The sequence below is a fragment of the Aquirufa sp. HETE-40SA genome (assembly GCF_054558635.1).
This window is the reverse complement of sequence record NZ_JBPXKN010000002.1, coordinates 1-55555: the sequence shown is the minus strand read 5'-3', so window position 1 is coordinate 55555 and position 55555 is coordinate 1. Positions and strand designations below refer to the sequence as shown.

Genomic DNA, 55555 nt, shown 5'->3' with positions numbered 1-55555 from the left:
CTTCCGTTCGTTCTGATGCCTCACTTTTAGGTCGTCACACCTTTAATCCTCGGCCTATTCGGACGAAAGCGATGAATGGAGATTCAGCTCAATTTGATACACTCCGTTTCAGAATGTCTGACTCATTTGGACGTGAATTGTTGAGTAAGTATGCAGATGCAAAAGTGGCTGCAGGTGATAAGGGTTTTAGAGATTATTTTCCTGGAATGTTGTTTAAATCGACGGCGTCATCTGCGGGATCAATCCTTAATTTTACACCGAGTTTTTCCCGAATGACCTTGTATTTTCATAATCCAGGTGATACGACAAAGTACCACATAGATTATTATTTCTCTTTATCAAATGCCTATTATCCTGAATTTTTGGCGCGGTTTAATCAAATAAAGTCCACGAAATCAGGGCCTTTAGCTGCTCTGAAAAACCCAGGGGATATCGTTTCATCTACCGCAACTAGTGGGTTAACCTATATCCAAGCTGGAACAGGGTTGTCTACTAAGATTGAGTTCCCTTATTTAATGAACTTGAAAGGTAACCGTAATGTGGCTGTAAATAAGGCTGAATTAGTGTTGACGGCTGCTGATAATATCGATTTGCAAAATACAGTTGGACAATTATCCGTTGTGGAGACAAATGCAACGAATCGTACACTTCGAAATAGTTATGGATTGAAATACCTGTTGTCTGAAGGAGGTACAGGTGTTAATACAGCTACCATTAATCAAATTTCGAGAACTTACACATTCAATGTTACAACTGCTGTCCAGTCTCTTTTAGTAGGTAAACAAGCAAACTCAGGTTGGTTAATTACACCTGCTTTAACTACAAGTGCCTCAGGAAATTCAGGAATTAATAATGAGAGTGCTCGTTTTGTTCCTTTGCAAGCATTGAAGGCTCGTTTGAAAATCTATTATTCCTATATTGCCAAATAAATACCGGCAATCATGACAAATCTACGCGTAAGTTTAGTTCAGACGGATTTAGTTTGGGAAGATCCATCAGCTAATTGTGCTCAATTAGAGGAAAAGTTAGCTGTTTTGACAGGTTTGTCTGATGTTATCATATTACCTGAAATGTTTGCTACTGGCTTCTCTATGACGTCCGCTGGGGCTGAAATAGGTAAAGGATCGGCCCTTCAATGGATGCAGGTCCAAGCTAATCGTTTAGGATCTTTACTTATCGGCTCCCTCAAGGTAAAATATCAAACTTCGTACTATAATAGACTCTATGCTGTTTATCCTGATGGAACCTACAGCTCTTATGATAAGCGCCATTTGTTTCGAATGGGAGGCGAGCATGAATTTTACCAATCAGGTGATCAACAAGTGATTGTTACTTACAAGGGGTGGAAATTAGCCTTATTTGTGTGTTACGATCTACGTTTTCCTGTTTGGTCACGTAATGTAGGCTTGTCCTACGATGCTGCGATCTATGTAGCGAATTGGCCTTCTCCGCGTGCGAATGCTTGGAGAACCTTGTTGCAAGCTAGAGCAATTGAAAATTTAGCTTATGTGGTAGGTGTGAATCGGGTGGGTGTGGATGCAAATGACTTAGCTTATGCTGGAGATTCATTGTTAGTGGATTTCAAAGGTGATTTACAACTCGACTTACAAGCTAATCAACAAATCTTGACAAGTGAATTATCACACGAAGCATTAACTGAATTTCGGGCTAAGTTCCCTGCTCATCTGGATGCAGATTCCTTTAGTTTGTCTTCTCTTTAAAGAATTTCTCTAAATCGTCAATATCCTTGAGAGGGCTATCAGTCACAAGTTTGCCTTCATGAATCAATAATACGCGATCGCAAATGGCTTCCACTTCGGATAGAATGTGGCTGGAGAATAAGATAATGCGGTCTTTTTGAAGGCTTTTGATTAAGGTCCTGATTTCATCCCTTTGGTTCGGATCTAAACCACTCGTAGGCTCATCTAAAATCAAAATTTTAGGATCATGCAAAATCGCCAAAGCGATGCCAACGCGCTGCTGATATCCTTTAGAAAGTTCTTGGATTTTTTTATGAGACTCTTTTTCAAGTCCAACCCACTCGATGACTTCTTGAATACGCGATTCGAGATTAGTTATTTGATGGATGTCTCCGATGAAGGCCAAAAATTCCCGAACATACATTTCTGGATAGAGCGGGTTGTTTTCAGCTAAATAGCCGACCTGCTTTTTGAGGACGATTTCCTGTTCTTGTGGGTCTTTTCCATCGATGCTAACTGAGCCTGATGAAGGTTGAATGAGTCCCAAAAGCATTTTCAAGGTAGTCGATTTTCCCGCCCCATTGGGACCCAGAAAACCTACAATTTGACCTTCCTCCAAAAGAAAGGATAGGTTCTGTACGGCAGATTGTTTTCCGTAGGTTTTAGAAAGATTTATTGCCTCGATGAACATATTGACAAAGGTAGTCAAAATGGGAATTATTTCGTGTAACTTTGTGTTTCTGATTCAAATGCCTAAAAAATGTTAGATATAATTCGCTTAGATCGTATTGAAGATGCCTTGGAAGATATTCGCCAAGGTAAAATTATTATTGTTGCTGACGATGAGGATCGGGAGAATGAGGGCGATATGATTTGTGCCTCAGAAGCGATCACACCAGAATTAGTCAATTTTATGATCAAGGAGGCGCGCGGATTGATGTGTGTTTCTTTAACAGATGAGCGTTGCCAGGCCTTGGGTTTGGAGATGATGGTGAATCAGAACACTACTTCACATGAGACGCCGTTTACGGTTTCTGTTGATTTATTGGGCAATGGTTGTACCACGGGTATTTCAGCACAAGATCGCTCAAAAACGATTCAAGCCTTAGTGGATCCGGCTACTCAGCCATCTGATTTAGGAAGGCCGGGTCATATTTTTCCTTTAAAATCACGTACTGAAGGTGTTTTGCGCCGCACAGGTCACACCGAGGCTTCGATGGATTTTGCTCGTTTAGCGGGTTTTAAGCCTTCAGGTGTATTAATTGAGGTATTAAATGAGGATGGCAGCATGGCTCGTTTGCCAGATTTGCGATTGATCGCGGATAAGTTTGATTTGAAATTAGTGACGATCAAGGATTTGATTGAGTACCGTTTGGCAAAAGAATCCCTTATCAAAAGAGAAATCGGAGTGAATATGCCTACCGAATGGGGTTCCTTCGAATTAGTCGCCTTTAAGCAGATCAATACGGGAGATACCCACTTAGCTTTAATTAAAGGGAGTTGGGAAAAAGACGAACCGGTTATGGTCCGTGTTCATAGCTCTTGTGTGACAGGGGATATTTTTGGATCCTGTCGCTGTGATTGCGGAGAGCAATTGCACGCTGCCATGGAGATGGTGGAGAAAGAGGGGAAAGGCGTGATTTTATATATGTTCCAAGAGGGCCGTGGCATCGGTCTAATCAATAAATTGAAAGCCTATAAGCTTCAAGAGCAAGGGCGCGATACCGTGGAAGCGAATTTAGAATTAGGCTTTGCGATGGATGAGCGTGATTACGGCGTAGGAGCCCAAATCTTACGTGATTTAGGCGTCCACAAGATTCGTTTGATCTCCAATAACCCGAAGAAAAGAGCTGGCCTTATGGGCTATGGTTTAGAAATTGTGGATTCAATTGCCATTGAAATTCCTGCTAATCCGCACAATAAGAAATACTTAGAAACGAAAAGAGATAAAATGGGGCACGCGATTCGCTAGAATCACGTGCCTATTTTTATTGGTTTCCTAAGATGATCGGGGCGCTTTTGCCTCCCATGATGATCACTTTCGCGTTAGGAGATTTTGCTAATTCTTTTTGGGCAATTATCGACTCATACTGCAATTGCTTGTCGCTTAGACCGGTCGATAAAATCTTCTGGTAATCTGCGATACCCTGCGCCTCTACGCGCTTTCTCTCCGCTTCTTGCTTCTCTTTCTGTAAAACAAACTGCATCTTTTGTGCATCTTGTTCCGCATTGATTTTCGACTCAATGGTTTGCTTTACTGAAGTGGGTAGGTTGATGTTACGGATCAATAATTGCTCTAAAACCAAGCCTCTTTTCTTGAAGTTTTTCTCGATGTCAGAGTAGATGCGTTGCTGGAATTCATTGCGTTTCAAGGAATAAAGGCCTACTGCATCGTAGTAAACGGCATTATCGCGAATCATGGTACGCGTAATCGGACGAACCACCTTGTCTTTGTAGTCTTCTCCAATTTCGCGAAGTACTCGGGGAGCCTCCGTTGGCAAAATTCGATAAAGTACGGTTAAATCGACTACCACCTCTAGTCCGTCTTTGGTTAAAACACGAATCGCATCATCTCCGGCTTTGTCGCCTTCGTCGTGGACGCTGGACATCGTGTAATTTTGTGTTTTTGCATCAAATACGACTACTTTTGCTAAGGGGTTTACGAAGTTTAGTCCACTAGTTAAGGTAGAGGGTTGTACTTTTCCAAAGACACTCTGTACACCTACCTCACCTGCATCCACCTGCACCACTGCAGAACTGGTTAAGCCAAGGATAGCGAAAACGGCTCCTACGACTTTCAATGTTTTGGCGTATTTGTAGAATACTAAATTCGGGCTAATCGTGTTTGCGCCAACAAACAGCAAAATACCTAGGAAGATGAAAAACATAGTTTTTTTGATTTAAATGTCATCAAATTTATCATAAAGTATTCAATAATCCCTAATTTTGAATATGATTGAAATCAAGGGTTTATCTAAATCTTTTAACGGTCGTGTGGTGCTCGATGACATTAGTGCGAATTTCCAACAAGGAAAGACGAATATGGTGATCGGGGGTAGTGGAACGGGGAAATCTGTCCTGCTAAAATGCATGATCGGGATTTTAGTACCTGAGAAGGGAAAAGTGCTGTATGATGGACGTGATTTTTTGACGGCTCATCAAGATGTTGTGAAAGAAATTCGCCGTGAAATGGGCGTTTTATTCCAAGGAGGAGCCCTTTTTGATTCCAAATCTGTTCTGGAGAATGTTCGTTTCCCCTTAGATACCCTTACTTCCCAAACCCTAGAAGAAAAAAACGACCAAGCGATGCTTTGTTTGCAGCGGGTGGGTTTAGAGAATTCAGCCCTTTTAATGCCTTCTGAGATTTCAGGCGGGATGAAAAAACGGGTAGGGATCGCCCGAGCCATTGTGATGAATCCGAAGTATTTGTTTTGTGATGAACCTAATTCAGGTTTAGACCCATTGACCGCGGTGAAGATTGATTATTTGATTCAAGAAATTACCCAAGAATATAACATGACTACGGTGGTCATATCGCATGATATGAATTCGGTGATGCGGATGGGGGAATCGATTATTTTCTTGAAGGAGGGAAAGAAGATTTGGGAGGGAAATTCAGAGACCTTTCACCATTCAGGCGTTCCTGCTTTAGAGGAGTTTTTGTCTACTAAATTATTTTAATATGTTTTCTCTACGTGGGTATAATACGTTTGGGATTGAGGCGGAAGCTCGTCAATTCGTAGAGATTAGCTCCATTGATCAATATGTTTCTCTTCGAAAATCAGGTTTGCACGCTGATTTGCCTCACTTGTTCTTAGGCGGAGGGAGCAATGTGTTATTGACTAAGCCGCAAGAAGCATTGGTGGTTAAAATTTCCATTCCTGGCATATCGGTCATAAAAGAGGATGAGGATTTTGTGTGGTTAAATGCGGGTGCTGGTGTGGTTTGGGATGAATTGGTCCAGTATTCTGTCGACAAAGGATGGTCTGGATTAGAGAATTTATCCTTGATTCCGGGTACGGTGGGTGCGGCTCCGATGCAAAATATTGGTGCTTATGGTGTGGAAATCAAAGATACATTTGAGTCATTAGAAGCGTTGAATCTGCAGACTTTAGAAGTGGAGGTGTTTGATGCCAAAGCCTGTGCTTTTGGCTACCGTGAAAGCTTCTTTAAGCGCGCTGGGAAAGGGAAATACCTCATCAGCTCTGTGACGTTTAAATTGTCCAAGAAGCCTTCGGTTAAAACTTCGTATGGAGCGATTCAGGATGTTTTAGCTGCAAAAGGAATTGCTCAGCCTTCTATTCGGGAGGTGGCAGATGCAGTTATAGAGATTCGAAAAAGTAAATTGCCGGATCCGAAAGACATCGGTAATTCAGGTAGTTTCTTCAAGAATCCGACGGTTTCTGCTACCGAGGCGTCACGACTAATTGCTGAATATCCAGGCATTCCAAATTATCCGGTTGAAGGAAGTACAGATATTAAGTTTCCTGCGGGCTGGTTTATCGAAAAGGCCGGTTGGAAAGGATTTCGAAGAGGGGATGCGGGAGTGCATGCGAAGCAGGCCTTGGTTTTAGTGAATTATGGAGAGGCGACAGGTGGGGAGATTTTGGCCTTGTCTGAAGAAATTAAGAAATCGATTACAGACACTTTCGGCGTTTACTTAGAAACCGAAGTAAATATTTTATAAAATGACATTACCCACTTTAGCGAATTTAGGCAAAGGCCCCTTCTTTTTGATGGCAGGATCTTGTGCGATTGAGAGCAACGATTTAGCCTTTGAGATCGCTGAAAAGATTGATGGCCTCACGAAGGCGATGGGTATTCCCTACATTTTCAAAGGTTCATACCGCAAGGCGAATCGGACAAAAATCGATTCCTTTACCGGTATTGGTGATATCAAAGCCTTAGAAATTCTTCAAGCGGTGGGAAAACATTATTCCTTGCCCACGGTAACCGATATTCACGAAAGTGCGGAAGCAGCCATGGCAGCAGCCTACGTAGATGTATTGCAAATCCCTGCCTTCCTTTGCCGCCAAACAGATTTACTAGCTGCAGCAGCCCAAACAGGTAAAGCCGTCAACATCAAAAAAGGGCAATTTATGTCTGGCGCTTCGATGCGCTTTGCTGTGGAAAAAGTGTTACATGAAAATCCAGAAGCGGTTGTTTATTTGACTGATCGGGGTAATTCCTTCGGTTATGGCGACTTAGTGGTGGATTACCGGAATCTTCCAGAGATGTCAGCCATGAATGTTCCAGTCATTATGGATTGTACACACTCCCTACAGCGTCCTAATCAGACTACAGGTGTAACCGGTGGACAGCCCGCTTTGATTGAAACGATCGCTAAAGCTGCGATCGCCGTAGGAGCAGATGGAATCTTCATCGAAACCCACCCGAATCCTGCGGTGGCTAAATCAGATGGCGCGAATATGCTTCCATTAGATCAATTAGAGGGCCTTTTGGAGAAACTGTTGCGCGTGCGCGAAGCGATTGTTTAATGCATCTTATAGCTGATTTGGAGGGTGATATCCGTTTTAGTATTGCCTTCAATTAAATCTAAACCAGATCCAACTTCCATTCGATCTTGGTATTGAATACGTCCCCATTTAGCAGCAACACCTATTTCCCTCGTCCATTGATAAGACATCACTAGCGTGGTTTTGATGGCTTTCCCTGCGTAAGCGGGGAGAAGGAAAGAATAGGGCACACCTGGTTCATAGGCATAATTACGGGTATCATAGGTAGGCGTATTCATATAGGCAAAACGCCCCTGTACATTCCATTTGCCCTGATCCCATTTCACATCTTGTAATAGTAAATACCCCATCTCATCACCTAATGTAGAGGCCATCAGGCGAGAGTGAAAATCCCACGATTTAATGGCGATGTAATGCCCATCAAGGCTGATTTGTACGAGGTCATTATTTTCTTTTCGCGTCCATTTGCCTTGAAGGAATCCTCTGGCGTTATGTCTTTTCTCCCATTGTAAACGACTCAACACCTCCCAACCTGAGGTATTGGAATCAAGAACTTGGTATTTAGGCCCAGGGAAGCGAAAATAATCCACATAGGAGCTCAGCTTCATTCGTTTATTAATTTGATAACCTAGGCCCAGGAATAGGCCCATTTCGTTTATGTTTTCAGCGTTTTCGGAAAGACCATTTGATTTAGGACTAAAATAACCCGCCCCATAGTGCCGGAATAAATAGGATAAGTCAATTTTTTTAGAAAGTGAAGTGGCGGCAGATTGAATGAGGGAATATTGTCTATTTCCTGAAGTGGCGAATTCTCCTACCATTCTGATGTTTCTAAAGGGATATTGAAAGCTAATCGAATAGTTCTGTAATTCGTTTCCTGACCACTCGGGTTGTTTGTAGCCCGTTCCGATGGGTTTAGGCAAGGACCAGGATGTGAATACACTATTGAATTGAATGACGAGTGGAATGTTTAGCGGAGAATAGGTAATGTTTGCGCCCTCGGCCTTTTCTTGCACCGCATCTTTATGACTGATTTCTGAGCTGGTTCGATGGAAACCATCTTCTACTCTGGAACGAAGGTATTTATTTCCTAGCGAGTCAACTCCGGTGGTCGCATCTAAGTTTCGGTAGGAGACAAATGCTTGTATTCTAATGAATTCGGTTAGTTTTAGAGTTGTGTTGATTCCACGATAATAGCCATATTCCACACTGGAACTGTAGGCCAAACCACCTAGATTGAATTTCTGGGTAGCTTTTATGCTCTCAAAACTCTTGCCTAAGGAGAAGCCTCCGGATTGAACAAGTCCCTGACCCCATTGGTTGATGAAGTCGCCTAGGATAATTTTTTCTACGGTTCCTGTTGACTTAAACTCTAAGAAGCCACTACTAAAGTCGGTCAGTTCTTTTTCGCCTGCGTCCTTTTGTACTAAAAATCCAATTCTAAGATTCGCATTTAGTTGACCTCTGTATCGGAGCATTTGATTCGTTCGATCACCTATATAACGGGTCTTGCTTCGGAGGTCTGGATCTGTAAAACCTTTTTTGGTCTCTGCGGTCCAATCTGTTTTAAATAGGATCTGATGAGTCGATAAGCGAGGTTTCCACCAGCTAGGATTTAAAGGGTTGCAAACGACATAGTCTTGAATCTTGCGTAGGAAGTCGAGCTCCCAACCCGGAATGGATTGTAACTCTAAAATAGATTGAAAGGAGCCTAGATTTTTTCGAAAGCTTAGAAATGCTTCGATTTGTTTCGCACTAAATAGGAGGGAGGACTGTAGTTCCGCCTCGGAAACGAGGTTAATGTTTAGCGGATTCGCAAGGTAATAGTCGTAGCTAGATTGCTTTTCCTCCTCTTCTTGGGTGGATATTTGGGCAAAACAGACAAAAGAGGCAAGCAAAAATAGGATCGTTTTCAAGGGAGTGGTTTTCCCCGAAATTAACTTCTAATGGCCTAAAAAGGCCGATTAAAACTGATAATGAAAATCAGTTAGTTGAACTTTCGCTCGATGATTTGATGTAGTTCATCCCAAATGGCTTCGTTCTCCGCTTGACGATAGGCCTGGTAGCGGGATAACAAGGCTTGCATCCAAGTCTCTGCTTCCGCTTCTTCATCTATGTATTGGATGAGTGATTCTAATTGAGCAACATCGCCTTGGAAAATTTCTTGAATGAATTTGATGCGTTGGTGAAGGCTAATGGTGTCAGCTATGCGCTGGGTCATTTGTGATTCTACTTTGGACTTCAATGAATCAGCTGAACCGCTTAATAAATCTTTTAGGCGCTTGTATTCTTCCTCAGTGGAGTCTTCAAGGGTTTCTGGAGCTTTGAAATAGACTTCCGTATTCAACAAGTCGAAAGGTTCCGCTGGCGTTTCTGCGGCAGGGTAATTTATAGACGCATCTGCTTCTTCGAAAGCCGAAGCCTCGAAAGCTGGAGCTTCAAAAGGCGCCGCTTGGAAAGCCGGAACCTCCGAAGCAGAAACCGGTGCATCCATTACAGGTGCATCCGGTGCCTCATACGCATTCAATAAATCGGCAAAACTAGGCTGCGGCACATCTGCAGAAGGAGCTTCAAGGCTTTGAATCCAAGATACCCAAATGAACTCAGGAAAGGATACTTGATACAATAAAGTTTGAGCTATTCCTGCCCACTTTTCTTCAAATCGAGGGCTTGCCCAAAAGAAATTAGGGAAAACTTCAACCGTCCGAGAAGAATTTAACTGAGCTAAAAGCTCTGCTTGAATGGTTTCAATGACAGGGACGGGAATTTCCCATGCTAGTACCTCTTGAAATGTGATCGATTCAGAGGAATCATTCCAGTATTGCAAGAAAATATTCGGTGTAGCCATGTTATGATTTAATTTCTAGTTGTTCACATGCCATTCTAGCGGCGGTTTGTTCTGCTTTCTTCTTCGAATAACCTTTGCCTTCTGAGATCTTTTCACCATCTAAGATGACCAAAGCCGTAAATTCTCGGTTGTGGTGCTCGCCTTCTTGATCTAACTCAAAAGAGACCTTTTTGCCTTCTTTTTGGGCCCACTCAATCAACATCGACTTAAAGTTCGGGTTGTTTTGAACAACGGATTCTAGGTCAAAGTATTGTGTGAGAATCTTTTTGATGATGAAGTTTTGGGTGAAAGTAAAGCCTTTGTCTAGATAAACAGCCCCAATAAAGGCTTCTAATGCATCTCCGTACATAGAAGTACGGGACATGGAGTTTTTGCGTTGCGCTTCGAATTCGATCACTTCCTCTAGACCTAACTTGCGGCCAATCACGTTCAAGGATTCTCTGCTGACCATCCGAGAACGTATCTCAGTGAGGAACCCTTCGTCTTTGAATGGGAATTTTTGGAACAAATACGTTGCCGTAATCATCCCTAGCACAGAATCGCCTAAAAATTCGAGGCGTTCGTTTGACTCTTTGTAGTTTTCTGCCACACTCTCCTTCGAAGCGGAAGCGTGTAAAAAGGCTAGTCGATATAACGTTAAATTACTCGGACTAGCCCCAATAAGATGTGTAACCGATCTCTTTAAGAATTTCTCTCGTTCGTCTAGTCGAATTGGATCTAACCAGTTTAGGAGAGATTTTACGGCCATATTTGTCTTAGATTTTTCTGAAAATAACCGTTGCGTTGTGACCACCGAAACCAAATCCGTTGCTCAGTGCTACATCAATTTTGCGTGCTTTACCTACATTTTCTGTCAAGTCGATGCGTTGATCGATTTCTGGATCGCGGTTAAATACGTTAATCGTAGGAGGGACAAATTGGTGTTGAATCGCTAACACAGACGCTACCGCCTCTACCGCACCTGCACCACCTAATAAGTGGCCGGTCATCGACTTCGTTGAAGAGATCGCAATTTTGTATGCGTGCTCACCAAAACAATCCACAATCGCCTTAATCTCTTGTGGATCACCGATCGGAGTGGATGTTCCGTGTGTATTCACGTAATCTACTTCCTCCGGTTTGATGTTGGCATCTTCCAATGCGTCAAGCATCGACAATAAAGCGCCATAACCCTCTGGGTGTGGTGCTGTAATGTGGTGTGCATCAGAAGAGAAACCTCCACCGATTAATTCAGCATATATTTTCGCGCCACGCGCTTTAGCGTGCTCGTATTCTTCTAAAATCAAGGCACCTGCTCCTTCTCCTACTACGAAACCATCGCGATCTACGTCATAGGGACGAGACGCCGTAGCTGGATCGTCATTGCGGGTAGACATGGCGTGCATCGCGGTGAAACCACCTACCGATGCAATAGTCACTGGAGCCTCAGAACCACCCGTTACACATACGTTAATACGGCCTGTGCGGATGTAGTTGAAAGCATCAATGATCGCATTGTTCGCAGAAGAACAAGCTGAAACAGTAACGTAGTTAGGACCACGGAATCCGTTGCGGATCGAAATTTGGCCTGATGATGAATCTGCAATCATCTTAGGGATAAAGAACGGATTGATTTTCGGGGTTCCATCTCCTTGTCCGAAATAGATCATCTCGTCTTCAAAAGTCTTCAAACCACCGATACCTGATCCCCAGATAACGCCTACTTTGTTTTTATTCAAGGTTTCCATGTCAAAATTCGCATCAGCAATGGCTTCATCAGCCGCCACTACAGCGTATTGTGTGAACGGATCCATTTTACGCGCTTCTTTAGCATTGATAAAATCTTCTACCTTGAAGTTCTTTAATTCACAAGCAAAACGAGTTCTGAATTTTTCCGCATCGAATTTCGTGATCGGACCACAACCGCTTACGCCGTTCTTTAATCCATCCCAATATTCACTAACGGTGTTCCCGATGGGGGTTAGGGCGCCTAGTCCCGTGACAACTACTCGTTTTAACTCCATATTCTTGTTATTTATGAATCTGCTTAAAATAAAAAATGTCAATCAGTCAGAGAAATCCCATGGAAAAATCCACCTGATTACTGTTAACTAATTGACATAATTTTTATGGTTGCTTCGATTACTTTGCGTTCTCTTCCAAATAAGTAATAGCTTGGCCTACTGTTTGGATGTTCTCCGCTTGATCATCTGGAATAGAAACAGAGAATTCTTTTTCGAATTCCATGATTAACTCAACTGTATCTAGAGAGTCAGCTCCCAAATCGTTTGTGAAAGATGCCTCAGGAGTAACTTCTGATGCTTCTACACCTAATTTTTCAACGATGATGCTCTTTACTTTTTCTGCAATATCTGACATTTTAATATTATTTTGGGGTTCAAAAACGATGCAAAGATTAGAATTAAAGTTGAATTTATCAAACAAATTCCATTCTAATTGGTTTGTTCTGGGCTGTTTATCTTAAAAACAAAGCGATGCTGCTCCTAAAAGGCCTGCATCGTTGCCTAATAAGGCTTTTTTTATGGTTAATTTTTCCAAATAGGCCGGTGTTAACCAGTAGTTTAATTGCTTCTCCATGCTAGGCAAAATGAAGTCGTATGAGGCTGATAATCCGCCACCTATGAAGATATTTTTGATATCTAAAATACGAATTAAGGAAACAAGCATATCCCCTAATAAGGTGCCCACTTCGTTCCAAACGGCTAAGGCTAATTCATCCCCTTCTTCAGCTCCTACTACTAAAGCAGTCGTTGAAATAGTTCCATCAGCCGGAAGGGTCGTTTTGCCGGTGTAAGAGGCGCGCATAGCTGTTGCTAATTGCAATAATTCTTTCTTTCCTACATTGCGTTCTAATACTTTTCCATCTCGAGATGGTACATGACCTGGTTCCATGGCATTACCGTCACCTCCCAAGAAGATCTTGCGGTCGATAACAGCAGCTCCACCTACACCGGTTCCCAACGTAATGAAAACAAAGTCCTCAGGCATAATTGCTTTTTCTGGGGAGAAATAATATTCACCTAGAGCCGCTGCATTCGCATCGTTTTCCATAAAGAAAACGTGCTCAGGAAAGCGCTTCTCTAACATATCAATCATAGGTGAACCATCGATCTCAGGAATAGCGGTGATCTCAATTAAGGTGCGGCGATCTTTTGTTAGAATACCCGGAAGACCGATACCGATTTTCTTTACATTCTTATGTTGGTACAATTGCAAAGCAATCGCATCCGCTAAACGCTCCAAAAAGTGGTGTGATTCTCTCCAGGTGGCAGTGTCATAACTTTGAAAATTGTTGATTTGACCTGTGTCTGCGTGAACGATTCCCATTTTAACACCGGTTCCACCTACATCAATTCCTAAGTATTCTTCTGCTGCCATAATTTTTATTTATTGAATTACGAAATTGTCGATTTTTGACGTGAATTTCAAATCAAAAGCGTCTCAAGGGTAAATTTGCTCGATTTTTTCCAGGATTTGTGTAACTGCGGGACAGATTACCGCATTTTTTGAGGTCAATCCCAAAATCCCCATGATGTTCTTTCTGTCGGTGTGCGGGTATTCGCGGCAGGCTTTAGGGCGGTGATCGTAAATGCCACACTTGTTATCTGAAAGGTCTAAGAAGGGACAAGGGGCTGCTGGATACACCCAATCTCCGTCAGAATCTTGCACTAAATAGGCATCCAAGAAGGCTGATGTCTTCATTTTGAACAAATGAGAAACGCGCTGGATATCCGTGTCATTCCACATGGGGCTAGTCGTGCGGCAGCAATTGCCACAGGTCAAACAATCCGTTTTCTTGAAAACTTCGGTGTGAGCTTGAAAAAATTGCTGATCCAGATTCTTCGGCTTTCGTGCCACTAGACGTTGGATCAGTTTTCGGAAAGAGGGATCTTTAGTTTTCGCCATGGAAGCAAGAGCGGCAACGCGCCTCGTAGGACTCAGTTTCGCCTAATAAGACGGTTTGTTGTTGTTCCACCTTACGGTAAGAATAATGCGCAGCGGCACCGCAATTCACGCAAACCGCATGTACTTTTGTTACGAACTCAGCGATGGCCATTAGACGGGGCATAGGCCCAAAAGGAATGCCTTTAAAGTCCATATCCAGTCCAGCCACGATGATTCGCTTGCCTTGATTGGCTAAGGTATCACAAACTTCTACGATGTTCTCATCGAAGAATTGCACCTCATCTAAGCCGATCACATCACAATCGCCCGCGAGTAAGAGGATTTCACCTGAATTATTGACAGGAGTGGAGCGAATCGAATTTTGGTTATGAGATACGATATCTTCATCGTGGTAGCGCGTGTCTGCCATCGGTTTGAAGATCTCCACCCGCATTTGGGCAATTTTTGCGCGTTTTAAACGACGTATTAATTCCTCTGTTTTACCCGAAAACATCGAACCGCACACAACCTCAATCCAGCCTGCTGGTTGATTTCGTTCGGTAGATTTCGTATGGTTGGGTTCTAAAAACATAGGGCGTAAAAAGCCCCTGAAATTGCATTCAGGGGCTATAAGTCAAGTATTATTTCGAAGAAAAGGTAGCTGAGAAGTACTCGCGGTTCATACGCGCGATGTTCTCAAGAGAAATACCTTTAGGGCATTCTGCCTCGCAAGCACCTGTATTAGAACAAGCACCGAAACCTTCCTCATCCATTTGAGCCACCATCGCTTCTGCACGTTTTGCAGCTTCCACCTTACCTTGAGGTAATAGCGCCAGTTGTGAAATTTTAGCAGAGGTAAATAACATGGCTGAAGCATTCTTACAAGCCGCTACACACGCACCGCATCCGATACACGCAGCTGCTGCAAAAGCATCATCGGCGTCTTCTTTAGGAATAGGCAAGCTGTTTGCATCTTGCGCATTTCCTGTGTTGATCGATACGAAACCTCCAGCCGCAATAATACGGTCAAAAGCAGAACGATTCACCACTAAGTCTTTAATCACTGGGAATGCACTTGCTCTCCAAGGCTCTACCGTGATGGTTTCACCATCTTGGAAAGAGCGCATGTGCAATTGACAAGTCGTAACGCCACGGTTTGGCCCGTGAGGACGACCATTAATGTACATCGAGCACATACCGCAAATACCTTCGCGGCAATCGTGGTCAAACGCTACTGGATCATCTCCTTCTTCGATCAAACGGTTATTTAACACGTCAATCATTTCCAAAAATGACATATCTGTGGAGATGCCGCTCACCTGGTAGGTTTCAAACTTACCAGCTACGCTTGCATTCTTTTGTCTCCAAATTTTGAGTGTCAGGTTTAAATTTCCTTCCATTGTATCGAATTATTTATAAGATCTTTGAGCAATTTTGATGTTTTCGTATTTCAATTCTTCTTTGTGAAGTTTGAAGCTCGATTGTTTTTCGTATTCCCATGCCGCTACATACGCGTACTTTTCGTCATCACGAAGGGCTTCCCCGTCTTCTGTTTGGAATTCAGTACGAAAGTGACCACCACAACTTTCGTCGCGATCCAAGGCATCAATACACATTAACTCGCCTAATTCAAGGAAGTCAGCCACACGGCCAGCTTTCTCTAATTCAGGATTAAGGTTATCAATCTCACCTGGAATCTTCACATCGGACCAGAATTCTTTCTGTAGAGCTTGAATCTCCTTGATAGAAGCTTTCAAACCTTCTGCGCTACGAGCCATTCCGCACTCATCCCACATGATTTTACCTAAACGCTTGTGGAAGTAATCGACAGGCTTATTTCCTTTGATGTTCATCAAAGTTTCTAAACGATCACGTACCGCTTTCTCTGCCGCTACGAAATCTTCTGAATCCGTTGACATCGATGGTGTGCGAATCTCAGCTGCTAAGTAAGCACCGATTGTGTAAGGAATCACGAAATAACCATCTGCTAAACCTTGCATCAAGGCCGAAGCTCCTAAACGGTTTGCACCATGATCAGAGAAGTTAGCCTCTCCTAAAGCGTATAAACCAGGAACAGTAGTCATTAAGTTATAATCTACCCAAAGTCCACCCATCGTATAGTGAACCGCTGGATAAATACGCATAGGCACCTCGTATGGATCTTCCCCCGTAATTTGCTTGTACATGTCAAACAAGTTACCGTATTTCTCTTTTACGACTGCTTTACCCATCGCTTGAATCTCTTCGTCTGATGGATTGTGCATGTTATTTTTATTGGCTTCTCCTTTTCCGTAACGGATGATAGCTGCTGCATAATCTAAGTAAACAGCCATTTTAGAAGTACCTACGCCAAATCCTGCATCGCAACGCTCCTTAGCCGCACGTGATGCAATGTCACGAGGCACTAAGTTACCGAACGCAGGATAACGACGCTCTAAGTAGTAATCTCTTTCGTCCTCTGGAATCTCATTCGCTTTACGGGTATCGTTTTCCTTTTTAGGAACCCAAATACGACCGTCATTCCGAAGGGACTCAGACATCAACGTTAATTTCGATTGGTGATCACCAGAAACCGGGATACAGGTCGGGTGAATCTGTGTGTAGCAGGGGTTAGCGAAAAAGGCACCTTTCTTGTGCGCTTTCCAAGCCGCTGTTACGTTCGATCCCATCGCGTTTGTAGACAAGTAGAATACGTTTCCATAACCACCAGTACACAATAAAACGGCATGTCCAAAGTGACGCTCTAAAGCTCCTGTCACTGAATCACGAGCGATAATACCACGAGCCTTTCCGTCGATCGTTACGACATCTAGCATTTCATGGCGAGTATACATTTTTACGTTACCCATTCCCACTTGGCGTTGCAAAGAAGAATAAGCACCTAATAATAATTGCTGACCTGTTTGACCTGCCGCGTAGAAGGTACGTTGTACTTGCGTTCCACCGAATGAACGGTTAGAAAGCAATCCGCCGTATTCACGAGCGAAAGGAACTCCTTGCGCCACGCATTGGTCGATAATACTTCCCGATACTTCAGCTAGACGGTGAACGTTCGCCTCACGCGCACGGTAGTCACCACCCTTGATCGTATCGTAGAATAAACGGTAAACCGAGTCACCGTCGTTTTGGTAGTTCTTTGCAGCGTTAATACCTCCTTGTGCAGCAATTGAGTGTGCACGACGTGGAGAATCTTGGAAACAAAATACTTTCACTTTATATCCTAATTCAGCTAACGATGCAGCGGCAGAAGCACCTGCAAGGCCTGAACCTACGACGATGATTTCTAAGCTACGTTTGTTCGCAGGGTTTACTAAAGAAACGCTGGAACGGTATTTGGTCCATTTGTCGGCTAATGCGCCTTCTGGAATTTTGGCATCTAATTTTGTCATATCAATCGAATCGCTGAAATATTATTGAATCAAATGGAAATAAAAGGCAATCGGCATTGCAGCAAAAGCCGCAGGGATAACGATAGAAAAGATAGCTCCAATCGTTTTAATGGTAGGTGAGTATTTAGGGTGATTCCAACCAATGGATTGGAATGCACTTTGGAAACCATGTAATAAATGGTAACCTAGTGAAACACAACCTAACACATAGACCACAACGACTACTGGGTTCATGAATACCGCTTGCATCTCTGCGTACAAGGTATGGTCTTCTAATCCGTCAGTTAAACGAGAGAAGTACCAAAAATGCTTCAGGTGAAGAATTAAGAACAATAACAATAAAGTTCCTAGAAGGCCCATCGAACGCGAGTACCACTTGCTATTCGCCGCACCATCTACAACTGCATAAGCAACAGGACGTTTTGACTTGTTTTCAAACCAAAGACGCAGCCCATCTACAATGTGTAATAATAGACCCGCGAACAATACAATCTCCATCGTACGGATAACTGGGTTGTGAGCCATGAATTCAGCTCCTTCATTAAAAGCTACGCCACCGTCATTTAAAAAGATTAGGGCATTCAAGCTGCAGTGAACTAACAGGAAGCTGATTAAAAACAGGCCCGTAATGGCCATCAGGAGCTTTTTCCCAAGTGATGAATTAAGTGATTTTGCTAACCAAGCCATAAATAAATGTATTTGTTAAGAGGAAATAAAAATAATCGAACAGGTTCAATTTTTTTAGCTTTCAAAACTACAATCGAAACGCCGCTCTATCAAATTTAAAACGTAAAAAATCTGTTTTTTTTGAAAAAAACGATTTGCCTGCTTAACTTACAGCTAATCAAAAATGTTTTATGTTCCTTAAAAAGACAAGTCTCTATTTTCTGTTCCTGTGTTTGTTGAGCTTCGCTTCTCAAGCAACCCACTTAAAAGGGGGAGAGATATCCGTTAAACGGATTTCGGAGAAAACATTAACCTTTGAATTTACATTAACTACCTACACTGAAAATAACCGAGCGAACCAAGAGCAAAACGAAGTTAAATTTTGCTTCGGCGATGGTTCCACCACTTTAGTGGCTAAGCGCGCTACTGGATTTCCAGTCAATTTAGGTAATGGTACATTAAAAAATGTCTACATAATTCAATATACCTATCCTGCGGCATCCCTTTTCTATAAAGTATCTGTGGCAGTTCCTAATCGGAACGAAGGTGTACTAAACATAACTCGTTCAGTTGAAGTGCCCTTTTATGTGGAGACCATTTTCTCCATCAATGCCGGTTTAGGATTAAATTCTACTCCGATCTTGTTGAATCCAGCGGTGGATTTGACTGCGATTGTAGGACAACCCTTTATTCATAATGCCAATGCGGTAGATGCGGAGGGAGACTCTTTGGCCTACAGATTATCAGTCTCCAGAACCGGAGCAGAACTTACTTGTGATCCAGCAAGTCGCGGTTTATTGGCTCCTAATTTCAAGCAACCCAATGAGGTGTCCACCACGGTACCTTCTACCTTTTTAATCGATTCAAAAACAGGTGATCTAAAATGGAATTCGCCTCAGCAAGTAGGCTTATATAATTGTGCTTTCATCATTGAAGAATGGCGGAATGGGGTAAAGATTTCGGAGACGGTGCGTGATATGCAGATCGAAGTGAAAGATTTAGATAATAAGGGACCTAAAATTACGATTCCTGCTGATGTATGTGTGCAGGCGGGGACTAAGATCACTCAGACGATTACCGCCATCGATCAGGCTTCTAAAACGGGTAGGGTTGATCCTTTAACGATTACCAGTACCGGTAATGTGTATTCAATTGATACGGTATATGCTGTGAAGCCACCTTATGCCACTTTTGTAAGTACCCCGAGGCAGACGGTTACTCAAGCAGTGGGGACTTTTAATTGGCAAACAGATTGTATTCACATCCGAAAGGAGCCATATGATGTATTATTCAAGGTGGAAGATGTGCCGCCCATTTCCTTAGGTTTGGGAGGCTATTTAGTGGATAGTAAGTTGTGGAAAATTCAGGTGCAAGCTCCAGCGATAAAGAATTTGAAGACAACGATTCCCGTTCCTGCTACCGGGATTAAATTAACTTGGGATCCCTACAGCTGTGCCTTACCCTCCGCAAAAATTCGCGTTTTCAGGAAGATAGGTGATTGTTTCCAAGTAACTCAAAAAACATGTGAGACGGGAATGACCGCAACAGGTTTTGTGGAGATTGGTACGTTGACTTCCACAGAGACCTCCTTTGTAGATCTTTCTGTGGCGAAGAACATCAATTATAATTACATTCTTTTGGTTTCATTTATTGATTCCAAAGGTAATCTAGCTTACAGCCCGCTTTCTAATTCCTCTTGTAATTTAATTTTAACAGCCTCTTCGATTATGACCAATGTGTCTGTTAAAAAAACAAATAAAACGACAGGAGAGATTTTGGTGAAATGGACAAAGCCTCTCAAATTTAATCCATCGCTATATCCTGCCCCTTATTTTTATCAGCTTCAACGAGCAGAGGGCACCGCAATTTTAGACTATAAATCGATCGGATCTTTAATTCCAGCGAGTATTTCTACGGCTGTTAATGATACCACATTCACAGATACGGGATTAAATACAGAAGAAAAATCTTACCGCTACCGAACGTTATTTTATTATACGATTGATGGGAAACAGGTGTTGATGGACCCTCCATCAGGCGCTACTAATGTGGCTTTAGTGGCTAATTCAGGCATTAATTCAGTCAAATTAAGCTGGTCAGCTTCTGTTCCTTGGTCGAATGAAAATAAGGTGCATCGGGTTTATAGAGAATACCCGCGTGGGTCAGGGAAGTTTAATCAAATAGCAGCTGTGCCAGTAGGCGAATCAGGATCCTTTAAATTCACGGATTCGGGACAAGACAGTTTCGCTGGTGATGGGACCTTTAATTACACGATGAAAGTTGATTCCTCCTATTGCTATTATGTGGAGACCTTGGGAAGTTATGGAACAGGTTTGCCGGTGATGCAATTAATCAATGCCTCCCAAATCACCTGTGCTAAATCGTTGTCGGATATTTCACCTTGTCCTCCTAATCTCGTATTGAACGCGGTTGATTGTGCTGCTTTGGATGCCAAAGCAGATTGTGAATTCTCCAATTTTACGAACCAACTGACTTGGACACCTACCGTCTCGGGAATTTGTGATCCAGATATCGTCAGCTATAAGCTGTATTATGCGAAAGATCCTTCTTCTCCTTATACGGTCTTGTATACTGGGGCGAATACCAATTTTGCACATGTAATGGAGAAGAGTTTCCGTGGCTGTTATTATGTCACAGCCATTAGCGGCTTAGGTAAGGAGAGCGGGCCAAGTGCTAAATTATGTGTGGACAATTGTGCTTCATTTGATTTACCTAACATATTCAGTCCTAACGGAGATGGTTTGAATGATACTTTCAAACCGATGCGATGCCCTCGCTTTGTTACTCAAGTAGTCGCAACAATCGTTGATCGGAATGGACAATGGGTGTATCAATATGCTGGACCATTGGAAGGTTTTGGCTGGAATGGTACTGGATCTAATGGTAATCAAATGGCTGCCTCTACCTATTTTTACTCGGTAGACGTTATTTTTGATGTCTTAGATACAGAGAAACAAACCAAAAGCTTGAAAGGGTGGGTCGAACTAGTTCGCTAAGATGGACGGAATCGTATTAATTGATGGCAATTGCCGCTTTTGTCGCTTCTGCTCGAAGCTTCTAAAAAGAATGGTATCCTCAGACCTCCACATTATTTCTGAGACTTCCTTTACGGAGTTTCCCCTCCCAGCTATCGATAGTATCAAGTGGGTGGTGGGTCGCGACGTTTATGTGAAGTCAGATGCCATCTCTCGCATATTAGCTTATTCTTATTGGTATTTTCAACCTCTTCGTATCGTGTTTTTATTGCCTTCTTTTATACTGGACAAAGGCTACGATTGGGTGGCGAAGAATCGATTATTTTGGGGTAAATCGGTGGACGATTGTGCCATTTAGGGCTTTTGGCCTATCTTTGTGAAAATTTTAATCAAAAATCATTCAAATGAAAGCATATATTTTTCCAGGTCAAGGTTCCCAATTTCCAGGTATGGCAAAGGATCTTTACACGAATTTTCCTTTAGCAAAGCAGATTATCGATGAGGCAGATGCCATTTTAGGTTTCTCCCTATCATCTGTGATGTTCGAAGGAACGGACGAGGAATTAAAGCAAACGAAAGTGACGCAGCCTGCGATTTATTTGCATTCTATTTTGATTCCCAAATTAGGGAAAGATTTTGCTCCCTCTATGGTGGCAGGTCACTCTTTAGGCGAGTTCTCGGCCCTCGTTTCTGCAGGTGGCTTAAGCTGGCAAGATGGATTAAGATTAGTGTACCAAAGAGCCCTTGCGATGCAAAAAGCCTGCGAGATCGAACCAAGCACCATGGCTGCTGTTTTAGGCTTGCCAGATGCAACAATAGAAGAGATTTGCCAAGCTTACGGTCCATCCGTAGTAGCTGCGAACTTTAACTGCCCAGGCCAAGTCGTGATCTCTGGATCTGTGGAAGGTATCGAAGCAGTAGGCATACAATTAAAAGAGGCAGGAGCGAAGCGTGTATTGCCATTACCTGTCGGAGGCGCATTCCACTCACCGTTTATGGAACCCGCTCGCGTAGAGTTAGCCGCAGCCATCGAGGCAACTGAAATCGTTCGCCCTATTTGTCCGATCTTTCAAAACGTCAACGCTAAACCATCTCAAGACCCAGCCGAGATCAAAGCGAATTTAATTTCGCAATTAACGGGTGCCGTTCGTTGGACGCAGTCCGTAGAAGCCATGGTCGCTGCGGGTGCAACCGAATTCATCGAATGCGGTCCGGGTAAAGTATTGCAAGGCCTTGTGCGCAAGATCCACGCGGAGGCCGTTGTGTCTTCCTTTGAATTTGAATAATAGCCATTAGAATAATCGAATTTGATGCGCTGATTGTGAGCGCTTAAGCAAAAATCGAAGGAAATAATTCAATTATTTTTCCTGTAACGTTTGATAAATTGGGTGCAAGCCCTTACTTTTGCTACAGATTTTGGAATTGACCTATGGTGTAATGGTAACACACCAGTTTTTGGTTCTGGTTTTCTAGGTTCGAGTCCTGGTAGGTCAACAGAATTTAAAAGAGCTCATCGCAAGATGAGCTCTTTTTTTTATACCATTTTCTTCATCTTCTCCAGCCCCGTCTTCGCCACCTTCAGTGGATCCTGAGCCCAAAGTTCCTTGTTGAATAATTCGAGGGATAGAATAACTGGTTTTTCCGTCGGTTTTAAACGCTTGATGATTTCTTTAATCGGTGCTTCTCCATCGCCCGCGTAGATGCGGTCACCGTCAGTGATAGAGGTGGGTTTGATAGTAGTTACGTAGTCGTTTACGTGAAAGACCTCGATGGCATTTTCGCCTACGAGGTGGAGGCAGTCGATGGAGGATTCGCCTTTGTAGAGGTGAAAGACGTCTAGTAAAAGTTTTGCATTGGGTTGCCCGGCTTCGGCGGCTACGAATAGGACGTCAGCGACGCGGTTTAGGTTTTTCGAGTGTCCCCACATTTCGAGTTGGGGTGTGACGCCGGTGCTGACACCGATGTCAAGAATGGCACGGTAGCGCTCTGCGGCGCGGCGAAGGTCGAGTCCTGGTTCTTTAGTGGCGCCCATGGGTGGAGCTGCTGAGCGGAAACAGCCCAGCTGTGCGAGCATATCCATCTCGCGTTTCATCTGTTCTAAACCTTTTTTCCGAGTCACCTCATCATCCACAATCCATTGGGCAAAGCCGATCGCATTTTGGATTTTTATCCCCAGGTCATCGATGCGCTTTTTTGCCTCTAAAAGTGTGCCGCCTGATTTCAGGTAGGCTTCTAGCGTAGGAATCCAAATTTCACAGTGCTGATAGCCAGCCGCGGAGGCGACTTCGAGTTCTTTGATGAGCCCTAAATTTTGGCCCATAATCGTACTCATATTCAACGAAAATTCGAATTTTTGCGCCTTAGCTGTAGGAGTTGCGGAGGCAGAAAATGGTAGTAAAGCCGCTCCAGCCGCTGTTCCAGAGGCAAAAAGTAAATCGCGGCGACTAATTTTTGTCATATGATTTTGCAGATAGAATCGATTTCAAGCTAGTAAGGTCGCTGGATTTTTTTAATTGTTTGTAGGCATCTGCCCAGGTCCATAGGATCAGTGGAATTTCTTGGTCACCTAATTCGATGGTGGAGTTCACATTGGGTCCCTTTTTGGTCTTTATCACAATGACCCCATTAGCCCCTCTAACACCGTAGATGGCCGTTTGAGAAGGATCTTTTAATACGTTTACGCTCTCTATGTCATTCGGGTTAATGGCATTGATATTACCTGTTAGGGGGACATCATCAACGATATAAAGAGGGCCATTCGCATTGATGGAGCCTATACCTCTGATTCTGACCATCGTGCCACCGCCTGGAGAATTATCACTGCTGACGGTAACTCCGGCCGCTTGGCCTTGTATCTTTTGATTCACCGAAGCCGCGTTAACTTGATTAAGTCGATCTGCGGTGATGGTCGTATTATCTGCGTTCTTCGGGGTCTTTGAAAAGTTAATGGGATGAATTTGAAGGCTAATTCCAGCATTTCCTTTCTGATCTTTGCCTGTTACGAGCTCGATGCGATCAATAGAACGAAGAGGAACAATGGATGTTTCTCGAAACTCCTCTTGCGAAGTGGTAGCTGGCTCGTATAAATGAACGAAGAGCGTATCGTTTCGAAGGGTAAATTGTTGCTTCGGGTTTTCGAAATGCTTTTTTAGGAGGTCAAAAAAGGTATTTTTTTGGCCAAATAAAACCAGTGGGAAAAACAAGAGTACTAAGAGCTTTTTCATCGATTGATTTCGCCTAGCTTCTCATAGGAGAGAATCATCGAGCGAACGTTATGGTAATTTATTTTCCAGTTATGGGCCATGTGTCGCCAAATCGGCTCCCCTTCACGGGTCATCAGCGGCCACCATTCGCCTGTATTGCGGTTAATCATCTTATCGAACACGAAACGATGCACCTGTTCGTAAGCCTTCAAAAATTGCTCATCTTTCGTTAAAAGATAGGCATCTAGCATCCCGATGAGCATTTCTGCCTGCTGCCAAAACTCTTTTTCCAAATCCGTCGGCCCGCCACTGTGCGACCCCTCCACATAGACGCCACCCTGTTCCCAGTCGATGCCATTTTCCATGGAATGATAGAAGGCCTTCTTAATATTCGCCACATAAGGCGCGGTATCAATCTTGCCCACCTTCAACGCGTGTAACAAAAGCCACCCAAACTCCGAGTTATGTCCGTAGGAGGTATTGTCAACGGCTGAGGCTTTTTGGCCTCCATCCTGAAAACGATCCCATCCCCATACAATATCAAATTTAATCTGCGGGGCTACGCTCCAGTCCGCCCAAAACTGCGGAATCCCCGTACCCGACTCAGGGTCCATGATTTTATGAATTAATATATCGATCGACTCCTGTAATTTTCTACGGTGAATCTCTTTTCCACTTGCCTCGTACAAGGTCGTAAAGGCTTCCATTAAATGCATGTGCACATCTAAGGTCTTTCGATCACCTCCAGGTGCTCCCGGCCCCATGAGCGACCAATCCTCCCCAAAGAATTCCCAGTAACCGCCATAGTGAGTGTCCACAGCGTATTTTTGGAGTAAATCAAAGACCTTCTCCGCATATTCCAAACCTACCGGATCTCCCGTCGCCAAAGTATATTCACTCAAGGAGTAAATGGCAAAACTATGCCCATAGCCGATTTTCTGTTTGTTCGTCGCCTCACCCGCTCGATTAACCATCCAATGGAATCCACCATGCTTCTCGTCCCACATTTTGTCCAGTAAAAACCGAACACCATGCGCCGCCATCTCCTTCATCACTTCCCCACCAAAACCATGGCGATAGGCCTGCGAATACGTGAAAACCGACCGCGTCATCGCAATCAGCGACTTCTCGTCATCCCCAGCATCCTCTCCAAACTCATTGAAATGCGTAATAAACCCGCCCTGTGTTTGATCCACCGTCCGCTGAATCCAGAAGGGCAATAGTGACCCCTCCGTATATTCCTTGATTTCTGATCTAAGCGATTGAATGTCCATCTTGTAATTGTCTTATGGCTTCCGGACTCGCTGAGCCGGTTACGCCTAGTTGATGAATTGTTATATGTACGGCCAAACTCGCCAATTCACAAGCCTCTTCCACCGTAGCCCCCGCCGCTCTCGCCGCAGAGAATCCTGCCACTACCATGTCGCCAGCGCCCACTGTATCGATGGGTCCGCTCACCGGGAAGGCAGGATGGTGATGGTACTCTTGCTCGCTGGCATAAACCATTCCTTTTTCGCCTAAGGTAACCAAAACAGGTTGTTTTCTGTGTGTGGTCCAGGCTTGAATATGTTCTTTCGTGGCCGGTTTTGAATGAAGCTTTGTAAACTCAGCTTCGTTCACTTTTAGGAGCATATGTTTTGCATGGCTGCCCAGTGAACGCAGATCGGCTATTGCGTTTGTTTTATGGACTGCCTCGATGTGATGCGATTGCAAAAGGGATATACTGAATTGCTCATTAAGTATGATCCAATCGAATGCATCCGCCTGCAATACGTCGATTAATTCGTCTGTATGTGATTTGAAATTAGCAGACCTCGTCCCAAAATCAATTCGATTTTGCTCCACGATACCGTTCATCGGTTTCGTATACGTTGGGGTATCGATCTCGATTTCCTTTATGTTCGTGGAATCGATTCCTAAAGACTGCATTTGATGTGCCATCTCCCTACCGAAGAGGTCATTTCCACGCACCCCAAAGGCTGAAACCTGTACCCCTAAAATAGCTAGATTTTTTGCCACATTACCCGCACCACCTAAATAAGCACGCGGAACAGAGGCGAGATGCACTTCTTTTGCGGTTTCGATGGAAAATTCACCCGTTGCGGTTTGAATATCGAAATAGAAGTCCAAAGCAAAATCCCCCATGACCGCTACGCGCAGCTGTTGGATTTGGGCTAACAGGTTCTCCAATCTTTCCGAATTCATGTATGATAGGTTTAGCTAAAATTTCATCGAAAAATAGGGATATTTTCTTTAATTTTGATCATCTATTCATTCTAATTCTTAATTGTTTTGGCACTAATTAAATCAATCTCTGGCATACGTGGTACCATCGGTGGAAAACCGGGCGAAGGTTTAAGTCCTATCGATGTCGTTATATTCGCGGCAGCCTACGGTACTTGGCTTAAGAAAAAGGGGCATCCATCGAATTCGATCGTACTCGGTCGCGATGCGCGTATCTCCGGAGAAATGGTCAGTTCTTTAGTGGCCAATACCCTAATCGGTTTAGGCTGGAATGTATTGGATATCGGTCTTTCTACGACCCCAACCGTTGAATTAGCGGTGCCCTGGACGAAAGCGGCGGGTGGAATTATCATCACCGCTAGCCACAACCCAGCCCAATGGAATGCCTTGAAATTATTAAATGATCGCGGAGAATTCATCTCAGATCAAGATGGTAAAGACTTATTAACCATCGCAGACAATCAAGATTTTGATTTCGCGGACGTGATGAAGTTAGGTCAATTAACACAAGACGATAGCTTTCTACAGCAGCACGTGGATCACGTGTTAGGCTTGAGCTGGGTAAATAAATCAGTGATTGAGAAGGCGAACTTCCGTGTTTTAGTCGATGCGGTGAATTCTACAGGTGGAATCGTGGTGCCTATGTTATTGAAGGCCTTGGGTGTTCAGCATGTGGACGTGATTTTTGGTGAGCCGACGGGTCATTTCGGACACAACCCAGAACCACTTCCGGAAAACTTAACGGAGATGATTTCGAAAATAAAAGGGGGAAATTACGATTTAGGTATCGTGGTGGATCCAGATGTGGATCGCCTTTGCTTTATTTCAGAGGATGGAACGCCTTTTGGCGAAGAATATACCTTAGTAGCGGTGGCTGATTATGTGCTTTCAGTAAAGGCAGGTAACACCGTTTCGAACCTTTCTTCTACGCGTGCTTTAGCGGATGTGACGCGCAAAGCAGGTGGCGAGTATTTCGCTGCAGCGGTAGGAGAGGTGAATGTAGTGACGCAGATGAAAGCGGTGAACGCGATCATCGGTGGCGAAGGAAATGGGGGTGTGATCTTCCCTGAGTCGCATTACGGACGTGATTCTCTGGTGGGGATTGGATTGTTCTTGACGCATTTGGCAAACAAAGGCATCAAAGCATCCGAGTTGCGTGCGAGCTATCCGGCCTATGTGATTTCCAAAAACAAAATTGAATTATCCGCTGACCTGAACGTCGATTTAATCCTCGCGACGGTGGCTGAAAAATACAAGAATGAAAAGGTAAACACGATCGATGGCGTGAAAATTGATTTCCCAGATCGCTGGGTTCATTTACGCAAATCGAATACGGAACCGATTATTCGCATTTACGCGGAGGCATCTTCGGAGGCTGAGGCAGATACACTTGCTCAACAAATTATGGACGTGATCACCGAGATCGCGAAAGGGTAGATGGCAGATAAGACACCAATATATTTAGATAACGCGGCGACAACTCCGGTGGATCCGGCTGTTTGGGCTGAAATGCAACCCTATTTCGAGCATTTCACTGCGAATCCTTCATCGATTCACTCCCACGGGCGTCAAGCGAAAGTGGCGGTTGAAAAGGCGCGTAAAACAATCGCGAATTTATTAAATGCGTCGCCTTCTGAGATTTTATTTACTTCAGGAGGAACGGAAGCGGATAACACGGTCTTGCAATCGGCCGTTTTACACGGTGGATGCAAGGTAATAATCACTTCGCCTGTAGAACACCACGCGGTAATACATACGGCGGAGGCTTGGTCGAAATTGGGATTAGCTGAATTGAAATTAGTTCGCGTAAATCCGGATGGAGCGATTGATTTAGCGCATTTGGAAGAATTATTGTCTTCATCTGAGAAGGCGATTGTGAGTTTGATGCACGGGAACAACGAGATCGGTAATTTATTGGATTTACACGCAGTGGGAGACCTTTGCGAGCAATACGGTGCCTTATTTCATTCGGATACGGTTCAAACCATGGGCCACTACAAACACGACGCCTCAGCTTTGAAAGTCCATTTTATGGTGGGTGCCGCGCATAAATTCCATGGTCCTAAAGGTATCGGTTTCTTGTACGCAAAAGCGGGTACGAAATTCAGTCCACTGATGCACGGTGGTGCGCAAGAGCGTAACCAGCGTGGTGGTACGGAGAATGTGTATGGTATGGTCGGTATTGCCAAAGCCTTAGAATTAGCCTACTCTGCCATGGACGAGCACGCAACCTACATCAAAGGCTTGAAAGCTTATTTCATCGAAGGATTACAAAAACAATTTCCAGGAATTTCCTTTAATGGAGCCTCTGGGGATGTAGAAAATAGCTTATATACGGTATTGAACGTGCGCTTCCCATCGGTGGCGGACGGCGATATGCTGTTGTTTCAATTAGATATCGAAAAGATTTCTGCTTCAGGCGGTAGCGCTTGTTCGAGCGGAACATCCGTGGGATCTCATGTGTTGACAGCCTTGAACCCGACAGCGACGGGTGCAGCTGTTCGTTTCTCCTTTAGCAAAAATAATACCCGAACGGAGATCGATCGGGTATTAGAAGTATTGAAAAATATCGTGTCCTAGTAGGCGCGAGCAAAGATCACTCTGCGGCTGGAAGGTGCTCCTGTTAGGATGCATTTTCCAGCTTCTTCTTTTGCATCTAGTGGTATACAACGAATCGTCGCCTTCGTCAATTCTTTGATTTTCTCTTCCGTCTCAGACGAACCATCCCAGTGCGCAGAAAGGAATCCACCGTCTTCGATTTTAGCTGTAAACTCTTCCCAGCTGTTCACCTCGAACGTATTCGCTGTTCTGAAATCAAGTGCTTTTTGATAAATGCTTTTTTGGATGTCTTCCAAAGTATCTACAATTACGTCTTCGATTCCCTCGAATGGCATACTCGTCTTCTCTCTCGTGTCGCGACGCGCTAATTCGATCGTTCCATTTTCCATATCCCGGTTACCGATCGCAAGACGTACCGGAACCCCTTTTAATTCGTATTCAGCGAATTTGAAGCCTGGGCTTTGGTTCTCAGCGAAGTCAAACTTTACCGAAACCCCACGAGATTTTAACGCTTTTACTAATGGATTAATACGCGCTTTGATATTTTCTAATTGCTCGTCTCCTTTGTAGATCGGTACGATCACGACTTGGATGGGAGCTAATTTAGGAGGCAAGACTAAACCTTGGTCATCCGAGTGCGCCATAATTAAGGCACCCATTAAACGGGTGGAAACACCCCAAGAAGTTCCCCACACATAATCCAATTGATTTTCCTTGTTAACGAATTTTACGTCGAAAGCTTTAGCGAAGTTTTGGCCCAAAAAGTGCGACGTTCCCGCTTGTAGTGCTTTTCCATCTTGCATCATGGCTTCGATACAATAGGTTTCATCTGCTCCTGCAAAACGCTCATTCGCCGTTTTAATTCCTTTCAATACCGGCATCGCCATAAAAGTCTCTGCGAATTCGGCATACACCTCTAACATCTGCTCGGTCTCTTCGATTGCCTCTTGCTTTGTTGCGTGTGCCGTGTGGCCTTCTTGCCACAAGAACTCAGCCGTACGCAAGAACAAACGCGTACGCATTTCCCAACGTACCACGTTCGCCCATTGATTAATCAATAAAGGTAAATCACGGTAGGATTGAATCCAGTTTTTATAAGAGGACCAAATCACCGTTTCCGATGTAGGTCGCACAATTAATTCTTCTTCTAATTTCGCATCTGGATCGACGATCACTCCTCCGCCATTCGGATCATTTTTTAGACGGTAGTGTGTTACGACGGCACATTCTTTGGCAAAACCCTCCACGTGAGAGGCCTCCTTCGAAAGAAAAGACTTAGGGATAAAAAGGGGGAAATAGGCGTTTGTATGGCCTGTTTCCTTGAACATATCATCTAATGCGCGTTGCATCTTTTCCCAAATGGAATAGCCATAGGGTTTAATGATCATACAGCCTCTCACCGCTGAATTTTCAGCTAGATCTGCTCTCTTCACTAATTCGTTGTACCACTCAGAATAATTGTCTGCGCGGCTTGGTAGGGATTTACTCATAAATTATGTTAAAATCGTAATGTAATGTTCGTTTTTTCGTTTACTTTACGTTTGAAAAATGGAACGTTACAAAGATACGTTTTGTTAGCCTTTTAATTGACATCATCCGCTAAAAACCATGAAAAATCAATCCTTTGCTTATTTATTGCTTGTAGGATTTGGAATCCTTTCCAGCTGCGTGAATGTGACGAATAATTCTTACGCGACAGATGATTTATACGATGAGTCGAATCGCAGTATTCAGGTGGCTAAAGTTCAGGCCGCTAAAGCCGCTAAAGATAAGAAATACCTTGATTTTCAAGATTTAGAAGAGTCGGATGTTGAAGCTGAAATTATTGAAGAACAAGAAGGCTTAGCACAAGAGTCGTTTACGCGTGTTAATCCTAATTTATATCAATCCGCTTACCAGCAAGGACTTAATGATGGTTTATTCAATAGCCCTTATATGGGATATGGCTATCGATACACGCCATTTAACTATTGGAATCCTTCCTTTTCATATTTTGGTAGGCCTATCAGAACTTTTGGATCTTTTGGTATAGGTATGGGTATAGGAGTTTCGGTTTTCAATCCTTATTCATTTTACTCTCCATTTAATGATCCATTTAATCCGTTTTTTGACCCCTACTATAGCGCATTCTACAGTCCATTTTACAGCCCCTTTTACAATCCTTATGGGTTTAATAATTACTACAGAACCTATAACTACTATGGTCCAGGAGGATTCAATACAGGGTTTGGTGGTCAAAATATAGTAAATGATACGCGTGAGCGAAGAAACTTTGGGCCGCGTGAGGATCGTTCATCAAACCGTAGTTCAGGTGGTAATTATTCCAATTCACCTCGAGGTGGGAATAATTCCTATAATACGCAAGGAAATAATTTACCAAGGGTGAATACTCAACCATCCAATCAATCTTCTGGTTCGAGTACTCAACCGGCTTATGTGGCTCCACGCCGTAATTCGAATTACGAATATAAGGCGGCGCCAGTAGAGGGAGGGCAAAGATCGAATAGCAATTCATCTCCTTCTTATAGTAGTCCAAGTTCTGGCGGAAGTTCCGGCGGGAGTAGTGGAGGTGGTTCTAGTCGCGGTCCTCGTTAATTTACGATCATGAAAAAAGCTCTTTTCTTACTAATCAGCGTGTTTACGCTGAGCGAGGCTATGGCCCAAATCTATACTTACCCAGGTTTAGCTAAGCAATTTTCGACAAGCTATTCGTCTGGAACGGCTCGAATGCAGGCATTAGGTGGTGCAAATAGTGCATTAGGTGCTGATTTAAGTGCTATCTCAGGAAATCCAGCTGGATTAGGTTTTTATACTCGGTCAGAAGTGAATATGAGTCTTGCTTATACGGGGGTACAAACGAAATCGACTTATTTGTCATCCACGGATGAAGCATCAGACAGTCAGTTACAAGTGCCTACTTTAGGGATGGTGATTTCGAGTAATACGCTTAGTGGGGGTGATTGGCATGGATCGTTTGGTTTTGGCTATTCAAGACAGGCTATTTTTATACAGCCAATTCGGGTTTCTGGAACTAATAATCGCAGTTCATTACTTGATAGTTTTATAGAAAAGGCAAATGATAAAGAGGCAACAGGAGCTAGCTTAGATGATGAGTATGATACTAGCTCTGGAACGGCATCTTCTGCAGAGGCCTTAGCCTACCAAACCTTTTTAATCAACCCGAATTTTAATACGGGTGGTGCTCCATTTGAGCGTTTTCAGCCTTTATTGCCCACTAGTCAGGTAGGATTTGCTTCTAATTCTGGCGCATTAACCTCCTGGGATTTTGCTTATGGCGCTTCTTATCGAGATAAATTTTATTTAGGTGCTGCTTTGCATTTTTCTAAAATAACTTCTAGTTCCACGACTAATTGGAAAGAAGAATACATCGGGGCAAAGCAGGTAGCTGGTTTTCAATATGATGAAACTTTACAAACAAATGGATCAGGAATTGCCCTTAGCCTTGGCGGTATTTATAAAGTAAATTCATCTCTAAGACTTTCGTTTGCCTTAAGAACACCTACCTATTATGATCAAATGAATGAAACCTATGACGCGCGTTTAAATCCGAATGTCATCGGAATTCCAAGCATTGGGTCTTCTGGAAATCCCATTACCATTACGAAAGTGAATCCAATCCGTTTAACGACTAATGAATTTACTTACCAATTCTTAAGTCCATTGAAGATTTCAGGAGGCTTCGCTTATTTCTTCTCGAAGAGAGGTTTTCTGACTGCTGACTTAGAATATGTCGGTTATGGTGGAATGAAAGTATATTCCGCTGAATTAGGTGGCTCTGCTAATCAAGCATTTCAGACAAAATACAATAGTCAAATCTCCCGCAATTTTGAAGGCGCATTGAATGTGAAGGTGGGTGCTGAAATTCGCGTTTTACCTATGTTGAGTATACGAGGTGGTGCTGCTATGTATGAAGGTGGTTATGCACCGAGTTATGATTCGATTAATCGCAATTCTTTTCTATTCTCTGGAGGAATTGGATACCGAAGTTCTACTTTCTATATAGATTTGACGGCCATTCAAAGGACACAGAAAGATGCCTATACACCATATGCGTTAAAGAATGTAGAAGATTATAGCTCTGCCTCCTTGAACCTGAGCTCCACTCAATTCATGTTGGGAGGTGGGATTTATTTCTAAACTGGTAAGTATTGGTCTAATAGCCAAAGTAATTGACTTACGGTAATTTCTCCGTCTACTTGGATATCAGCTTGCTGGTAAAAAGAAAGGCGTTCCTCGAAGGTTTTTTTGATGGAGGCGATGACAACTTCTTCGCTTTGGGACTTATCCAGTAAAGGACGGTTGTTTCCTTGCGCTTTGTATAAACGCGTCGCTAAATCAGTCACATCTACGTTTAGGAATACGCTAACGCCATTTTGCTTAATAAAGTCCATATTGTCATTAAAGCAAGGTACTCCGCCACCCGTTGCGATCACCATCGATTGATCCGGTTGAAAACCACGCAACGTCTTTTTTTCTATTTCGCGGAAATGCGCCTCGCCAAAATTCGAAAAGATCTCCGATACCGTCTTCTGTTCACGGGTTTCAATCAACTTATCCATGTCCATAAACGAGTAACCGATATTCTTTGCTAATTCTTTCCCCAGGGTGCTTTTACCCGAGGAGGGCATTCCTACTAAATAGATATTCTTCATTCTGGTTTTTATTCTAGGCTTTGTTGAATCTCATCCGCTGAGGGTAGGGCGTAGGAAGACCATTTTCCTCTCACTGTCCCATCCTTTAATAACCACAAACCTGGGCTAGAGCGAACGATTGTTTTAAGTATTTTCGTGTCAGCTGATAGGGCTGGAAACGCTAATTGGTATTTATGTCGCAGGGCATTGACCTCGGCATCCGGAGAGGCAGAAACAAGCCAAACCGTAATATTCTTCAATCCTTTCGTTAATTGCTCAATTTCTGACAATGCCCCCTCATTCATGTGATGAATGTTCGGGATAATAACCATCAATTTTGACCCTTTAAAACTCTCTTGTGTATAATTGGTTGTATCCCCTTCCGCCCACAATTGGTAGTCTGTAATCAAGGGTTTTGCTTCTTTTTCATTCGTCGCTTGCATGGAAATGAATTGCGCCGTCGTATCGGTAGGCATTTCACTTAGCTCCGTTTCAACCCCTTTGATTTTGTATACATAGGAGAACTTTAGTGGCTCGCGCTCCTTCATATTGCTTGGAATATGGTCGCCTACCGCATAGGGTAATCCATCGCTGATAGGTAAATGTAAATAGCAGAATATCCCCAGGGCAATGCTAGCGACGGCTGTAGCTGCCACCCATTTGCCCGTTTTTTTGTCTTTAGGTTTCTTCGTAACGAGTAAAATGGCAGTCAGAACGAGTAGGAAAATGTCTTTTCCAAAAGACGTCCAGGGTGTTAATTTGATCGTTTCGCCAAAGCATCCACAGTCCGTCACCTTATTAAAATAAGCGGAATAGAAAGTCAAAAATCCAAAGAAAGCTAGGATACCTACAAAGGCATATAAAGTCTGTTTGATGCGGTAATTCAGGGCTAGTGCAATCGCTAAAACGATTTCTAAACTGCTAAGAAGAATGGATAGAATCAGCGCATATGGAATCCAAAACTTCCAAAAACCTGCCATAAAGGCGAAGTCTACAGAGAATACGTCAAAATATTCTTCCAGTTTTAGTTGGGTTCCTATCGGATCATTTAATTTAATGAGACCGGAGAAGATGAAAATTCCTACCAATAAAAACTTCGCGATTTTGGTCATTATTGCTGTTGTTGCTGCTGTTGCTCGCCTTTCAATGTGATTAGGCAGAATACGGCATAGTTAAGCATGTCTTGGTAATTAGCCTCAACTCCTTCGGAAACAAGGGTTACGCCATCATTGTTTTCGATTTGCTTTGTGCGGAAAATCTTCATCAGAATCAGATCCGTCATGCTGCTAATGCGCATGTCGCGCCAAGCTTCGCCGTAATCGTGGTTCTTATTGCGCAATAATTCCAAGGTGATTTCTACTTGCTCATCGTAAATGCGGCCTAATTCCTCTGGGGCAAATTCCATTTGATCGGAACCTTCCAGCGATTTTTGGATTAGCGCGATGATGCAGTAGTTGATGATTCCAATGAATTCTCCTTCGATGCCATCTTCGATTTTTTGTGCTCCTTTCTCTTGGATGCTGCGAATGCGTTGGGCTTTAATGAAGATCTGATCGGTTAAGCTAGATAGTCGTAAAATTCTCCATGAAGTACCGTAATCTTTGTTTTTTTTATCAAACAAGGCTTTGCAGAATGAAATTACTTGGCGATATTCGATTTCGGTTTGGGAAGGCGTTGAGTCCCTATTCATAGAATCAGTTTTTAGACGATGCTCACGTTTTTATAGCCTACAAAATTATTTAAATTATCCTAAAATTCACTCGATTTGGACGCTCTTTTTTCTACAAGTCAAACAATCCGTTTAAATGGGCAATTGCTTGATTTTTCGAAGCCCAAAATCATGGGAATTTTGAACATCACCCCCGATTCCTTTTTCGAAGGAAGTCGCGTAAGCTCTGTTGATTTAGCCTTGAAACAGGCATCTTCCATGATCGATGCTGGTGCCTTGATTTTGGATATCGGCGGACATTCGACTAGACCCGGGGCAGCACCTGTGAGCCCAGAGGAAGAGATTGAGCGGGTTTGTCCCATTATTTCGGCTATTTCCGCGGCATATCCATCTGTTATTATTTCCATAGATACCTACCGTGTTGCGGTTGCGAAAGCAGCTTTAGCGGCGGGTGCGCATCTGTTTAATGACATCGGTGCCGGTCAAATGGACGAAGGCGTCTTTGATTTCATCGTTAAGAATCAAGTTCCTTATATTCTGAGTCATAGCGTAGGGCGTTTCGAGCAAGTTCATGAGGTGCCAGATTACCAGAATGTGGTAGCAGAAGTAATACACGATTTATTGCCAAAAGTCCAGGAGCTTCGTGCCCGCGGTTTTAAAGATCTGATTGTGGATCCAGGCTTTGGCTTTTCTAAATCATTAGATCATAATTATACCTTATTGGCACATCTTCGTTCATTCAAATTATTAGGTGCGCCCATCTTAGCGGGCTTGTCGCGCAAGACGATGATTTGGAAAGAATTAGGTATTGCAGCAGATGAAGCTTTGAACGGATCCACCGTTTTACACACCATTGCTTTATTACAAGGAGCCTCTATCTTGCGCGTTCACGATGTGAAGCAGGCCAAAGAAACCATACATTTAGTTCAAAAACTACAACAAAATGGCATATCCCATTTATTATAAAGGTACTTGGCAAGACCCCGAACAGGTGACCGTTTCCGTCAAGGATGTAGGTTTTTTGCGCGGCTTTGGCATCTTCGATTTCTTCCGTATCATGGATGGAAAACCCATCTTTATGTCGGATCATTTGGATCGTTTTTTGAGTTCAGCCTCGAAAATGGGTTTGTCGCATAGCTATTCTAAAGAGTCGCTAGCTACGTTAATTAATGAGATCGCGGCTAAATCTGTCGATCCTTGCCTCGGAGTTAAATTGGTTTTAACAGCTGGATTTAGTTTGAATGGATTCGATCCAGTAGGCGAATCAGAGTTATATATTTTCCCTGGGGTATTCACTTTTGCAGAGCCTACTAACGGAATGCGTCTGATAAGTCGGGAGTACAAGCGCGAAATGGCCGATATTAAATCCTTGAATTATGCTTTCGCCTTACGCGAAATGCCTGCAGTTCGAGCAGCAGGTGGCGATGATTTGATTTACCATACTCCTGAGTTTGGTGTCTCAGAATCGTCTCGCTCTAATTTGTTTTGTGTCAAAGAGGGTGTGATTCACACTCCTGCAGACCATATTTTAGAAGGAATTACGCGTAAAAAGGTGATTGAATTAGCTTCCTCTTTTTACGAGGTCCGTGTGGGTGCTTGTTCTTTAGCAGATTTCATGAATGCGGATGAAGTATTTACGACAGGAAGCACGAAGCGCGTCTTGCCTATTCTCTCCATAGATGGGAAACAAATAGGAGATGGGAAGAGGGGTGAGGTGACGGAGAGGCTGTATGGGATGTTGTTAGGCTCAGAAGCCTAATAAAGCATAAAGAATAGAGCATAAAGCATAAAGTCGGAATCCTCTGCGAGGATGATTTTGTGAAATACGCCTAAGCCTGAATTTATTCTTTGTGCTTTATGCTCTGTGCTTTGTAGAGCGAAGCTCTAATTCGGCCTAAAAGCCTTCATATTCTCCTCCCTACAAACCAAGAAAGGTCCACCGATCAGATCGATGCAATAGGGTATAGCTGGGAAAACAGCCTCTAGGCATTGTCTGATGGCTTTCGGTTTTCCTGGTAAATTTAGAATTAATGTTTGATTGCGTATGCCGGCTGTTTGACGACTTAGGATAGCGGTAGGAACATATTGTAAGCTTACAGAGCGCATTAATTCACCGAAACCCGGCATCATCTTTTGGCATACTGCCTCTGTCGCTTCTGGGGTGACATCGCGTAAGGCAGGTCCAGTTCCTCCGGTAGTTACTAATAAACATACCTCCTCTGACATTTCGATCATCTTCGCCTCGAGTTGATCTTGTTCATCGGGAACTACGGCGTATACCACCTCAAAATCAGATTCAAGGTATTCTTTTAATAACTCGACCACGGCCTTCCCTGGAATATCTTCGTAGATACCCGCACTAGCCCGGTCAGACACATTAATTACGCCTATTTTGATCATTCTTTTTGGGTAATTTAAGTTTCTTCTCCATCGGAATCGGCTCGTCTAAAAGATCACGAATGACGATAGAAGCGACTACGCCTCCAAAGGCTGCAGGTAAATAAGAGATAGTTCCGTAGGCAGATTTTTTAAAGTTGCTGCCGTCCGTAAGGATAAGCGATTCGTCTTTTACTTTTTCCAAAGAGAAAACGGCCTTAATTCCTTTACCTACTCCCATTTTGCGAATGCGTTTGCGCACTAAAGAGGCTAAATAGCATTCACGTGTGTTTAGTAAATCCGCCGTTCTGATTTGGGTTGGATCCATTTTGCCACCGGCACCCATCGAACTGGCAATCTTAAAACCTAAATCGTAGGCTGTTTTAAGCAAGGTGACTTTAGGGGTTACGGAATCGATACAGTCCATGACGTAATCGAATTTCGTCGTTTCTAGCAAGTTCTTCGCCTCTTCAGGACTTAAGAATTGTTCGATGGCTGTTAATTCAAGAGCCGGGTTGATGGCTTGTAAGCGTTCGGCCATGATTTGGGCTTTGGAAACCCCATGGTTTGTCGCTAAAGCGGGTAATTGTCGGTTACGGTTAGTTGGATCCACCACGTCTCCGTCGACGATGGTCATTCGGCCCACGCCAGATCGTGCGATGAATTCAGCAGCAAAGGAGCCTACGCCCCCTAATCCGACAACTAAAACGTGTGATTTTTGTAATTTATCGATCCCTTCCGGTCCGATCAAGAGTTCAGAGCGGCTTAGCCAGCTTAGATCGTTGTTTGGCATAATTAGGATATTTCTTCCTTGATTTGATAATTCGTCGTCTTATCCGAGTTAGTAATTAATAACTCCCCGATAAATCCGGCTAAAAAGAGTTGCACGCCCAATATGATAGCGACAAGTGCTAAAAAGAAAAGTGGATTGTCGGTTACGTTGCGGTACTTTAAATTATAAGCGATGTTATAAATTTTAACAGCCATTAAATAGATGGTCAACCCGGAACCCGTTAAGAAGGACAGGATACCCAGGCTTCCAAACAAATGCATCGGACGTTTCCCGAAAATCTGCACAAATGAAATCGATAATAGATCTAAGAAACCATACAGGAAGCGCTCTAAACCAAATTTAGTCACTCCATACTTGCGAGCTTGGTGTTGAACCACCTTCTCTCCAATTTTTGTAAATCCATTCCATTTCGCTTGAACAGGAATGTAGCGGTGCATTTCGCCATACAAACGCAAGGTTTTCACTACTTCGATTTTATACGCTTTTAAGCCGCAGTTGAAGTCGTGTAAATGAACGCCAGATAATTTGCGAGTGGCTGCGTTGTATAATTTGGTTGGAATAGTTTTGGAAATAGGATCGAATCGCTTCTGCTTCCAGCCGGAAATTAGGTCGTAATTTTCCTCGGTAATCAATCGATATAATTCTGGGATTTCGTCTGGAGAATCTTGCAAATCAGCATCCATGGTGATGACTACTTGGCCGGAAGCCTTACTGAATCCTTCGTGAAGGGCAGCTGATTTCCCATAATTGCGGGCAAAGGAGATGGCTAAAATGGTGCTGTATTGGGTTGATAATTGCTTTAAAACTTCCCAGGAATTGTCATTGCTGCCATCGTTTACGAAGATCATCTCGTAAGAAAACGCATTTTCTTTCATCACTCGATCGATCCAAGAACATAGTTCTGTAAGCGATTCGGCTTCGTTATAAAGAGGTACTACGATGGATAGCTGTAACATATGGGCAAAAATACAAAATAATTATGAAGGAAAGATGATATAAAAGGGTCTTAATAATTCGATGAATTCCGGGCTGTATTCGCCTTGTTCGGTTTTGATGTTTATTCGACCGTCCTTGATTGTGCTTTTTTCTCTTGATCCGCTCGCCATTACGCGTAAAACGGGGCTTGACGGATTCGAATAGATGGTCACTTTTTCATGGAGGAACAACCCATTTGCATTCAATGATTGTTCGAATAGGGCCAAAACATCAGCTGGATAAAGCACCGCAAATTCTCCTTCTTTCGTTAGTAATCGTTCAATGGAGGCAGCTAATTCAGCCGGACTTAAATGATCCGCATGAATCGCCATGTGTTTAGCCTCATCTGTTGAAGCTAGGTGATTCGTGAAAAAAGGTGGATTGGAGCAGATGAAATCGAATTTTTCGTCAGGATTATATTCGCTGACATCTGTTTGGGTAACATTTAAGCGATTTTTGAACTGACCGTTTTGGAAATTTTCCGAGGCAACCTTCGCCACCTCCGGGTGTATTTCTAGTGCATTTACGCTACAGGTAGGATTAGCTTTTGCCAGCATTGAAGCTAATAGACCACACCCTGTTCCAATATCCAAACAATTACCACGAGCTTTCAAGGAGACCCAAGCGCCAAAAAGACAAGCCTCTGTGCTAATCTTCAATCCCGGATTTCCGTGATGTAAAGAGAATTGTTTGAATTCGAAAAGGGATCTATTTTCGGCCATAATCTGCCGGATTTTCACCCCAGTCCTCGGTTTCCCACTTCAAGACTTTGGTGGAATACTGATTACTTTTTAACCAAGTGATGGCATTGTCTACCATCTTGAATAACTCTTCTGTATTTGAATTGCGCTCCAGATTGGTTTTGATGGCGCGATTTCTAACCCAAGCAATGGCCGTTCTGGAATCAGAATACAAAGGGTAGGGGCAGTCTAATTTCTTTAAATAAGCCAGGCCATGAACAATGGCTAGAAATTCGCCTAGATTGACAGTGCCTTCGGGAAATGGGCCGCGAGCAAATAACACCTCTTTCGTTTCTGTATTTACACCCTGGTATTCCAATACCCCTGGATTTCCGGCACAGGCTGCATCAACGGAGATACTTGGAATAATGAATTTAGCCGCGTTTAATCGGGGTGTTTTAGTCTTAGATGCTGGAGACACACTCGCCCAATAATTCTTTTTTGACGCGCTTTCTGCTTCGGCTTTTGACTCAAAAGACTTGTATTGTGCACCCGCAAAGCCCTTGATATTCTTTTCGGTCTCTGCCCAGGAATCGAAGATTCCGGTCTGATGACCCGCCCAAATCACATAGTATTTTTGTTTTTTGGCCATCTACATCAAACGTGATTTAAAGATCTTAATCGCGATCGCAATCAATATAACTCCGAAAATCTTCCGCAAAATCTGCGTCCCAGCGCTTCCTAGTTTCTTCTCTATCCATACACTTGAACGCAAAACGATATAAATGAAAATGAGATTAATGAAGATACTAATGATGATATTTTCCTCTTCGAATTGCGATTTTAAGGAAATCAAAGTCGTCATCGTTCCTGCACCTGCGATAATCGGAAAGGCCAATGGAACAATGGAATGTGTATTCGTTTCAATTTCCTCACTCTTGAAAATACTTCTGCCTAATGTCATTTCCATACCAATCAAGAAAATGATAAGTGCACCTGCCATAGCAAACGAATTGGTATCTACGCCCAATAAATGTAAAATGAATTTCCCGGCAAAAAAGAATCCAATCATGATGATTCCTGAAGCAAGTGTGGCTTGTCCAGGATGAATATCTCCGTTTTTCTTGCGCAAGTCGATGATAATGGGAATGGATCCTAGAATATCAATCACCGAAAATAAAATCAAGGAGGATGAAAGAATTTCTTTGAAATTAAAGTTCATATTTTATGGTTTGGATGAGTGTTTCAATATCTTCAATTGTGTGCGCTGGAAAATTAGCGATGCGGAAACTGGTTTCTTTCCATTTTCCATATCCTTTTCCGAGCTCTATATCTTTGATTAGACATATTTGGTGTAATTGTTTGATCTTATCAGGTGCTCCTATTAAGGCCAAAACAGTAGGCAATCGCAACGCTGGGTTTTCTATTAAATAGCTGAACTCCGTTTCATTATCCCAGAAATCCGTCCACACTTTCATTTTAGCTAAAGTCGCACGATGTATTTCAGAAAGCATTGGCAGCTGCTGCGTCAATCGGTAAACCAGGTAAATGCTTAATACATTCGGTGTCATTTGCGTTTGGAAAAGTTGTCTATTCTCTTCTAAAAACAACACGTCATTATAATGTGTCGCCCGATCTAATTCTCTTGCCCGAGCCAAAGCCTTAGGGGAGCAGATCATCAGACCCATTCCGGCTGGAATTCCGATGCATTTCTGTACCGAAGCCAGCCAAACATCGGCCTCATTCCATGGCAATTCAATGCCGCCCATCGATGAAGTGGCATCCACAGCAACGAGGGCATCTTCTGCTAGTTGATAATCTGCTCGGCGGATTTGTTGACCTGTTCCATTCGATGTTTCACTTTGGACCAGACATAAGGTGTCACCCTGAATAGTTCCTATTTGCTGTGCAAATTCTGCAAGGCTTTGGTCTATAGCGAATTCAAATGATTCCGCAACGGATCCGGCGTAATGTGCCCATTTTTTGCCAAAAGCGCCATTATATAAGTGGGTTGATTTTGTTCTAACAAGGGATTGAATGACGATTTCCCAGGCTTCTGTCGCCGATGAAACGAAATAGATGGTATAGTTCGATGGGATATTCCATTTCTCATGAAGCACCTCAAATGTTTCTTCGAGTAGCTTTTCGAAGCGTTCGCTCCGGTGGTTGATGCTGACAATACCCTGCTCAAAAGCCTCTTGAATGTATCCAAGGGCCTCTGGATGAACCTTAGAGGGGCCAGGGTAGAAGGATAACATGGGTTAAATAAAGGAATAAAGGCCTAACTCGTAACCACGAAGGCCTAAACCGACGATGATTCCTTTTGCCTTAGGGCTCAAATAGCTGTGGTGACGGAAATCTTCCCGTGCATGTACATTTGAAATGTGAATCTCAATCACGGGTGTTTTGATGGCTGCCACCGCATCGCCTAAAGCTATAGATGTATGTGTATAGCCGCCCGCATTGAATAAAATGCCATCATAAGTAAATCCTACTTCGTGCAATTTATTAATTAACGCTCCTTCTTCATTGGATTGAAAATGAGAGATGTCTAATTGCTCCCCAAACTTATCTTGTAAGATTTCCAAAAACTGCTCGAACGTCTGTGCTCCGTAAATCTCAGGTTCACGCGTGCCTAATAAATTCAAATTAGGGCCATTCAGGATCAATATTTTCTTTCTTACCATATTAATAAGGGGACATGCGGTGTAAAAATACGTAATTACTTTAAATTTACGGGATTCAAAGCATAAAATGTATATGTGGGAGACAGAAATCCAGTCTTTTGGTGATTACTTAAAAATAGAGCGGGGCTTATCCAAGCACTCCCACGAAGCCTATTTACGGGACATACAAAAACTGGAAACCTATTTGGCTTTTTCACCCGTGGCAATAAACCAAGTAGATGAATCTCATATTTTGGCCTTCTTAAAAGACCTGCATAGCTTAGGGATTGAAGCAAGCACCCAATCACGTACCCTTTCAGGTATTAGAGCCTTTTTTCAATTTCTCGTTTTCGATGGTACCTTAAAAGCGGACCCCACTGTCCACGTGAAAAATCCCCAAATGGGTCGCAAATTGCCCGATACCCTTTCCTTCGACGAGATCACGGCCATTCTTGATCAGGCAGATCTCTCTAGTCCAGAAGGCGTTCGAAACCGTGCGATGCTAGAATTCTTGTACGGAGCCGGATTGCGTGTTTCTGAATTAATTGGCTTAAAAAGAGAAGATATCTACGAAGATCAAGGCTTCATCAAAGTCCGTGGAAAGGGCGACAAAGAGCGCCTGGTTCCCGCGGGCCGCGATGCATTCAAGTTTTTGAATTTGTATCTAGAATCGGTTAGGCCTTCTGTGCCTGTCAAAAAAGATGCCACTCACTTCGTTTTTCTCAATCGCCGAGGTTCAGGCTTAAGTCGCGTGATGGTTTTCTTGATTTGTAAAGACCTCGCCGCGAAAGCAGGCATCACGAAAGTAATCAGCCCCCATACTTTTCGACATTCATTTGCAACACATTTAATTGAGGGTGGAGCAGATTTACGTGCGGTCCAGGAGATGCTGGGCCATGAATCGATCTTAACGACGGAGATCTATACGCACTTGGATCGGGCGTATTTGACGCAGATGGTGCAGGATTTTCATCCTTTTTCATCTTTAAAGCATAAAGAATAAAGCACAAAGAATAAAGATTTAGTCTGAAGGAAATGAGTCCGGAGGTAGCACTTCATGAATTCATCGCCATAGGCGATTCTAACTCTATGCTTTATTCTTTGTGCTTTATGCTCTCTTTTTAGAGTTCTCTAATCTCCGAACCTTCCTCAGGAAAAGGGATAAACACAAAATTCGTAAACTGACCATCCACCACGAAAAGACACGCGAATTCTTCAATGTCTTTGAAGTTTTGGACAAAGAGCTCCATGTTCTCTTCTGCGATCAGTTTGCGCTGCACAAATTCTTCCATCATCGAAGCGTGGTAGTTCCACTTGTTTTCGTGCATTTCACCAACGCCGATCAATTTTTGGCCTATTTCAATGGGACGTTGGGAGGTCACAAAGATGGGAAAGTCGGAGAAGCCACGTTTTTTGATTTGGTAGGACGCTTCTTTCAAGGCATCAGCAACTTTGATAAAATCCGAGGAGATGAGGCCTAAGTATTTCCCGTTTAGGTCTGGGGAATTAGGTGCATTTGAAAGGGCTGTGTAATCTTCGATCATGATTTAACTCTTACTTAGTAATAATAATTGAATGTCTTTGACCGGTTTGTGGAATAATTTTCCAGTGCTCGGTTGCGTTACAAAGCCTCGGTAGCAGAATATCCCTTTCATGAAGGATTTTCCTTGCCAAAGCATTTCTTCCACACCCCCTGTCTTCCCCGCCTTCAAGATGAAGGAGGTCATCAGGTTGCTCATCGCTAAACTAGAGGTGTGAGCTACAAGAGATGGGATATTCGGTACACAGAAATGTGTGACGCCGTATTTTTCAAAAGTTGGATGCTGAATCGTGCACGCCTCAGACGTCTCAAAACAGCCGCCTTGATCGATGCAAACATCCAAAATCAATGTTCCAGGATTCAGTTTGCTCACCATTTCTTCGGTCACGATGCAAGGGGTAATCCCACTTTCTGAACGCAACGCTCCTACGATGATTTGGGCTTCTTGTAGCGCTTTTGCTAGGTTTTCTGAGTCAATCACCTGCGTGACGATGGGGAAACCAAGCGCCGCTTTTAGGCGCTGTAACTTGTAAATATCTTTATCGAAAACTTGGAACTGAATGCCTGCGCTCGCTGCCGCTCGCGCCACCTGCTCCACGACTTGACCCGATCCTAAAAGAACTAAATTACAAGGAGGAACGCCGGTGACGTGTCCTAAAAGCAATCCTTTTTTCTTTTGAATCAAATCCGTTGCAATGGGTAAGATCAACTGTCCAGCAATTTCTGCCATTATTTTAATGAAAGGGAAGCCGCCGCCATTGTCTTCGACGAATTCTAGGCCGATGGCCATCAGCTTTTTGGCATTAATGGCGTCGATTAACTCGGAGGATAAATGTTGGTAGGAGGCACTTGAAATAAAGGCTTGGCCTTCTTTCATGCGAGCGATTTCTGCGATGGTAGGAGGGGTGATCTTTAAAGTCAACGCACTTTGCCAAATCATCGCCACATCCTCACTCACACTCGCTCCGGCTAATAAATAGTCTGAATCACTGAAGCCTGCTCGTTCTCCTGCGCCTTTTTCGATCACGATTTCGTGGCCATTATTCGTTAATAAGGCAACGGCTTGTGGGCTTAGAGATATGCGGTTTTCGTTCGGGTCGGATTCCTTTGGAATACTAATGCGGATGCTTTGGGCATTCTGCTTTGTCCAAGCCATCGCCTCTAAAGGGGCAATTCCTTGTTTTGAAAGTAAGTCCTGAAAGGGATTGTGCTCTAATATCTTCGCCATACAACTTCTAATTTACGGTGCGCGTCATCTACATGGGAAACGTTTAGTTCCAGATGTTCAAAGGTCCAAAACTCCTCCGCCTGCTCCGGCCACTCCACTAGACACAAGTGTCCAGAGTCTAAATATTCTTCTAATCCGATGTCGAAAGCCTCTTGTGCGTTCTTCAATCGGTATAAATCAAAATGATATACGGGGTTGCCTTTACCGTCTACATATTCATTCACGAGTGAAAAAGTAGGGCTTTGGACGGATTGTGCCACTCCTAATTGGTGGCAAATCTCCTTTATCAAGGTCGTTTTTCCAGCACCCATTTCACCGCGAAACAACCACACATTGGGGTAGTCTTTCGTCTCGCGAATGAGACTAGTCGCTATTTCGGGCAATTCCGTGATGCTGTATTTATCCCAGGGTCTCATAGTTCGATGTCCCCTAATTGTGGTCTGATGAGTATTTCTTCTAAAACAGTCGATGGATTCATCATATAAGCCGAATAAATCGTAGATGCCACATCGTCTGCGGGTATAAAGCGCGATTCAGGTAATTCAACTCCATCCCAAGCAGGGGTTAAAGTAGCTCCTGGTAAGATGGCTGTCACTTTGATGCCTTGCAACTTTGTTTCCTCGCGCAAGACTTTAGTGAAGCCTAATAAGGCAAACTTACTGATGCAATAGGATCCACCGGCAGTATAAGCCGTAATAGAGGCTGTGGAACAGATAGTAAAAATGTGGCCAGATTTTTGGGCCTGTAGAGTCGGTAAAAAGGCGCGTGTTAAATGATAGGCGCTGTATAAATTAGCCTCGATTTGACGCTCAAGAACGCCATCCTCTTCGTTCTGGATTTGACCTGGCATAAAAAAACCGGCGTTGTTAATCAGTACATCAATAGTTTTGGTTTGGCCCAAAACCCATCCAGCAAAGTCCTGGCATTGCTTTTTGTCGCTTAAATCAGCCACAAAAGTGTGTAAAGAGGTAGAATTAAATTCAGCTGAAAGTTCCTTCAATTTCTCGCCTGTTCGCGAGCAGGTATAGACGGTAAATCCTTCCGAAAGGAATTTTTTCACCAATGCTTTGCCAATTCCTTGGCTACCTCCGCTAATTATTGCCGTTTTGTTCATTATCTTTGATAAATATCGATGTGTAATATACCAATCAGATGTCAAAATTAGGCAAATATTTAATCTTCCTGGGTAAGCTTTTTACAAATCCAGAGAAATTTCGGGTTTATCTCGCCTTGACTTTTCAAGAATGCATCGACATTGGGATTAATTCGGTATTGATTGTTGCCATTGTTTCTTCCTTTTTAGGTGCTGTGACTTGCGTTCAAACAGCTGCTAATATGGATAACCCCTTCGTTCCCCAATACATTATCAGTTTAATTGTACGTGATTCGACTATTTTAGAGATGGGTCCTACCATTACTTGTGTGGTATTAGCCGGTAAAATCGGTTCTAATATCGCGGGTCAATTAGGAACGATGCGCATTACGGAACAAATTGATGCATTAGAAGTAATGGGGATTAATTCTCGTTCTTATTTAGTATTGCCTAAAATCATCGCGGCGATTATTACTTTCCCTATGTTAGTTACCTTAGCTTGTTTTCTAGCCATTTATGGCGGGTATTTAGCTGGATGGTTAACAGGAGCCATCTCTCCACAAGAATACATTAAAGGGTTACAATTCCAATTCAAAGGGAACTACATGATTTTTGCCTTGACGAAATCAGTGGTATTTGCCTTTTTAATCGTTACGATTTCTGCCTTTAAAGGATTTTATACAAAAGGAGGAGCCTATGAAGTAGGAACGGCGAGTACCGCAGCGGTTACGAATTCCTGTATTGCAATTTTGATTGCTGATTATCTTTTGGCCCAATTATTAGTCGGCTAAATTCTTTCGATAAACACGTTGGTAGTTAAAGCAGAGCTCGCAGAACCTCTATAAGATCCGTAAACGGGTGTTATTTCCTCTGGCAAACAAGAAGCGGCTAATGGAATGTGGTTGCCAGAAACCACTTCGTGCTGGGTAGGATCATAGCCTCTCCAGCCACCTCCTGGCAAATAAACTTCCACCCAAGCGTGCAAATGATGTGTTTGATTAGGCACGTCTACTGGTGCAACGCCAATGTAGTAGCCTGAAACAAATCGCGTAGCTAGACCCATGGCACGGCACAAAGCAGAGAATAAGACGGCATAATCACGGCATGATCCCTTGCGGTTAATCATAGTGAATTCCGGTGTATTCGGATTTCCTTCCTCGCGAATCTCATAGGCAAAATTGGAAAAGATGAATTCGTTCAGTGCAGAAAGATAGTCTGATGTGCTGTAACGGACGCCAGATGCGATTTGGCGGGCCATCTGCTCTACGTGAGGCGTTACCCCTTCCAAACCTAAATAAGGGCTGAGTGTTTTTTGATAGGAACGGGAATAGGTAATCGGTAAGGTTTTGCTATCAAAAGGGAAATAGACGAAGTCAAACGGGTTAAATTCAGTTGTTTCTACTACAGCATTTACCTCGATGGATAAAAAAGAGGTGGGCTCTTTGAAAAACAGAATATTTTGAATATTTCCCTCTGGATCTAGGTTTTTAGAGACTTGTACTGGGTTGGGTTGGATGTCTAATTGGAAATCTTGAACCGTTAAAAGAGCACTTTTTCGCGGATGTAAATAGAGGACGTGCGGATCTAAAGTGACCGATTCACTGTAATCATACCGAAGTTTATGCTGGATGCGCGCGATCATTTCGAAGGGGAAATTAACTCTTTCATCCAATCTTCATCGATTCCTTTTAACGATTTACGTAGGGCTTCATTCCAATCATCGGAAATGGCTTGCATATCTTCCTTGTATAATCGAACCTCTTTCGCTTTGAAACTGCCTTTTTCATAAACAACCACATCGATGGGATAATCGACATCGTTAGCGCTGACTTGGGTAGCATCAAAGGATAAGAAACCCATTTTGAGCGCCTCTTTCAGGGATGTTTCGTGTGTTAAATTTCTATTTAATAAGGGTTTTCCGTAGTTCGAATTACCAATAATCTGGTATTTTAATCCATCGTTAATTTCAATCCAATTGCCTTCCGGGAAAATGAGAAATAGCTTGTGCTCCGCATCTTTAGGCATTTGTCCGCCAACGATAGCATGTAGATTAAAGGCATATCCTTCTTTTTCGAGGGTTTCGCGATCTTCTGCCGCAACTTGTTTTAGTTTTTGGCCAAAAGATGTAGCTGCTTGAAACATATAATCGTAGCTTTCCTCTTCATCCACTATAGCTTGATTAAAATACGTAACCGCCTTATCACGAACGGAACGCAATCCAGCCGTCATGATAAAAAGGGAATGATTATTAATCTCGTGAATGGAGATTTTTTTATTCGAATATACTTCGTTACCCGCTGTAATTCGGGTGTCTGCAATGGCAATAATGCCTTCTTTAACGGTAATTCCTAAACAAAATGTCATACGATGATGGGTGGCAATTGGGAGCGCAATATTACACTATTTATTTGAAAAGATGGGTTTAGTTGACCGGCTTCAGGTCAAAATAGGTATTATGAATGGTTTGTCCAATGTCGTTGTTGGAGGTTTGGAAATCATCTAAAAACTGGTGTAAGCCAGTCGTTAAAATATCTTCGATTTCAGTGAATTGCACCTCAGATAGGATTTTAGATAGCTTTTTCTCAGCTAAATTCGAATATCCGTGGTCAAATGAAGTCCCTGAAATCGCATAAAGTGATTGTTCTGCTTCGGTTAAGCAATGCACCACGGAGCGCGGAAACCCTTTGTCCAAGATCAAAAACTCCACAATGTTCGTAGGATTGACCACTTTGTATTGTTGACGAAACATATTGTAGGCAGAAACAGATTTCAATACAGATGACCACAATAACAGATCGAGGGGAGACCCAACCGATTCCACATTTGGCAATAATGTGAAATATTTAACATCTAAAAAACGGGTTGTTTTATCAGCGCGCTCTAATAATTTTCCTAATTGCCCAAAATGCCAGCCTTCACCGCGCGTAATGGTTGAATCTACGATTCCATAAAATAGCTGACTTCCAGACTTGATTTCCTCTAGAAATCCTTGGTAACGTGCAAGTTCCCAGCTTTTGCTGCCCTCCACCCGGTCCTTCACTTTCCAATAAATTTGGTTCACATATTCCCACATTTCTTTGGAGATACTTTCACGTATGGTGCGCGCATTTTCACGAGCAGAAAAAAGACAAGAAAGTATCGAATTGGGATTATTGACATCGAAGGTCATGAAATACAATACATTTTCTCGATTAGCCTCAGCATAATGCTCAAAAAAGTTATAGTGATCAGCCGTTGCCACGATTAAGGGCTCCCATTGTTCCGGTACATTGGGTGGTAAATCTAGAGCAAGATTAAAATTCACCGAGATAAAGCGGGCATAATTATCCGCTCTTTCGATGTAGCGGTTCATCCAATAGATGGAATTGGCAACACGACTTAACATAGGCTATGAATTTGGGTAAAATGCTTGATATCTTAAAATTAGGATTTTTTTTAAGAGTGCGGCATCGACCCGTCCTTTTTTGTATTTTTGTGGTATAATTCGCTCAAAAAATCCACATGTTTTATCAAATTTTCATAAAACCTCTTTTCTTTTTGTTCAATCCAGAACGCGCGCATTACCTAGCAGCCGATTTAATTAGCTTAGCCTTGCGTATTCCGGGGATGTCTTTGCTCTTCAAAGCCTTATTTCAGGTGGAGGACAAACGATTAGAACGGACGATTTTTGGGCTTCATTTTCCTAATCCAGTAGGCTTGGCGGCAGGTTTTGATAAGAATGCGATGTTAATCGATGAATTTGCCGAATTAGGATTTGGCTTTATTGAAGTAGGAACGGTGACCCCGAAAGCTCAAGACGGTAATCCCAAGCCCCGTTTGTTTCGTTTAGTCGAGGACGATGCAATTATTAACCGAATGGGGTTTAATAACGAAGGCTTAGTAGCGATGAAGGCTCGTTTGGAAAAACGCAGATCAAAAATAATTGTGGGAGGGAATTTAGGTAAGAATAAAGTGACACCTAATGAATTAGCGGATGATGATTATTGCCAAGGTTTTGAGTCTTTATACGATGTAGTGGATTATTTTGTTGTGAATGTCAGTTCTCCTAATACCCCTAATTTGCGTGCTTTGCAGGAAAAAGAGCCTTTGAAACAATTGCTGCAAACTTTGCAGGATTTGAATGCACTAAAGCCGGTTCAGAAACCAATTTTATTGAAAATTGCTCCGGATTTGAGTAATGATCAATTGGATGATGTGATTGAAATTGTGTTAGAAACTCGTCTGGCAGGTGTGATTGCGACGAATACCACTTTGTCGCGAGAAGGTCTGCAATCATCTCAAAAAGGCGAGATGGGTGGATTAAGTGGAAAGCCTTTAACTCAACGGTCTACTGAGGTGGTTGCTTATTTACATCAAAAATCAAACGGCCAGTTCCCCATCATCGGGGTAGGCGGTATTCATTCTGGCGCGGATGCCATTGAGAAATTAAAGGCAGGAGCCTCTCTAGTGCAGATCTATTCTGGCTTCATCTATGAAGGCCCAGGTTTGATTAAAGAAATTAACCAAGAAATATTAGCTGCTGGACTTTAAATTTGATTTTGTAAATCGAATCAAAAAAGCGAAATTTATAAGATTAACTCCTAGTTCCTTCAATGGCAAAAAAGATTAGTAACCCCACAAGCACCTTACAGCTTAATTTTGAGCAAGATAAGCCCAAAAGAAAAATGGACGGCGCTGTTCTATATCGCTTTCAATTAATCATAGCTGCATTTTTATTTCTTATAGGTACCCTTTTATTGGTGTCTTTTGGATCTAGTTTTTTTGTGGGCGTTTCAGATCAAAGCGAAGTAGAACGTGGTGTGGTGGACACAATCAAGGGTTCCGATATTCCAATTAAAAATTTTGCGGGTCTTTTAGGAGCAAAAATTGCGCACTTCTTTTTGTTCAAGACTTTTGGTTGGTCGACGTTCTTGTTGATCCCTTTGTTTTATTTATCTGCACTTAAAGTAGGATTTAAAAAAGAGTTATACTCTTTAGAGCGTCTCTCTTGGCAGGTACTATTCTACATCTTGTGGATTAGTTTATTAGCTGGATTCTTTGTCTTTTCGTTAGACTTGCCGCATTCCATTGGAGGAGGGGTAGGGTATTTTGTCAATGAGAAATTATATCAATTATTAGGCTACCTATCCATTTTTGTGATTGGTTTTGGCGGATTTATCTTCCTGGTGTTGTTCTATCAGTTAAATCCTAAGAAAGCCAAAGTAGCAGTTCCTACGCTAGAGGAAGAGGAGGAAGAAGAGGAAAGTTTGTTCATTGATGAAGATGGACCAGCAATGCATGTGGACAATGATGATTTAGAGGAATTTAGGCCGATTGTCCCACCCGTTGTGGAGGAAGTTCCTGAAGAGGTTTTACCTGAGCCTGTGGTGGTAGAAGAAGAAAAAAAAGAGGATGACTTAGACTTTACTTATAAGGTAGCTGATGTGGCAGATGAGGTGATCGAGGAAGAACCTACTCCCATTTCTCGGGAGATGAAAGCGAACGATCTTGTGGAGCAATTTGGTCTATATGATCCTACCGCTGATTTGCCTAAATACCAGTTCCCTACAATCGATTTATTAAAGGAATACGATCAAAAGAACCAGACATCGCAAGTGACGATGGATGAGTTGAAGGCGAATAAGGAGAAGATCGTCGAGACTTTATTGAATTACGGAATCGGGATTCAGAAGATTGAAGCGACCATCGGACCCACAGTTACTCTGTATGAAATCGTTCCAAAGGCCGGTGTTCGCGTAAGTAAAATTACTTCGTTAGAAGATGATTTGTCACTTTCCTTAGCTGCAATGGGCGTTCGTATTATCGGCCAAATGCCAGGGAAGGACACCATCGGTATCGAGGTAGCCAACAAGAACCGCGAGATGGTTCCGGTACGTGCCGTGATCGGTTCTGAGAAGTTCCAAAAATCTACCTACGATCTCCCTATCACCTTAGGAAAGACGATTTCGAATGAAATTTTTGTAGCCGATTTAGCCAAAATGCCTCACCTCTTAATGGCAGGTGCTACGGGTCAAGGAAAGTCTGTAGGATTAAATATGCTCTTGACTTCGTTGATTTATAAGAAGCACCCGGCGACTTTGAAGTTTGTGTTGGTCGATCCTAAGAAGGTGGAATTATCCCTTTTCAATAAGCTAGAACGCCACTTTTTAGCTTGTCTCCCGGATTCAGCAGAGGCGATTATTACTGATACTAAGAAAGTCGTTAATACCCTGAATTCGTTATGTAAGGAAATGGACTTGCGTTATGATAAGTTAAAAGATGCAGGTTGCCGCAATATTAAGGAGTACAACCAAAAGTTCATTAACCGTCGCTTAAATCCAAACGAGCACGACTTTATGCCGTATATCGTCCTTGTGATTGATGAGTTAGCAGATTTAATGTTAACTGCCGGAAAAGAGGTCGAGCATCCAATTGCGCGTTTAGCTCAATTAGCGCGTGCCATCGGTATTCACTTGGTAGTTGCGACGCAACGTCCTTCGGTGAACGTAATAACAGGTACTATTAAAGCAAACTTCCCTGCACGTCTTTCGTTTAAGGTGATGTCCAAAATTGACTCCCGCACTATCCTTGACGCCGGTGGCGCTGATCAGTTAGTGGGCATGGGCGATATGTTATTATCGATGGGATCTGAGGTAATTCGTTTACAGTGTGCCTTTGTAGATACCCCAGAGGTAGAAGATATCTGTGATTTCATCGGAAATCAACAGGGATATTCATCCGCTTATTTGTTGCCTGAACCCGATTCAGAGGAGATGGGTGGACAAGATCGCGGTGATTTTGACCCAAGCGATAGAGACTCTTTCTTTGATGAGGCAGCTCGCTTAGTTGTAATGCATCAACAAGGTAGTACCTCTTTAATTCAGCGTAAGTTGAAATTAGGCTATAATAGGGCAGGTCGGTTGATTGATCAATTAGAGGCTACAGGAATTGTTGGTTCTTTTGGCGGATCAAAAGCTAGAGAAGTACTCGTAAAATCAGAAACGGAATTAGAAGAGATTTTAAAAAATTTATAAGATGAAAAAAGGACTATTATTACTATGCTTGAGTTTTAGCTTATTTGCGCAGTCAAATAAGGCAGTAAGTCTAATTGATGGGATGCAGAAGAAATACAAGGCCATGGGCTCATTCTCAGCCAATTTTACGTATCAAACAGATGGAGCAGCCACGTTGTCTGGTTCCATCACGGTAAAGGGGACAAAGTTTCGTTTAAAGACGGCAGGTCAGGAGATCTTTAATAATGGAAAAGAAGTAGCTACCTACATTAAGGAAATAAATGAAGTGAACATTTCTAGCTTTGATCCTTCCGAAGGTGATTTGAATCCTGCTAAAATCTATTCCTTCGACAAGAAGGCTTATAAGATTGCGTTAAAGGGCGAATCTGCTGGTGTTTCTACAGTGGAGCTTTCTCCGGTAGCAAAAGGCACCCAAATAAAGAGTATCACTCTTAAAATCAATTCAAAAGATCTTTCTGTAAACGAATGGACCATCCTTAACAAAGCAGGAAAGAAACAATATTTCAAGGTCGCTAAATTAAATTCGAAGGTAAACGCTGACGATAAATTATTCTCTTTCGATAAGAAAACATTTCCAGGTGTAGAAGTGAACGATTTGCGTTAATCTACCTACCTTCTAGCATATAAAAAAAGGCCTCTCTTTTTCGAAGGGCCTTTTTTTATATGTGATGTGGAAGATTATACTGTTTGCAATATTAATTGCTTCATAATTTCTAATCCATCCGTGTTATTCAAATCTGGATCAGCTGCTCTCTCCGGGTGCGGCATCATTCCGAATACATTTCTACCTTCGTTGCAAATACCAGCTATGTTTAAAAGACTTCCATTCGGGTTAGATTCTTCTGTAACATCGCCATTCTCGTCACAATAATAGAATAAAATCTGATCATTTGACTTTAATGAAGCCAATGTCTTCTCATCTGTAAAGTAACGACCTTCTGCGTGTGCGATAGGTATTTTATAGGCTTTGTTGGTATCTAATTCTTGTGTTAACAAGGAATTGTTAGTTGCCGCCTTTAAGTAGATATTCTTGGAAATGAATTTCTGAGAATTGTTTCTTAATAAAACACCTGGTAATAAATGAGCTTCTACTAAGACCTGAAAGCCATTACAGATACCCATTAAATAGCCGCCATTTTTAGCATGCTCGATAACGTGATCCATAATAGGGGAGAAACGCGCAATAGCACCAGAACGTAAGTAATCTCCATAAGAGAAACCGCCTGGAATGATAATGAAATCGCAGTTTTGTAGATCAGTCTCTTTGTGCCAAAGTTTAACTGCCTCATAGCCTAAACTTTGAATGACTCCGACTGTATCGTCATCACAATTGGACCCTGGGAATACTACTACACCAAATTTCATATTTTCTTTGCTATTATTTTGTGCAAAATTACAGTTTTTGAGTGAAAAATGCAGAGCCTCTCTCGCATTTATTTTATTCTACTGGACGGATTTAATACGAAGGATACTTTTGTGATAAGGCAATAATGGCCCCTGCGTCTAATGAACAAGATGAAAGTCCTAAAAGGCAGATAAGTAGTACTAATTGGAGGAAATTTGTCATCAATTTTTTCATGATAAGGGTGGTTAGATTGTGAGTAATAGGATAAAGGTAGGTTAATCGGAGTGAGTTTTTTAGGCGTAGAATGAGAATAGAAAGTAGCTGGTAAAAAAAAGGCCGCGACTCTACGAGTCGCGGCCTTTCAAAACCGAAGAGGAAATAAATCCTAGTATCTGTAGTGCTCTGGCTTGTATGGCCCTGCTTGAGGTACACCAATGTAATCCGCCTGCTCTTTTTCTAACTTCTCTAATTTAGCCCCGATGTGCGCTAAGTGTAAGAACGCTACTTTCTCATCTAAGTGCTTAGGAAGAATGTAAACTTTGTTCTCATAGCTCGCTG

At 42.8% G+C, this 55555-nt stretch carries 58 protein-coding genes and 1 tRNA gene (1 of these 59 cut by a window edge); 21 read left to right on the top strand and 38 right to left on the bottom strand.

The genetic code is table 11. The features are described from left to right. Together ACRZ9O_RS05525 and ACRZ9O_RS05520 are read left to right on the top strand one after the other, a co-directional pair. On the top strand, positions 1-929 hold the 3' portion of the coding sequence (locus ACRZ9O_RS05525; protein WP_459457156.1) for a DUF4270 family protein. It extends 442 nt beyond the left edge of the window; the window shows 929 of its 1371 coding nt (coding positions 443-1371); its start codon lies beyond the left edge, outside the window; the stop codon is at positions 927-929. A gap of 12 nt (positions 930-941) precedes the next feature. Beyond that, the gene (locus ACRZ9O_RS05520; protein ID WP_459457154.1) at positions 942-1721 is read left to right on the top strand and encodes an amidohydrolase; all 780 of its coding nucleotides are present in this window, start codon (positions 942-944) and stop codon (positions 1719-1721) included. On the opposite strand, the gene ACRZ9O_RS05515 is transcribed toward ACRZ9O_RS05520, so the two are convergent. Then, complete coding sequence (locus ACRZ9O_RS05515; RefSeq protein WP_459457152.1) at positions 1702-2409, bottom strand: ABC transporter ATP-binding protein; 708 nt, start codon at positions 2407-2409, stop codon at positions 1702-1704. The two genes, ACRZ9O_RS05520 and ACRZ9O_RS05515, sit on opposite strands and share 20 nt — an antisense overlap. 51 nt (positions 2410-2460) lie before the next feature. Here ACRZ9O_RS05515 and ACRZ9O_RS05510 point away from each other — a divergent pair, with 51 nt between their 5' ends. Then, the gene (locus tag ACRZ9O_RS05510) at positions 2461-3672 is read left to right on the top strand and encodes a bifunctional 3,4-dihydroxy-2-butanone-4-phosphate synthase/GTP cyclohydrolase II (protein ID WP_459457150.1); all 1212 of its coding nucleotides are present in this window, start codon (positions 2461-2463) and stop codon (positions 3670-3672) included. A gap of 16 nt (positions 3673-3688) precedes the next feature. Here the strand turns inward: ACRZ9O_RS05510 and ACRZ9O_RS05505 are convergent, their stop codons facing one another. Next, positions 3689-4588, bottom strand: a complete 900-nt coding sequence (locus ACRZ9O_RS05505; RefSeq protein ID WP_459457149.1) for a prohibitin family protein — start codon at positions 4586-4588, stop codon at positions 3689-3691. Positions 4589-4652: 64 nt separating this feature from the next. Between ACRZ9O_RS05505 and ACRZ9O_RS05500 the strand changes: the two genes are divergently transcribed. The 3 genes from ACRZ9O_RS05500 to kdsA are packed head-to-tail and all read left to right on the top strand — an operon-like array spanning position 4653 to position 7198. Further along, positions 4653-5381, top strand: coding sequence for an ABC transporter ATP-binding protein (locus ACRZ9O_RS05500; RefSeq protein WP_459457147.1), 729 nt, complete (start codon positions 4653-4655; stop codon positions 5379-5381). A 1-nt stretch (position 5382) separates the two neighbouring features. Continuing rightward, complete coding sequence (gene murB, locus ACRZ9O_RS05495; protein WP_459457145.1) at positions 5383-6387, top strand: UDP-N-acetylmuramate dehydrogenase; 1005 nt, start codon at positions 5383-5385, stop codon at positions 6385-6387. 1 nt (position 6388) lies between these two features. Continuing rightward, on the top strand, positions 6389-7198 hold the full coding sequence (gene kdsA, locus ACRZ9O_RS05490; protein WP_459457143.1) for a 3-deoxy-8-phosphooctulonate synthase: 810 nt from the start codon (positions 6389-6391) through the stop codon (positions 7196-7198). Here the strand turns inward: kdsA and ACRZ9O_RS05485 are convergent. The 11 genes from ACRZ9O_RS05485 to ACRZ9O_RS05435 all read right to left on the bottom strand — a co-directional run bounded on the left by ACRZ9O_RS05485 (position 7195) and on the right by ACRZ9O_RS05435 (position 17986). Beyond that, positions 7195-9093 carry a ComEA family DNA-binding protein gene (locus ACRZ9O_RS05485; RefSeq protein ID WP_459457141.1) on the bottom strand — a complete coding sequence of 633 codons (1899 nt, stop codon included), beginning with the start codon at positions 9091-9093 and terminating at the stop codon, positions 7195-7197. The genes kdsA and ACRZ9O_RS05485 overlap by 4 nt on opposite strands. 71 nt (positions 9094-9164) lie before the next feature. Further along, positions 9165-10025, bottom strand: a complete 861-nt coding sequence (locus ACRZ9O_RS05480; RefSeq protein ID WP_459457140.1) for a hypothetical protein — start codon at positions 10023-10025, stop codon at positions 9165-9167. Position 10026: 1 nt separating this feature from the next. Beyond that, entirely contained in the window at positions 10027-10773 is a 747-nt protein-coding gene (rnc, locus tag ACRZ9O_RS05475; protein WP_459457138.1) for a ribonuclease III, read from the bottom strand. A gap of 7 nt (positions 10774-10780) precedes the next feature. Continuing rightward, the gene (gene fabF, locus ACRZ9O_RS05470) at positions 10781-12028 is read right to left on the bottom strand and encodes a beta-ketoacyl-ACP synthase II (protein WP_459457136.1); all 1248 of its coding nucleotides are present in this window, start codon (positions 12026-12028) and stop codon (positions 10781-10783) included. A gap of 118 nt (positions 12029-12146) precedes the next feature. Beyond that, positions 12147-12383 carry an acyl carrier protein gene (locus ACRZ9O_RS05465; protein WP_130895240.1) on the bottom strand — a complete coding sequence of 79 codons (237 nt, stop codon included), beginning with the start codon at positions 12381-12383 and terminating at the stop codon, positions 12147-12149. A 102-nt stretch (positions 12384-12485) separates the two neighbouring features. Next, entirely contained in the window at positions 12486-13403 is a 918-nt protein-coding gene (locus ACRZ9O_RS05460; protein WP_459457134.1) for an ROK family protein, read from the bottom strand. A 63-nt stretch (positions 13404-13466) separates the two neighbouring features. Continuing rightward, positions 13467-13931, bottom strand: coding sequence for a YkgJ family cysteine cluster protein (locus ACRZ9O_RS05455; protein WP_459457132.1), 465 nt, complete (start codon positions 13929-13931; stop codon positions 13467-13469). Further along, entirely contained in the window at positions 13918-14502 is a 585-nt protein-coding gene (locus ACRZ9O_RS05450; protein WP_459457131.1) for a thymidine kinase, read from the bottom strand. Before ACRZ9O_RS05450 ends, ACRZ9O_RS05455 begins: the two co-directional genes overlap by 14 nt. 49 nt (positions 14503-14551) lie before the next feature. Continuing rightward, positions 14552-15310 (bottom strand): succinate dehydrogenase/fumarate reductase iron-sulfur subunit, encoded by a 759-nt coding sequence (locus ACRZ9O_RS05445; RefSeq protein WP_459457129.1) that lies wholly within the window; start codon positions 15308-15310, stop codon positions 14552-14554. Positions 15311-15319: 9 nt separating this feature from the next. Further along, positions 15320-17299, bottom strand: coding sequence for a fumarate reductase/succinate dehydrogenase flavoprotein subunit (locus ACRZ9O_RS05440; protein ID WP_459457127.1), 1980 nt, complete (start codon positions 17297-17299; stop codon positions 15320-15322). 21 nt (positions 17300-17320) lie between these two features. Continuing rightward, on the bottom strand, positions 17321-17986 hold the full coding sequence (locus ACRZ9O_RS05435; protein WP_459457125.1) for a succinate dehydrogenase cytochrome b subunit: 666 nt from the start codon (positions 17984-17986) through the stop codon (positions 17321-17323). Between the two features lie 170 nt (positions 17987-18156). Here ACRZ9O_RS05435 and ACRZ9O_RS05430 point away from each other — a divergent pair, with 170 nt between their 5' ends. The 4 genes from ACRZ9O_RS05430 (at position 18157) to ACRZ9O_RS05415 (ending at position 22455) form a co-directional block, all read left to right on the top strand. Then, entirely contained in the window at positions 18157-20982 is a 2826-nt protein-coding gene (locus tag ACRZ9O_RS05430) for a T9SS type B sorting domain-containing protein (RefSeq protein WP_459457123.1), read from the top strand. A gap of 1 nt (position 20983) precedes the next feature. Then, positions 20984-21319 (top strand): thiol-disulfide oxidoreductase DCC family protein, encoded by a 336-nt coding sequence (locus ACRZ9O_RS05425; protein ID WP_459457121.1) that lies wholly within the window; start codon positions 20984-20986, stop codon positions 21317-21319. A gap of 46 nt (positions 21320-21365) precedes the next feature. Next, positions 21366-22247 (top strand): ACP S-malonyltransferase, encoded by an 882-nt coding sequence (fabD, locus tag ACRZ9O_RS05420; RefSeq protein ID WP_459457119.1) that lies wholly within the window; start codon positions 21366-21368, stop codon positions 22245-22247. Between the two features lie 137 nt (positions 22248-22384). After that, positions 22385-22455: transfer RNA gene (locus ACRZ9O_RS05415), tRNA-Gln, on the top strand. Positions 22456-22495: 40 nt separating this feature from the next. Here the strand turns inward: ACRZ9O_RS05415 and ACRZ9O_RS05410 are convergent. From ACRZ9O_RS05410 to ACRZ9O_RS05395, 4 genes are read right to left on the bottom strand one after another with little or no spacing between them, the layout of a single operon-like run. Next, positions 22496-23419, bottom strand: coding sequence for a sugar phosphate isomerase/epimerase family protein (locus ACRZ9O_RS05410; RefSeq protein WP_459457117.1), 924 nt, complete (start codon positions 23417-23419; stop codon positions 22496-22498). Next, positions 23406-24185 carry a TonB-dependent receptor plug domain-containing protein gene (locus ACRZ9O_RS05405; RefSeq protein ID WP_459457116.1) on the bottom strand — a complete coding sequence of 260 codons (780 nt, stop codon included), beginning with the start codon at positions 24183-24185 and terminating at the stop codon, positions 23406-23408. Before ACRZ9O_RS05405 ends, ACRZ9O_RS05410 begins: the two co-directional genes overlap by 14 nt. Continuing rightward, positions 24182-25438: an AGE family epimerase/isomerase gene (locus ACRZ9O_RS05400; protein WP_459457114.1), complete on the bottom strand. Its 1257-nt coding sequence runs from the start codon at positions 25436-25438 to the stop codon at positions 24182-24184. The genes ACRZ9O_RS05405 and ACRZ9O_RS05400 overlap by 4 nt, the downstream gene beginning before the upstream one ends. Next, the gene (locus ACRZ9O_RS05395; RefSeq protein WP_459457112.1) at positions 25419-26369 is read right to left on the bottom strand and encodes a bifunctional heptose 7-phosphate kinase/heptose 1-phosphate adenyltransferase; all 951 of its coding nucleotides are present in this window, start codon (positions 26367-26369) and stop codon (positions 25419-25421) included. Before ACRZ9O_RS05395 ends, ACRZ9O_RS05400 begins: the two co-directional genes overlap by 20 nt. 87 nt (positions 26370-26456) lie before the next feature. Between ACRZ9O_RS05395 and glmM the strand changes: the two genes are divergently transcribed. Continuing rightward, positions 26457-27845: a phosphoglucosamine mutase gene (glmM, locus tag ACRZ9O_RS05390; RefSeq protein WP_459457110.1), complete on the top strand. Its 1389-nt coding sequence runs from the start codon at positions 26457-26459 to the stop codon at positions 27843-27845. Continuing rightward, positions 27846-28988 (top strand): cysteine desulfurase family protein, encoded by a 1143-nt coding sequence (locus ACRZ9O_RS05385; protein WP_459457108.1) that lies wholly within the window; start codon positions 27846-27848, stop codon positions 28986-28988. Here ACRZ9O_RS05385 and proS read toward each other — a convergent pair. Further along, a complete protein-coding gene (gene proS, locus ACRZ9O_RS05380; RefSeq protein WP_459457106.1) occupies positions 28985-30457 on the bottom strand; it encodes a proline--tRNA ligase in 1473 nt (490 codons plus the stop codon). The two genes, ACRZ9O_RS05385 and proS, sit on opposite strands and share 4 nt — an antisense overlap. A 118-nt stretch (positions 30458-30575) precedes the next feature. On the opposite strand from proS, the gene ACRZ9O_RS05375 reads away from it, so the two are divergent. Further along, positions 30576-31562 (top strand): hypothetical protein, encoded by a 987-nt coding sequence (locus tag ACRZ9O_RS05375; protein WP_459457104.1) that lies wholly within the window; start codon positions 30576-30578, stop codon positions 31560-31562. 9 nt (positions 31563-31571) lie between these two features. After that, positions 31572-33125: a hypothetical protein gene (locus ACRZ9O_RS05370; protein WP_459457102.1), complete on the top strand. Its 1554-nt coding sequence runs from the start codon at positions 31572-31574 to the stop codon at positions 33123-33125. Here ACRZ9O_RS05370 and ACRZ9O_RS05365 read toward each other — a convergent pair. From ACRZ9O_RS05365 to ACRZ9O_RS05355, 3 genes are read right to left on the bottom strand one after another with little or no spacing between them, the layout of a single operon-like run. Next, entirely contained in the window at positions 33122-33640 is a 519-nt protein-coding gene (locus ACRZ9O_RS05365; protein WP_459457100.1) for a shikimate kinase, read from the bottom strand. The two genes, ACRZ9O_RS05370 and ACRZ9O_RS05365, sit on opposite strands and share 4 nt — an antisense overlap. Positions 33641-33648: 8 nt before the next feature. After that, positions 33649-34731 (bottom strand): BT_3928 family protein, encoded by a 1083-nt coding sequence (locus tag ACRZ9O_RS05360; protein WP_459457098.1) that lies wholly within the window; start codon positions 34729-34731, stop codon positions 33649-33651. Then, on the bottom strand, positions 34731-35309 hold the full coding sequence (locus ACRZ9O_RS05355; protein WP_459457096.1) for a DUF1599 domain-containing protein: 579 nt from the start codon (positions 35307-35309) through the stop codon (positions 34731-34733). The genes ACRZ9O_RS05360 and ACRZ9O_RS05355 overlap by 1 nt, the downstream gene beginning before the upstream one ends. A gap of 150 nt (positions 35310-35459) precedes the next feature. Here ACRZ9O_RS05355 and folP point away from each other — a divergent pair, with 150 nt between their 5' ends. After that, positions 35460-36254 (top strand): dihydropteroate synthase, encoded by a 795-nt coding sequence (gene folP, locus ACRZ9O_RS05350; protein WP_459457094.1) that lies wholly within the window; start codon positions 35460-35462, stop codon positions 36252-36254. Beyond that, positions 36232-37047 (top strand): aminotransferase class IV, encoded by an 816-nt coding sequence (locus tag ACRZ9O_RS05345; protein ID WP_459457092.1) that lies wholly within the window; start codon positions 36232-36234, stop codon positions 37045-37047. The genes folP and ACRZ9O_RS05345 overlap by 23 nt, the downstream gene beginning before the upstream one ends. A gap of 125 nt (positions 37048-37172) precedes the next feature. Here the strand turns inward: ACRZ9O_RS05345 and mog are convergent, their stop codons facing one another. Genes mog through aroQ form a run of 8 tightly spaced genes read right to left on the bottom strand, consistent with a single transcriptional unit; the run spans position 37173 to position 42799 of the window. After that, entirely contained in the window at positions 37173-37688 is a 516-nt protein-coding gene (mog, locus tag ACRZ9O_RS05340; RefSeq protein WP_459457090.1) for a molybdopterin adenylyltransferase, read from the bottom strand. Continuing rightward, the gene (locus tag ACRZ9O_RS05335; protein ID WP_459457088.1) at positions 37666-38457 is read right to left on the bottom strand and encodes a tRNA threonylcarbamoyladenosine dehydratase; all 792 of its coding nucleotides are present in this window, start codon (positions 38455-38457) and stop codon (positions 37666-37668) included. Before ACRZ9O_RS05335 ends, mog begins: the two co-directional genes overlap by 23 nt. 2 nt (positions 38458-38459) lie before the next feature. After that, complete coding sequence (locus ACRZ9O_RS05330; protein WP_459457086.1) at positions 38460-39413, bottom strand: glycosyltransferase family 2 protein; 954 nt, start codon at positions 39411-39413, stop codon at positions 38460-38462. Between the two features lie 21 nt (positions 39414-39434). Next, the gene (locus ACRZ9O_RS05325; RefSeq protein ID WP_459457084.1) at positions 39435-40154 is read right to left on the bottom strand and encodes a tRNA1(Val) (adenine(37)-N6)-methyltransferase; all 720 of its coding nucleotides are present in this window, start codon (positions 40152-40154) and stop codon (positions 39435-39437) included. Then, positions 40141-40764 carry a ribonuclease H1 domain-containing protein gene (locus tag ACRZ9O_RS05320; RefSeq protein ID WP_459457082.1) on the bottom strand — a complete coding sequence of 208 codons (624 nt, stop codon included), beginning with the start codon at positions 40762-40764 and terminating at the stop codon, positions 40141-40143. The genes ACRZ9O_RS05325 and ACRZ9O_RS05320 overlap by 14 nt, the downstream gene beginning before the upstream one ends. Then, a complete protein-coding gene (locus ACRZ9O_RS05315) occupies positions 40765-41334 on the bottom strand; it encodes a MarC family protein (protein ID WP_459457081.1) in 570 nt (189 codons plus the stop codon). It abuts the gene before it with no gap. Then, entirely contained in the window at positions 41324-42370 is a 1047-nt protein-coding gene (locus ACRZ9O_RS05310) for an aminotransferase class V-fold PLP-dependent enzyme (protein ID WP_459457079.1), read from the bottom strand. Before ACRZ9O_RS05310 ends, ACRZ9O_RS05315 begins: the two co-directional genes overlap by 11 nt. Before the next feature lie 3 nt (positions 42371-42373). Next, complete coding sequence (aroQ, locus tag ACRZ9O_RS05305) at positions 42374-42799, bottom strand: type II 3-dehydroquinate dehydratase (protein ID WP_459457077.1); 426 nt, start codon at positions 42797-42799, stop codon at positions 42374-42376. Between the two features lie 73 nt (positions 42800-42872). Between aroQ and xerD the strand changes: the two genes are divergently transcribed. Then, complete coding sequence (gene xerD / locus ACRZ9O_RS05300; protein WP_459457075.1) at positions 42873-43781, top strand: site-specific tyrosine recombinase XerD; 909 nt, start codon at positions 42873-42875, stop codon at positions 43779-43781. Positions 43782-43899: 118 nt separating this feature from the next. Here xerD and ACRZ9O_RS05295 read toward each other — a convergent pair whose 3' ends face one another. From ACRZ9O_RS05295 to ACRZ9O_RS05280, 4 genes are read right to left on the bottom strand one after another with little or no spacing between them, the layout of a single operon-like run. Next, a complete protein-coding gene (locus ACRZ9O_RS05295) occupies positions 43900-44322 on the bottom strand; it encodes a hypothetical protein (protein WP_459457073.1) in 423 nt (140 codons plus the stop codon). 3 nt (positions 44323-44325) lie between these two features. Further along, positions 44326-45546, bottom strand: coding sequence for an alanine dehydrogenase (locus ACRZ9O_RS05290; protein WP_459457071.1), 1221 nt, complete (start codon positions 45544-45546; stop codon positions 44326-44328). After that, the gene (gene tsaE, locus ACRZ9O_RS05285) at positions 45531-45962 is read right to left on the bottom strand and encodes a tRNA (adenosine(37)-N6)-threonylcarbamoyltransferase complex ATPase subunit type 1 TsaE (protein ID WP_459457069.1); all 432 of its coding nucleotides are present in this window, start codon (positions 45960-45962) and stop codon (positions 45531-45533) included. Before tsaE ends, ACRZ9O_RS05290 begins: the two co-directional genes overlap by 16 nt. After that, complete coding sequence (locus ACRZ9O_RS05280; protein ID WP_459457067.1) at positions 45959-46660, bottom strand: SDR family oxidoreductase; 702 nt, start codon at positions 46658-46660, stop codon at positions 45959-45961. The genes tsaE and ACRZ9O_RS05280 overlap by 4 nt, the downstream gene beginning before the upstream one ends. Before the next feature lie 38 nt (positions 46661-46698). On the opposite strand from ACRZ9O_RS05280, the gene ACRZ9O_RS05275 reads away from it, so the two are divergent. Then, the gene (locus tag ACRZ9O_RS05275; protein ID WP_459457065.1) at positions 46699-47430 is read left to right on the top strand and encodes an MlaE family ABC transporter permease; all 732 of its coding nucleotides are present in this window, start codon (positions 46699-46701) and stop codon (positions 47428-47430) included. On the opposite strand, the gene ACRZ9O_RS05270 is transcribed toward ACRZ9O_RS05275, so the two are convergent. Genes ACRZ9O_RS05270 through ACRZ9O_RS05260 form a run of 3 tightly spaced genes read right to left on the bottom strand, consistent with a single transcriptional unit; the run spans position 47427 to position 50024 of the window. After that, entirely contained in the window at positions 47427-48281 is an 855-nt protein-coding gene (locus ACRZ9O_RS05270; RefSeq protein WP_459457063.1) for a transglutaminase family protein, read from the bottom strand. The genes ACRZ9O_RS05275 and ACRZ9O_RS05270 overlap by 4 nt on opposite strands. Next, positions 48278-49003 (bottom strand): peptidase, encoded by a 726-nt coding sequence (locus tag ACRZ9O_RS05265; protein WP_459457062.1) that lies wholly within the window; start codon positions 49001-49003, stop codon positions 48278-48280. The genes ACRZ9O_RS05270 and ACRZ9O_RS05265 overlap by 4 nt, the downstream gene beginning before the upstream one ends. A gap of 58 nt (positions 49004-49061) precedes the next feature. Further along, a complete protein-coding gene (locus ACRZ9O_RS05260; RefSeq protein ID WP_459457060.1) occupies positions 49062-50024 on the bottom strand; it encodes an alpha-E domain-containing protein in 963 nt (320 codons plus the stop codon). Between the two features lie 116 nt (positions 50025-50140). Between ACRZ9O_RS05260 and ACRZ9O_RS05255 the strand changes: the two genes are divergently transcribed. The 3 genes from ACRZ9O_RS05255 to ACRZ9O_RS05245 all read left to right on the top strand — a co-directional run bounded on the left by ACRZ9O_RS05255 (position 50141) and on the right by ACRZ9O_RS05245 (position 54256). Next, positions 50141-51169, top strand: a complete 1029-nt coding sequence (locus ACRZ9O_RS05255; protein ID WP_459457058.1) for a quinone-dependent dihydroorotate dehydrogenase — start codon at positions 50141-50143, stop codon at positions 51167-51169. A 62-nt stretch (positions 51170-51231) separates the two neighbouring features. After that, entirely contained in the window at positions 51232-53652 is a 2421-nt protein-coding gene (locus tag ACRZ9O_RS05250; protein WP_459457056.1) for an FtsK/SpoIIIE family DNA translocase, read from the top strand. Between the two features lies 1 nt (position 53653). Beyond that, positions 53654-54256, top strand: a complete 603-nt coding sequence (locus ACRZ9O_RS05245) for a LolA family protein (protein WP_459457054.1) — start codon at positions 53654-53656, stop codon at positions 54254-54256. Between the two features lie 74 nt (positions 54257-54330). Here ACRZ9O_RS05245 and purQ read toward each other — a convergent pair whose 3' ends face one another. Both purQ and ACRZ9O_RS05235 read right to left on the bottom strand, forming a co-directional pair. Further along, complete coding sequence (gene purQ / locus ACRZ9O_RS05240) at positions 54331-55017, bottom strand: phosphoribosylformylglycinamidine synthase I (protein WP_459457052.1); 687 nt, start codon at positions 55015-55017, stop codon at positions 54331-54333. A gap of 365 nt (positions 55018-55382) precedes the next feature. Beyond that, a partial coding sequence (locus tag ACRZ9O_RS05235) for an adenosylhomocysteinase (protein WP_459458021.1) occupies positions 55383-55555 on the bottom strand: 173 nt, incomplete at its 5' end.

What these genes read in the sequence shown, in the direction of transcription:
- ACRZ9O_RS05520 (WP_459457154.1), top strand. Translation starts at nt 942, where the DNA reads ATGACAAATCTACGCGTAAGTTTAGTTCAGACGGATTTAGTTTGGGAA.
- ACRZ9O_RS05510 (WP_459457150.1), top strand. Translation starts at nt 2,461, where the DNA reads ATGTTAGATATAATTCGCTTAGATCGTATTGAAGATGCCTTGGAAGAT.
- ACRZ9O_RS05505 (WP_459457149.1), bottom strand. Translation starts at nt 4,588, where the DNA reads ATGTTTTTCATCTTCCTAGGTATTTTGCTGTTTGTTGGCGCAAACACG.
- ACRZ9O_RS05500 (WP_459457147.1), top strand. Translation starts at nt 4,653, where the DNA reads ATGATTGAAATCAAGGGTTTATCTAAATCTTTTAACGGTCGTGTGGTG.
- murB (WP_459457145.1), top strand. Translation starts at nt 5,383, where the DNA reads ATGTTTTCTCTACGTGGGTATAATACGTTTGGGATTGAGGCGGAAGCT.
- kdsA (WP_459457143.1), top strand. Translation starts at nt 6,389, where the DNA reads ATGACATTACCCACTTTAGCGAATTTAGGCAAAGGCCCCTTCTTTTTG.
- ACRZ9O_RS05480 (WP_459457140.1), bottom strand. Translation starts at nt 10,025, where the DNA reads ATGGCTACACCGAATATTTTCTTGCAATACTGGAATGATTCCTCTGAA.
- rnc (WP_459457138.1), bottom strand. Translation starts at nt 10,773, where the DNA reads ATGGCCGTAAAATCTCTCCTAAACTGGTTAGATCCAATTCGACTAGAC.
- fabF (WP_459457136.1), bottom strand. Translation starts at nt 12,028, where the DNA reads ATGGAGTTAAAACGAGTAGTTGTCACGGGACTAGGCGCCCTAACCCCC.
- ACRZ9O_RS05465 (WP_130895240.1), bottom strand. Translation starts at nt 12,383, where the DNA reads ATGTCAGATATTGCAGAAAAAGTAAAGAGCATCATCGTTGAAAAATTA.
- ACRZ9O_RS05460 (WP_459457134.1), bottom strand. Translation starts at nt 13,403, where the DNA reads ATGGCAGCAGAAGAATACTTAGGAATTGATGTAGGTGGAACCGGTGTT.
- ACRZ9O_RS05455 (WP_459457132.1), bottom strand. Translation starts at nt 13,931, where the DNA reads ATGGCGAAAACTAAAGATCCCTCTTTCCGAAAACTGATCCAACGTCTA.
- ACRZ9O_RS05450 (WP_459457131.1), bottom strand. Translation starts at nt 14,502, where the DNA reads ATGTTTTTAGAACCCAACCATACGAAATCTACCGAACGAAATCAACCA.
- ACRZ9O_RS05445 (WP_459457129.1), bottom strand. Translation starts at nt 15,310, where the DNA reads ATGGAAGGAAATTTAAACCTGACACTCAAAATTTGGAGACAAAAGAAT.
- ACRZ9O_RS05440 (WP_459457127.1), bottom strand. Translation starts at nt 17,299, where the DNA reads ATGACAAAATTAGATGCCAAAATTCCAGAAGGCGCATTAGCCGACAAA.
- ACRZ9O_RS05435 (WP_459457125.1), bottom strand. Translation starts at nt 17,986, where the DNA reads ATGGCTTGGTTAGCAAAATCACTTAATTCATCACTTGGGAAAAAGCTC.
- ACRZ9O_RS05430 (WP_459457123.1), top strand. Translation starts at nt 18,157, where the DNA reads ATGTTCCTTAAAAAGACAAGTCTCTATTTTCTGTTCCTGTGTTTGTTG.
- ACRZ9O_RS05425 (WP_459457121.1), top strand. Translation starts at nt 20,984, where the DNA reads ATGGACGGAATCGTATTAATTGATGGCAATTGCCGCTTTTGTCGCTTC.
- fabD (WP_459457119.1), top strand. Translation starts at nt 21,366, where the DNA reads ATGAAAGCATATATTTTTCCAGGTCAAGGTTCCCAATTTCCAGGTATG.
- ACRZ9O_RS05410 (WP_459457117.1), bottom strand. Translation starts at nt 23,419, where the DNA reads ATGACAAAAATTAGTCGCCGCGATTTACTTTTTGCCTCTGGAACAGCG.
- ACRZ9O_RS05405 (WP_459457116.1), bottom strand. Translation starts at nt 24,185, where the DNA reads ATGAAAAAGCTCTTAGTACTCTTGTTTTTCCCACTGGTTTTATTTGGC.
- ACRZ9O_RS05400 (WP_459457114.1), bottom strand. Translation starts at nt 25,438, where the DNA reads ATGGACATTCAATCGCTTAGATCAGAAATCAAGGAATATACGGAGGGG.
- ACRZ9O_RS05395 (WP_459457112.1), bottom strand. Translation starts at nt 26,369, where the DNA reads ATGAATTCGGAAAGATTGGAGAACCTGTTAGCCCAAATCCAACAGCTG.
- ACRZ9O_RS05385 (WP_459457108.1), top strand. Translation starts at nt 27,846, where the DNA reads ATGGCAGATAAGACACCAATATATTTAGATAACGCGGCGACAACTCCG.
- proS (WP_459457106.1), bottom strand. Translation starts at nt 30,457, where the DNA reads ATGAGTAAATCCCTACCAAGCCGCGCAGACAATTATTCTGAGTGGTAC.
- ACRZ9O_RS05375 (WP_459457104.1), top strand. Translation starts at nt 30,576, where the DNA reads ATGAAAAATCAATCCTTTGCTTATTTATTGCTTGTAGGATTTGGAATC.
- ACRZ9O_RS05370 (WP_459457102.1), top strand. Translation starts at nt 31,572, where the DNA reads ATGAAAAAAGCTCTTTTCTTACTAATCAGCGTGTTTACGCTGAGCGAG.
- ACRZ9O_RS05365 (WP_459457100.1), bottom strand. Translation starts at nt 33,640, where the DNA reads ATGAAGAATATCTATTTAGTAGGAATGCCCTCCTCGGGTAAAAGCACC.
- ACRZ9O_RS05360 (WP_459457098.1), bottom strand. Translation starts at nt 34,731, where the DNA reads ATGACCAAAATCGCGAAGTTTTTATTGGTAGGAATTTTCATCTTCTCC.
- ACRZ9O_RS05355 (WP_459457096.1), bottom strand. Translation starts at nt 35,309, where the DNA reads ATGAATAGGGACTCAACGCCTTCCCAAACCGAAATCGAATATCGCCAA.
- folP (WP_459457094.1), top strand. Translation starts at nt 35,460, where the DNA reads ATGGGAATTTTGAACATCACCCCCGATTCCTTTTTCGAAGGAAGTCGC.
- ACRZ9O_RS05345 (WP_459457092.1), top strand. Translation starts at nt 36,232, where the DNA reads ATGGCATATCCCATTTATTATAAAGGTACTTGGCAAGACCCCGAACAG.
- mog (WP_459457090.1), bottom strand. Translation starts at nt 37,688, where the DNA reads ATGATCAAAATAGGCGTAATTAATGTGTCTGACCGGGCTAGTGCGGGT.
- ACRZ9O_RS05335 (WP_459457088.1), bottom strand. Translation starts at nt 38,457, where the DNA reads ATGCCAAACAACGATCTAAGCTGGCTAAGCCGCTCTGAACTCTTGATC.
- ACRZ9O_RS05330 (WP_459457086.1), bottom strand. Translation starts at nt 39,413, where the DNA reads ATGTTACAGCTATCCATCGTAGTACCTCTTTATAACGAAGCCGAATCG.
- ACRZ9O_RS05325 (WP_459457084.1), bottom strand. Translation starts at nt 40,154, where the DNA reads ATGGCCGAAAATAGATCCCTTTTCGAATTCAAACAATTCTCTTTACAT.
- ACRZ9O_RS05320 (WP_459457082.1), bottom strand. Translation starts at nt 40,764, where the DNA reads ATGGCCAAAAAACAAAAATACTATGTGATTTGGGCGGGTCATCAGACC.
- ACRZ9O_RS05315 (WP_459457081.1), bottom strand. Translation starts at nt 41,334, where the DNA reads ATGAACTTTAATTTCAAAGAAATTCTTTCATCCTCCTTGATTTTATTT.
- ACRZ9O_RS05310 (WP_459457079.1), bottom strand. Translation starts at nt 42,370, where the DNA reads ATGTTATCCTTCTACCCTGGCCCCTCTAAGGTTCATCCAGAGGCCCTT.
- aroQ (WP_459457077.1), bottom strand. Translation starts at nt 42,799, where the DNA reads ATGGTAAGAAAGAAAATATTGATCCTGAATGGCCCTAATTTGAATTTA.
- xerD (WP_459457075.1), top strand. Translation starts at nt 42,873, where the DNA reads ATGTGGGAGACAGAAATCCAGTCTTTTGGTGATTACTTAAAAATAGAG.
- ACRZ9O_RS05295 (WP_459457073.1), bottom strand. Translation starts at nt 44,322, where the DNA reads ATGATCGAAGATTACACAGCCCTTTCAAATGCACCTAATTCCCCAGAC.
- ACRZ9O_RS05290 (WP_459457071.1), bottom strand. Translation starts at nt 45,546, where the DNA reads ATGGCGAAGATATTAGAGCACAATCCCTTTCAGGACTTACTTTCAAAA.
- tsaE (WP_459457069.1), bottom strand. Translation starts at nt 45,962, where the DNA reads ATGAGACCCTGGGATAAATACAGCATCACGGAATTGCCCGAAATAGCG.
- ACRZ9O_RS05280 (WP_459457067.1), bottom strand. Translation starts at nt 46,660, where the DNA reads ATGAACAAAACGGCAATAATTAGCGGAGGTAGCCAAGGAATTGGCAAA.
- ACRZ9O_RS05275 (WP_459457065.1), top strand. Translation starts at nt 46,699, where the DNA reads ATGTCAAAATTAGGCAAATATTTAATCTTCCTGGGTAAGCTTTTTACA.
- ACRZ9O_RS05270 (WP_459457063.1), bottom strand. Translation starts at nt 48,281, where the DNA reads ATGATCGCGCGCATCCAGCATAAACTTCGGTATGATTACAGTGAATCG.
- ACRZ9O_RS05265 (WP_459457062.1), bottom strand. Translation starts at nt 49,003, where the DNA reads ATGACATTTTGTTTAGGAATTACCGTTAAAGAAGGCATTATTGCCATT.
- ACRZ9O_RS05260 (WP_459457060.1), bottom strand. Translation starts at nt 50,024, where the DNA reads ATGTTAAGTCGTGTTGCCAATTCCATCTATTGGATGAACCGCTACATC.
- ACRZ9O_RS05255 (WP_459457058.1), top strand. Translation starts at nt 50,141, where the DNA reads ATGTTTTATCAAATTTTCATAAAACCTCTTTTCTTTTTGTTCAATCCA.
- ACRZ9O_RS05250 (WP_459457056.1), top strand. Translation starts at nt 51,232, where the DNA reads ATGGCAAAAAAGATTAGTAACCCCACAAGCACCTTACAGCTTAATTTT.
- ACRZ9O_RS05245 (WP_459457054.1), top strand. Translation starts at nt 53,654, where the DNA reads ATGAAAAAAGGACTATTATTACTATGCTTGAGTTTTAGCTTATTTGCG.
- purQ (WP_459457052.1), bottom strand. Translation starts at nt 55,017, where the DNA reads ATGAAATTTGGTGTAGTAGTATTCCCAGGGTCCAATTGTGATGACGAT.